This window comes from Paraburkholderia sp. (assembly GCF_024281035.1).
Taxonomy (GTDB): domain Bacteria; phylum Pseudomonadota; class Gammaproteobacteria; order Burkholderiales; family Burkholderiaceae; genus Paraburkholderia.
Window position 1 is genome coordinate 55,561 of sequence record NZ_JAMXLH010000078.1, and the last position, 57,671, is coordinate 113,231.

Below are 57,671 nucleotides of genomic sequence, written 5' to 3' on the forward strand. Positions count from 1 at the left end.
TCCGCCCACGATTGCGAATCAACGAACGCGCCGGTTGCCGCCTACATCGGCCGTCAACCGATTGTCGATCGAGCCGGTAAACTCATTGCCTACGAGTTGCTTTTCCGGCGCGGCGAGACGAACACGGCGAGCGTAATCGACGATACCGCGGCTACGGGGCAAGTCATCGTCAATGCGATTGGCGAATTCGGCGTCCAGAGGGTTCTCGGCGATCAGCGGGGATTTATCAACGTCGGCAGGGAGTTGCTATCGGACGACGTGCTGGGTTTGCTGGCGCCGGAAAAATTCGTCCTCGAGATTCTCGAGACGATTCCGCGCGACGAAATACTCCACGCTCAATGCAAGCGACTGCGTCGCGCCGGATTCGGTCTGGCGCTCGATGATGTGACTGCCGTCGAGCAAATGCCCGCGAGCATCCTCGAACTCGTGGAGGTGGTCAAGATCGATTATCCGCGTATCGATTCGCGAGACCTGCCGCGGCTAATCGATACGGCACACCGATCGGGTGCCCGGGTTCTTGCCGAGAAGGTCGAGACGGCGAAGGAATATCGTGAACTCCATGCACTCGGCGTCGACCTGTTCCAGGGTTACTTTTTTGCGCACCCTGAAATGCTGAGCCAGCGAAAGCTCACGTTGGCGGTGTCCGATCTGATGGAACTCGTGCACGCGCTGTCGGCCAATGCGCCGTTGGACAGGATCGAGCCAATCATCAAACGAAACCCGCCGTTGTTGATGCAACTGATCAAGCTCGCCAGCAGCGGTCTCTTTAGTGCAGCAAAGCCGGTTTCGACTATCGGCGAAGCCATTCTTCGCATTGGAACGCGTTCGCTGCTGCGCTGGATCCAACTGTTGCTTTATGCAGGCGTGAGCGACGTCTCGTTGCGATCCAATCCGCTTTTCCAGCTCGTCGCCACGCGGGCGCGGTTTCTCGAACTCGCTGCGAATCTGGTGCAAACGCGCGATACGGATCTCCCGGATCGGGCCTACCAGGTAGGGATCTTCTCCCTCATGCACCTCATGCTGGACATGAGCTCGCAGGATCTCATGGAACAACTCGCGGTTGCCCCCGACGTTCGCGACGCCGTCGTTCTTCGACGTGGAACGCTCGGCAATCTGCTGGAGCTCGCCGAAATGGTCGAGTCGGGCCGTGAACCCGACTTTGAATCACTGCCGGAATTGGACGGCACACTTGCCGCGAAAGACGTGTCCGATATCACCGCGCAGGCGGCGGAATGGGTACTCGCAGATATGGCGGGTTAAAAGCCGTACCGGGTAGCTTTTCGAAATGCGCCCGCCGTGCGATGCGCACCTGGCATTCGAATATCCGCAGCGCGGCCATCACGGCCCACATCAGTCAAAAAATACGAACGACAAAAAGAAAAAGCCCGCCAATTGAGGGCGGGCTGAATCCATGACGTGGAGACATGGAGGAGACGGGAAGAATAATACGGGTTTTCCCTGGAAGATGCAAACACTTTGAGGGCAACGCAAAGCCCGGATTCATGGCCTCATTCGACGCGGGTGGGAAAGAGCTGTTCTATTGTTAGGAAAGTCGCGCGACGCCCCATGCAACGGATATCGGGGCGCAACTGAACTTGCTTGAACTCACCGGAGAGACAACATGAATCGAACGACCCTTCGGCGCATGGCGGCCGCCACGTTTGCGGCGCTGGCGACCTCTGCCGTGCTGGCTCAGGGAATCATGATTGCGCCGCCGCCACCGCGCACCGAAGTCGTGCCGCCGGCGCGGATGGGTTATGTCTGGAACCCGGGCCACTGGCGCTGGGTCCGCGGACGCTACGTATGGGTGGGCGGCAACTGGCAGCGCGCGCGCACCGGCCACAATTGGGTGCCGGGCCGCTGGGTCCGGCACGGGCGAAGCTGGCAGTGGGCGCCCGCACACTGGGCCTGAATTGCGGCACCTGAGCGAACGTGGCCAAGCGGTTTTCGGTTCATCGGCGCCAGCGCCCGCTTGAAAGCCAACCTAGAAACCCGCGGCGAGGCCGTCGCGCCGTGAGTCGCTCGCCGCAACGTAGCCGCGCTCGGGATCGTTGCGATCGAGCTTCCAGATGAACTGACCCGAGCCGAAATCCATGTAGGGGTCGTCGATACGCTTGATCCGGTGGCCGCGCGCCTCGAGCGCACGCGCCGTATCCGGATCGAAAGTCGATTCGATATCGAGCGTGAAGTCGCGGTTAACCTTCCAGCGCGGCGCATCGCACGCAGCCTGCGGCTGCTGGCCATAGTCGAGCATGCGCACCGCCGTTTGCAGATGACCTTGAGGCTGCATATCGCCGCCCATCACGCCAAAACTCATCACCGCTTCCTGGCGGCCCTCCATCTGCTGCGTGAGAAACGCCGGAATAATCGTATGGAACGGCCGCTTGCCGCCTGCCACCACGTTCGGTGAAACGGGGTCCATCGAAAAACCGCAGCCGCGATTCTGCAGCGCGATACCCGTGCCCGGCACCACCACGCCCGAACCGAAGCCCATGTAATTCGACTGGATAAAGCTGACCATCATGCCGCGCTCGTCCACTGCCGACATGTAGATTGTCCCGCCCGACTTGGGCATGCCAAAGTCGAATTGCGTGGCGCGGCTCCGGTCGATCAGCTTCGCACGCGACTTTAGATAAGCGTCGTCGAGCATGTGTTCGGGCGTAACAGCCATCGCGCGCGGATCGGCGACGTAACGATAGACATCCGCGAAAGCGAGTTTCATCGCTTCGATCTGCAGGTGTTGTGCTTCGACGCCGTCGAGTGGCAACGATGCCATATCGAACTGCTCGAGAATGCCGAGCGCGATGAGTGCCGCGATGCCCTGCCCGTTCGGCGGAATCTCGTGCACCGTATAGCCGCGATAGCGCTTACCGATCGGTTCAACCCAGTCCGCGCGATAGTTGCGCAGATCATCGAGCGTCATTGCGCCACCGCACTCATGCGAGAACGCCGCAATGCGTTCAGCGATCTCGCCTTCGTAATAGGCGCGCGGGCCTTGTTCGGCAAGTTGGCGCAGCGTGGCCGCGTGTCCTGCCAGGCATACGCGTTCGCCCACTTCTGGCGCACGGCCGTGCGGCATGAACGTCCCCGCAAAACCGGGCTGATTATGCAGATCCGGAATCGCGGCCTGCCACTTGTGCGCAACGATGCTGGCCACCGCATGACCGCGTTCTGCAATCTCGATGGCGGGCGCCATCAGATCGGCGAACGGCAGCGAACCGAATTTCGCATGCAGCGCCTCCCAGCCCGCAATCACGCCAGGCACCGTCACCGTATCCCAGCCGCGCACAGGCTGTCTTGCCATTCCGTTGTTTTCGCCGTAGCGCGTGCGGAAGTAATCGACGTTCCAGGCAGCAGGCGCGGTGCCCGACGCATTCAACCCGTGCAGACGGCTGCCGTCCCACACGAGGGCGAACGCGTCGCCGCCAAGACCGCACGACACCGGTTCGACCACTGTGATAGCCGCCGCTGCGGCAATCGCGGCGTCGACGGCATTGCCGCCCTTCCATAGCATGCGCAGGCCTGCCTGTGCGGCGAGCGGATGCGACGTCGAAACAATGTTGCGGGCGAACACCGGCTGGCGCAGTGTCGGATAGGGGTTTTGCCAATTAAAGCGAGTCATGTGTGAAGTCCAGTCTGCGATGAATGGCGAAGCCGCAACGGGCCGGCTGATGCTTCGATTATGTTGAAGGTGAAAGCAAAAAAGTATCGGTATTTTGCTGCGGGCGTTTAAATCCCGTTTCGATGCGCGCTCCAGCATTCCGCGCCCCGCTGCGTAACTGCATCCGTCACGCCACGCGTCGCGAGGCGGTATAGTGAAGCGCCCATGCTAAAAACCTTATTCCGGTTGCAGGCGGTCTGTGCACTGCAACAAAGGCGCGCCGTTGCGCTGGCGCTGCTGTGCGCCACGGCGCTGGCCGGGTGCCAGTTGCCGCCGCTCGGCAATCGCACGGAATCGACTGCGCTCAGCACGCAGGAAGCGCAGGCTACGCCGCTCGGCCACGCGGTTGCTCCCGAACTGGCCGCTCATCCCGGGTTCTCCGGCATCGACCCACTGCCCGATCCGCTCGACTCCTTCGCCGCGCGCATGGATATGGTGCGCACGGCGCAACGCACGCTCGACGTCCAGTACTACATCTGGCGCAACGACCTCACCGGCACACTGCTGCTCGAAGCGCTGCGCGAGGCCGCCGATCGCGGCGTGCGCGTGCGGCTGCTGCTCGACGACAACGGCATTCCGTCCTCGCTGGATCCCACGCTCGCCGCGTTGGCCGCGCATCCGAACATCGAGGTGCGGCTCTTCAATCCGTTTGTCGTGCGCAAGCTGAAGTTCATCGGTTTTCTCTGGGATTTTTCGCGCCTGAACCGGCGCATGCACAACAAGTCGCTCACCGCCGACGACACAGCGACGATCCTCGGTGGCCGCAACATCGGCGACGAGTATTTCGGCGCAACCGACGGCGTGGTATTCGCCGATCTCGACGTGCTCGCCGTCGGCCCCGCCGCAACCGACGTCGCACACGATTTCGACCGGTACTGGGCAAGCGCGTCTGCGCGGCCCGTCGGCCAGATCTTGCCCGCGTCCGCGCCGGACGCTCTCGACACACTCGATCGCGCCGCGCATACCGTGGAGATTTCCCCGGCCGCTGCTGCGTATGTGGCGTCGCTACAGAAAACGACGGACGTGCGCCGCTTGATGGGCGGCACGTTACCGCTCGAATGGGCAAAGACGCAGCTCGTCAGCGACGACCCCGCAAAAGCAAAGGGCAAAGCCGCACCGCACTCGCTCGTGCTCGCGCAACTGCACGGGATTCTTGGCAATCCGACGCACGAGCTGGACCTTGTTTCGCCCTACTTCGTTCCCGCCGAGGCGGGCACCCGCTATTTCACGGATCTCGCGGCGAAAGGCGTCAAGGTGCGCGTGCTCACGAATTCGCTCGAAGCGACCGACGTCCTGGCCGTTCACGCGGGCTACGCGCGGCGTCGCGAGGCGCTGCTGGAAGGCGGCGTCGAGTTATTCGAATTACGCCGCGCCGCTGGCGCCGAGGCAGGCAAATCCGCCGGCAAGCATCCGGGCGTGTTCGGCAGCTCGGGATCGAGCCTACATGCCAAGACGTTTGCCGTGGACGAAAACCGCGTCTTCGTCGGCTCGCTCAATTTCGACCCGCGCTCCATCAATCTCAACACCGAACTCGGGCTCGTGATCGAAAGCTCCGAACTTGCGAAACGCATCGAATACGTGTTCTGGACTCAGGTGCCCCAGCTTGCGTACCAGGTGAAGCTCGATCACAACGATTCGCTATTCTGGATCAGGCACACCGGCGAAACCACCGTGCGTTACGACACCGAACCCAATACGACGTGGAGCACGCGCCTCGCCGTGTGGTTCTTCTCGATTCTCCCCATTGAATGGCTGCTGTAGCACACAACCGGGCAGGATGAGTTACGGGTCACTCGCCCGACAATTCGTCGGCGCAAAGATTTACAGAATGAAGGGGAAAATCGCCACTCTCAGCAGAGAAGGTTGTATTTTTTCTATTTCCGCGCGCAGGCTGTTTTCATCGTCCGCCGGATATGACGACGCTTTTGCAGCATCGATTGCGGCAGTCCGGTTGTGCATCGACTCGTCGTGCTTCTGTGCGATAGCCCTGAGCCGGTTTGCCGCGCGCGTGTAGCGCAAGCGCTCAAATGAATCCGCGATGGTGGACAGCTCAACGAGCTGGTCCTGAAGGGGTTTGCTGGGGCGGGCAGCCCAACAGGCCTGCTCGCGAAGCGTGCGAAATACGCTGTAGCGCGCCACGATCAGGATCGGGTAGAGACTCACCAGCAGGCCGACCAGGATCGGCCAGAACGGGTTGATGATTTCAATAAAGGTGTCCATGCCCGATTTCCCGATTCCGCAAGATAAGACGCAATACTTGCCCGGTCTGGCGCACAGCAACGAAGGAAAGTCCGCTGCGCATGATTCGCCGTTTATCAGGCGAGCGAAAGCGTCGATACGCAAATCATGTCATACCCCCTGACATTCCGGCACAACTTTTTGTCAGAGGGAATACCGTGGCGTAAATCGGTCAAGGATTCGGCCGCGCGACACCCGGATCCCGCACGCGCCCTATCCGTTCAATGCCTTCACCGCGTCGAGTGCACCGGTCACCATTTCGCGCAGCACGGGTTGGCTTTTCGCGGCGAGCGCGGGCAAGTAGTCGAACGGCGCCGATTCGTCCATGTAAATCGACTGGCACATTTCGAGCTGGATGGCGTGAACACCGTCGTGTGGTGCGCCGAAGTGCCGCGTGATATAGCCGCCCTTGAAACGGCCATTCGCCACCCAGGTGTATGCGCTGGCCGCCGCGGCGCGCTCGGCACGCGCCTGCACCTCGGCGGCCGCGGTGCGGCCATCCTGCGTGCCGATGTTCAGGTCCGGCAACTTGTTGTCGAACAGACGCGGCAGCACGCTCGCAATCGAATGGGCTTCCCACAGCAGCACGTTCGCGTGCTGCGCGCGCAGGCGTTTCAGTTCGGCATGCAGTGCGTCATGATACGGCTGCCAGTACAGCGCGACGCGGCGCTGGCGCTCAGCCGCATCCGGCACGCAACCATCGCGATAGATCGGCTCGCCGCGAAACGTTTCGGTCGGGCACAGCGAAGTGGTCGTCTGCCCGGGATAAAGGCTTTCGTCGTTTGGCGGCCGGTTCAGGTCGATCACGTAACGCGACACGCGCGCGCCAAGAATCGTCGCGCCCAGTTCTTTGGCGAACGCGTAAAGCCGATCCAGATGCCAGTCGCTGTCCGCGACGCTTAGCGCGATATCGGTGTATTGCTCGCGCAATGCGTCGGGAATTCGCGTGCCGAGGTGCGGAATCGAGATCAACAGAGGCGCAGTGCCGCGCTCAAGGTTGTAGAGGTCGGTCATGGGTCGTAGAGGTCCAGAATGCACGTGATCTCATGCGTCGGCAACGAGCCGCGCAAGCGCCTTGCGATAGTCCGCATACAGCCGGTCTTCCGCGCGATGGCGGCGTTGTGTCACCACACGTTCGCCGCCCGTGTAAACGTCGAGGACGGGCGTCTCGCCCTGCTCGCAAAAGACGATCGACGAAAGCCACGTCTGCGGGGTCTGCTCCGCGAGAGCCGGATGTTCGGCATCCAGCACGATCCAGTCCGCGCGGGCGCCTTCGACGAGCGCGCCGCCCGTGCGGCCGCTTGCGCGCGCACCGCCTGCGAGCGCCGCGTCGAACAGACGGTCGGCAACATACGCTGCCTGCGGCGAGGCGAGCACGTTGCGCTGGCGCCGCACGAGCCGCTGCCCGTATTCGAGCAGACGCAGCTCCGCGCGCCAGTCGACGCCGATATGGCTATCCGAGCCGACGCCAATCGCGCCCTGCGCGTCGAGATAATCATGCGCGGGGAAAATACCGTCGCCGAGATTCGCTTCAGTCGTGAGACACAGCCCGGCCACCGCACCGCTTTTCGCGAGTGCGATAGTTTCGTGCGCATCGATATGGGTCGCGTGAACAAGGCACCAGCGCGGGTTCACATCGTAGCGGTCGAGCAGCCATTGCACCGGCCGCGCGCCTTCAGTGGCGACGCACGCATCCACCTCGGCCGTTTGCTCGGCGATATGAATGTGCACGGGCGCACCGGGCAACACCGCATCGAGCCCGGCGACAAGCGCACGCAGTGACGTCTGCGAAACCGCGCGCAGCGAATGCGGCGCGACGCCGTAGCGCAGCGCACCGTGCTCGGGCCGTGCGCGGCGCAGTGATTCGATGAGTGCGAGCAGTTGATCCGGCGTGTTGATAAAGCGCCGCTGATCGTCGCGCGGCGGCAAGCCGCCGAAACCGCTGTATTGATAGAGCACCGGCAACATCGTCATGCCGATACCAGTCTCGGCTGCCGCGTCGACCACACGCTGCGCCAGCTCCGCCGGATTGCCGTAACGCTGGCCGTCCGGCGCGTGGTGCACGTAGTGGAACTCGCAAACCGACGTATAGCCTGCCTTCAGCATTTCGACGTAGAGCCAGCTCGCGATTGAACCGAGATCGTCTGGTGTGATGCGCGCCGCAAAGCGGTACATGAGATCGCGCCAGCTCCAGAAGCTGTCGGCCGGCGTCGCGCGATATTCGGTCAAGCCCGCCATTGCACGCTGAAATGCATGCGAATGGAGATTGGGCATACCGGGCATCACCGGACCGGATGCGTGCGCCACGCCTTCGGGCGCATTCGGCAGTTCTGGTTTGACGGCACGCAGCGTGCCTGTCTCATCCCATTCGAGCAGCACGTTGCGGCGCCAGCCGCCTGGCAGGTAGGCATGCGCCGCGAAGAGCGCGTGCGTCATTGGATTCTTTTCCATGGCGTGATTCATGCGGTCAGGCTGCGCTGAAAAACGGTCGCGCCGCCGCGCACCACGCGCTCGCACAACGGGCGGCCAATCCAGTACGCAAGTTCGGCAAGCGATTGCACGCGCCATACGGCGAAGTCGGCGGGACGGCCCGCAGCGAGCGTGCCGTGATGTTCGGCGTCGCCGAACGCACGGGCCGCGTGCCGGGTCACGCCCAGCAGCACTTCGGGCACGGTCATGCGAAACAACGTGGTCGCCATGTTCATCATGAGCAGCAGCGAAGTAACGGGCGACGTGCCCGGATTGCTGTCCGTCGAAATCGCGATGGGCACTTCATAACGGCGCAGCAGATCGAGCGGCGGCAACTGCGTTTCGCGTATGAAATAGTACGCACCAGGCAATAGCACCGCGACGCTGCCCGCAGCTTTCATCGCCGCAACGCCTGCTTCATCGAGAAATTCGAGGTGATCGGAAGACAACGCGTTGTAACGCGCAGCAAGCGCTGCGCCGCCGCCATTCGAAAGCTGCTCGGCGTGCATCTTGACCGGCAGGTTGCGCCGCACGGCCGCCTCGAATACGCGTTCGCTCTGCGCGAGCGTAAAACCGATGCGCTCGCAAAACACGTCGACCGCATCGACCAGCCCTTCATCCGCGAGCGCGGGAAGCATGCGCTCGCAAACTTCCTCGACGTAGTCGTCTGCGCGGCCCGCGAATTCGGGCGGCAATGCGTGCGCGCCGAGGAATGTGGTGCGAACCGTCACCGGATAGCGCTCGCCCAGTTGCCGCGCGACGCGCAGCATCTTGCGTTCCGCATCGAGTTCGAGCCCGTAGCCCGACTTGATCTCGACCGCCGTTACGCCTTCGGCGATGAGCGGCTCAAGCCGCGCCGCCGACTGTGCGAACAGCGCCTCCTCGCTCGCGGCACGCGTGGCGCGAACCGTGGACACGATACCGCCGCCCTGGCGCGCGATCTCTTCATAGCTCGCGCCCGCGAGCCGTTGCGCGAATTCGTCGGCGCGCTGGCCAGCGTAGACGAGGTGCGTATGGCAATCGACAAGACCGGGCGTCACCCACGCGCCGCGCAGGTCTTCGCGCGGCCAGAGAGCATACTGCGCGGGCAGATCCCGCACGGCGCCGAGCCATGCGATCTTGCCGTCCTCGACGGCGATAGCCGCGTCGTCGAGCGTGTGCCGCGCGTCGCCCGTTGCACACAGCTTGAGGTTATGCCAGACAGTTTGCTTCATGACGTCCTGGCGGCGTTCGGCAACGCCGTATCGAGAGGTTGCTCGTGCGCGTGTGCGCGGATCGGATCGAGCGTGATAGCGAGCAATGCGCCCGCGCCTTGCGCATCTATGTTCACAGGCTGCATTGCATCGATTCGTAACGTATCGCCCATGCCGAGCGAATCAACACGCTCGCCACGATCTACCCGCACCTCGAACGCACCCTGCGCACAGTAAAGCAGCACAGTTTGCGCCGTGATGTCACGCACCATCGGCCCGCGCCACACTTCAAGCGTACCGCGCGCCGCATCGCGACGCACCATGAGGTTGAAGTCGCGTGTCGGCCCGTCGATGAGCCGCGCGTCGATTGCCGTTTCCCCCGCAAAGCGCGCGATATCGAGCGGATGTGCGAGTGTATGCGTCATCGCGGCAGGCTCCGCCTCGTCGAGCAGCATGCCCGCGCCTTCGAGCAGCACCAGCGTGCGGTCCACGCCGTCGAAACGCGAGAACGGCCCAGGCTGCGCAACGTCGGCCACGCTCACGCGCCACGCAAACGCGGCGCGCGCAGCATCGTTTGCTACGGATGCTACCGGCGCCACGGCGATTTCGCGCGTGACGCCGCCGCCGTTCTTCCACGGCGACGCGACGAGGTCCGCGCCGCGCACCAGCGCAACACGCGCAGCGCTTGCGCCGCTCATCGGCCGAGCATCGGCAGCTTCAGGCCCGCTTCGCGCGCGGTCTGCTGCGCGAGTTCATAGCCGGCGTCGGCGTGACGCATCACACCCGTTGCCGGATCGTTGCGCAGCACACGGCCAAGACGCTCGTGCGCCGCATCCGTCCCATCCGCAACGATCACCACGCCCGAATGCTGCGAAAAGCCCATGCCGACGCCGCCGCCATGGTGCAGCGACACCCACGATGCGCCGCCTGCGGTGTTGAGCAGCGCGTTGAGCAGCGGCCAGTCGCTCACGGCGTCCGAGCCGTCCTTCATCGCTTCGGTTTCGCGGTTCGGGCTCGCCACCGAGCCGGTGTCGAGGTGATCGCGGCCGATCACGATCGGCGCCTTCAGTTCGCCGTTCCTGACCATTTCGTTGAAGGCCTGGCCGAGGCGATAGCGATCGTTCACGCCCACCCAGCAGATCCGCGCGGGCAGACCCTGGAACGCGATGCGCTCGCGCGCCATGTCGAGCCAGTTGTGCAGATGCGGATCGTCGGGAATCAGTTCCTTCACCTTCGCGTCGGTCTTGTAGATATCTTCCGGATCGCCGGACAGCGCGACCCAGCGGAACGGACCTTTGCCCTCGCAGAACAGCGGACGAATATACGCCGGCACGAAACCCGGAAAATCGAAGGCGTTTTCGACGCCCATTTCCAGCGCCATCTGACGAATGTTGTTGCCGTAGTCGAGCGTGGCGGCGCCGCGCTGTTGCAGCGTGAGCATGGCGCGCACCTGGTTGGCCATGCCCTGCTTCGCGGGCTTCACGATGCTCTCAGGCGCAACCTTCTGCGCTTCGCGCCATTGCTCGACGCTCCAGCCTTGCGGCAGATAGCCGTTGACCGGATCGTGCGCGCTCGTCTGGTCCGTCACGCAGTCCGGCGTGATGCCGCGCGCGACGATTTCGGCGAACACGTCGGCGGCGTTGCCGAGCAGACCCACCGACACCGGCTTGCCCGTACGCTTCGCTTCCTCGACGATCGCAAGCGCCTCGTCGAGCGTCTTCGCCTTGCGATCCACGTAACGCGTCTTCAGGCGCAAATCGATGCGCGTCTCATCGCATTCCACGGCGATCATCGAGAAGCCCGCCATCGTCGCCGCGAGCGGCTGCGCGCCGCCCATCCCGCCGAGGCCGCCCGTGAGAATCCAGCGGCCCGACGGGTCGCCGTTGAAGTGCTGGTTCGCGACCGCGTAGAACGTTTCGTAAGTGCCCTGCACGATGCCCTGCGAACCGATGTAGATCCAGCTTCCGGCCGTCATCTGGCCGTACATCATGAGGCCTTTGCGGTCGAGTTCGTGGAAGTGCTCCCACGTCGCCCAGTGCGGCACAAGGTTGGAGTTCGCGAGCAGCACGCGCGGCGCATCGGCGTGCGTGCGAAACACGCCCACCGGCTTGCCCGACTGGATCAGCAGCGTTTCGTCTTCGTTCAGATCCTTCAGCGACGCGAGGATCTGGTCGAAGCATTCCCAGTTGCGCGCCGCGCGGCCAATGCCGCCGTACACGACAAGCGCGTGCGGATGCTCGGCGACTTCCGGGTCCAGGTTGTTCTGGATCATGCGATAGGCGGCTTCCGCAAGCCAGGTCTTGCAGACCTTTTCGCTGCCACGCGGTGCGCGGATCGTACGGGTCGGATCGAGGCGGGGATCGGTATAACTCGGATGGTTCATGGCGTCCGTGCGTGTCGGGAAAGAAAGTGTCCTGAGGGCAGCGCAGTCGCACGCCCTTTGGTGGGCGCCCGCATGGCGCTGAAACGTGGACCAAGTCTACCGCCGCCAAGTTGTATATACAACTCGTTTCAGCAATTTAAGCGTAGGGAATTACCCTGGAAAACAGCGAAAATCAAGCACCTACGGCCTGATGGCAGGCAATGCGGTCTCAATCATGGCTAGACAACATGATGGGCGCAGCAGCAATAAAAAATGCGCAGCGAATGGGCGCAAGGCCGCACGCCGGGGCGATGGCGTGCGAGCAGGCAGGACGGAAGGAGCGCGATTGCGCCGGTGCCAGGTGGGCCGGGCAGGCCGAATGGAAGCGCGAAGCGCCTCAAACGGTCCCGGCGAGATGAAATCGGGACGACGGATGCCACAGCCGCACGGACGTCGCCACATGACGCCCGACCCAGGTGCGCCGAATCAGCAGCAGGCATGGCTCGCCGATTTCCATCTTCAGATACTGGCGCACGTGCGCATCGGGCTTTTGCGCATAGATACGGAATTCGGCGCGCTGCACGGGCGCGAGCCGGACCATGTAGTGATTGGGCGTTTCCAGTGTGAAATCCTGCGCCAGATAATCCGGAAAGACCTGCGGATTCACGTAGCGGTCTTCGTACTGGATCGGCTCGCCCTCCTCGTTGTGGACGATGCGCGAATGAAAGGCGGGCCCGGATTCGAGTTCGAGCGCCGCGATGGCGGACGGGTCGTCGCTCGTCGCCAGTGACAGCACGCGGGCCGTATGGCGATGGCCGCGCGCGGCGATTTCATCGGCGATATTGCGAATCTGCAGCACCGTCGATTCGTATTGGCGCGGCGCGACGTACGTCCCCGATCCTCGCACGCGGTTCAGCACGCCTTCAGCCATCAGTTCGCGCAGTGCCCGGGAAACCGTCATGCGCGCGACGCCGAACTCCTTGACCAGTTCCGTTTCCGAGGGCACGACGTCGCCCGGGCCCAGAACGCCTTTTTCGATCTGTTCGAGGACGTAGCGCTTGATCTGTTCGTAGGCGGGCAAGGTCGCGCCACGTGCCGAATTATTTTGCATGGGTTCGAGCTGGATATGAACGGATGAACGGCCGACCATGTGCGGCCGGCCCTCATTTTACCGTCCCGTCGCACGGCAGCCTTTCCTTGACGCATATGTAGCACGTCAACCCACGCTCGCCCGGTTGCGCCGCGCCATCACGCAACGCGCAATCGCCCTCCATTCCCTTCATGCCCTCCATACAGCAGACCGTGCAGCAAAACCTTAAAACCGCGTCGCCCGGTTAAATCAAGCGCGGTGCACTTTCGTGCGCCGCGCTTTTCTTTTACTTCGGCTGTTCGACGTAACGCAGATACGGCTTCAACGTCCTGAATCCTTGCGGGTATTTCTGCTTTGCGGCATCGTCCGAAACCGACGTCGGGATAATCACGTCTTCGCCCTGCTTCCAGTTCACGGGCGTCGCGACCGAGTGCTTCGCATTTAGCTGCAGCGCGTCGAGCAAACGCAGCACCTCGTCGAAATTGCGTCCCGCGCTCATCGGATAGACGAGCATGGCCTTGACCTTCTTGTCGGGCCCGACGATGAACACCGAACGCACCGTGGCGTTGTCCACCGCCGTGCGCGTACCGCCGCTCGCGTTCGGATGAATCATGTCGTAAAGCTTCGCGACCTTCAGATCCTCGTCGCCAATCATCGGGTAATTAACCGCCGCACCCTGCGTTTCCTCGATGTCCTTGACCCAGTTCCGGTGATCGCTCACGGGGTCGACACTGAGGCCGATAATGCGCGTATTGCGGCGGTCGAACTCCGGCTTTAGCCGCGCCATATAGCCGAGTTCCGTGGTGCAGACGGGCGTGAAATCCTTCGGGTGCGAGAACAGAATGGCCCAGTGATCGCCAATCCAGTCGTGAAAGTGAATCGTGCCTTCGGTGGTCTCCGCTGTGAAATCCGGTGCGTCTTCTCCTAGTCGAATTGTCATCGCCAGCCTCCATAAGAGTTGTGGATGCAGGGGCGCTCAAGAGCGCACTCCATGCCGTTGAATTGTAGACAGCGGATCACGCGGTTTCAGACTTCTTGTAGCTCGCGCCGTGCAATGCCGGCCATGCACGTGCCTGCTATGTTGTTGGTCGGATGAATGCGTTTCGAGCCATCGTGAACGTTATGAAACATATTCGAATCGCAAATCGACGAGCGGTGGCCCGGCTCGCGGGTATTGCGCCGCTGCATCAAGAATCGAATACGAGCGGAGAAATCGGCCATGGCGCGCCAGATCGCCATCGCCCGGCCGTGTTCGATTTCTCGAGCGACGGTAAAGATTTTCTCCTGCACGGTCAGCCTTTCCAGATCCGCGGCGGGGAACTGCATCCCGCACGCATTCCAAGGCCCTACTGGCAGCACCGTATTCGCATGGCGAGAGCAATGGGCATGAACACCATCGCCCTCTATGTGATGTGGAACTATCACGAAGCACGCCCCGGAGAATTCGACTTTCGCAGCGAGAATCGCGACATCGAAGCGTTCATCCGTCTCTGTCGCGACGAACAGATGTGGGTGCTTTTGCGTCCTGGGCCGTACGTCTGCGCGGAATGGGATCTGGGCGGGCTCCCGCCCTGGCTTCTGGCTGAGCCGGATATCCCGTTGCGCACGGATTCGAAGACGGACCCTCGCTACATGGCAGCCGTCGCGCGCTACGTCGCCGCGCTCGCGCCGCGCATCGCACCGCTGCTCGCGGCCAACGGCGGGCCGGTGCTGATGATTCAGATCGAAAACGAATTCGGCTCGCATGGCCACAATCCGGCCTATCTCGACGAACTCTGCGCTTTATGGCGCCAACACGGTATCGACGCACCCTTCTACACGGAAGACGGTCTCGCGCAGTTGCAGAAAAATCATTCGAATGTGCCGGGTGGCGCCATTGCACTGAGCAATGGCGACGCGCGTCAGATACACCTGGCGCGCGAGGCATATTCCAGCGTCCCCGTGATGGCCGGCGAAGTCTATCCGGGCTGGCTCACGCATTGGGGCGATCCCGACATGCAAGGTACTGCGTACGATCTTTCCGCGACGCTGCACGCGTTCATGCGCGAAAGGCTGTCGTTCAACCTTTACGTAATTCACGGCGGCACGAGCTTCGGGTTTTACGCGGGCGCGAACGTGGATCCGCTCACACTCGACTACCAGCCCGATATTACGAGCTACGACTATTCAGCGCCCATTACCGAACAGGGCGTGGCGACGCCGAAATTTCATGCGTACCGTCGCATCATCGGATCGTATCTGCCGCCAGGATCGCCGCTGTGCGAGATTCCCGAGCCGCTGCCGACCGTGCGCCGCTCGGGCCGCCATGCACTGCGGCCGGCGCCCTGGGCATCGTTGTGGAGCAACCTGCCCGCGCCGCTGCCGCTCGATCAGACCGTCGAACCGATGCCGTTCGAACACTATGGTCAGTCGTATGGATTCGCCCTTTACCGCAAACGGCTGAATGGCTACGGCGGCGGGCGCGTGACGATCGACGCGGTTCACGATTACGCCACTGTCTTCGTCGGAGGACAGTACGCGGGCAGCATCTCGCGCACGCGCGTGCCGCCGTCGTACGCGCAGCCAGCGCGGCTCGCCGGGCACACTTCACTGGAATTACCGCCCGCCGTGCCGGATCAGGACGGAGCCGTCCTGCTGGAGATTCTCGTCGAAGGCATGGGCCGCGTGAACTATGGGCCACATCTGGAGGACCGCAAAGGCATCATCGGCTCAGTGACGCTACATGATCTCGCCGCGCAACCGCATACGCTCACGGGATGGGAAGTCACGCTTTTGCCGATGGATGCGGATTTTATTGCACGGCTAAAGCCTGCAAACTCGCTCGCGGAAACGGTTGAAACAGCGGAAAAGGCAGGATGGTTCTACCGGGCGACACTGGAACTGGATGCCATCGGCGACACTTACCTCGACATGCGGCACTGGATCAAGGGGCTCGTTTGGGTCAACGGACACGCACTGGGACGCTATTGGCGAATCGGTCCGCAGCAGCGGCTCTTCTGTCCGGCGCCATGGCTGAAGCCCGGTGAAAACACGATCACGATATTCGATCTACACCAGTGCGAGGCGATGCCGGTCGCATTGGAGCGCACGCTCACGTGAGCGATGCCCTGACCTTGCTTCAAACTGGTTGCGCAAGCATGTTCAGTTCCAGCACGCGCACTTCGAACGGTGCGAGCCGCAACGGCTGCGGATGGTCAACGTCGAGCGACACGGGCAAATGTGCGGCATCGCCGCGCCAGACATCGCGTACCGCGAACCGGCCACAGTCAAGCGCGGGCAATTCGAGGTCGCGCCGCAGATCGAGTACGAACGTCTGCGCCCGATCGCCCGGATTGCGCAATGCGACGATGCCGGATGGCGCCGACCAGGCAGCCCATCCATAGACTTCGAGTGCATCGGGTGCGCCGCCGATCCAGTGACTGTCGCGCAGCACGTCGGCCCGTGTGCGCGCCCAGCGCGCAGCCTCGGCCAGCAGGTCCCAATCGCCGCTCCGTAAAAGTGCCGGCGTCACGTAGAGCTCCTGCAGTTGCGTGCCGCATGCGAAATACGACTGCACTTCATGCCGGAATGCCGCGCCATGACGCGCATTCAGCCGCGCATGCATCTGCGCGAAGATGATGCCGTGAAGCATCAGCGAGTTCAGGGGAAAGAGCGGGCTGCGGCGCACGACATTGTGCCAGGTCTGCGCATCCCGATACGTGATCCAGCGTTCGCGCGGGTTGCCGGTACCGGCTTCGCCATCGTCCAAACCGCCGCGCCAGATCGAATCGACATGGCGCAGCCAGAACGGTGACGGCGAGGTGCCCGTGGAGAGATTCACGAAGACCGCCGGACTCGCTGCGCGAATCTCACCGATCAAATGCATTGCCGCATCCCAGTCGCTGTCGAACTGGCTGTCCGGCATGACGCAATCGGCGTTGCCGGTCCCATCGAACTTGAAATGATTCACGCCTTGCCGGTGCAGCAGGTCCATGACCACTTCACGAAAACGACGGTAATAGTGCGGGCCGGAGAGCGCGAAACCGCCGTCGACAATTTCATAGCCGCGCTCGCGTCCGTGCGCGACGCGCGTCTCGCGCGGTGCACAGTAACCGCCCCAAGGCGACAACCATATGCCTGGCGCCGCACCGTAGCGCGCGGTCGCCTCGCGCAGCGGCGCGAAACCAAGCGGAAATGCGGCGCTGAAACGCCAGTCGCCGCCGAGGTCGTCCCAGCCGTCGTCGAATACGAACGAGTCGATCTGCGCGCCGCGTCGTTCATGCAGTTCCCGGCCGATAGCGCCGATGCGATCGAGCGCATCGGCTTGTGTATAAGGCGTGAGATAGCCGATGTCGTACCACGAGTTGTAGTGCAGGAAAGGCGCGTACGGCCGCGCACGGCTCGCTTCGAGATAACGGGCGAAGTCCCGGCGCAACTCGCCTGCGCGCGCCACGCCCGCTACCGCAGAAACGACGATGCGCTTGCCGCATTCGAGCGGCAAGCTGCGGCGCAGCGCGAAGCGCAGCCCCGCGCTGTCCGTCTCCACGCATGCGAGCGGATTTTCGATGCCTAGATAGATATCGTCGACAACGCCCGGCACACCGGGATAGTCGCCACAGACATGGGCATCAGCCGCCAGCACACGCAGCATGGAAATCGCCGCAACTGGCTCATCGCGGTCCCGTGCCGCAATTTCGAGGCTCATACGCAGCCAGGCGTCACCCGCACGCATCTCCGCGCGCCACGTCACATGCAAGCGGCGATTCCGATCGGAAAAAACCGCGGTCACGCGTAACCCCGCTTTTCGCCCTTCGAGACAGCCGGAACTGGGATCGGCCACCAGTGTTTCCGTTTGGAAAACGTCGAGCAGATCGAAATTCGCGACACCGAAAACGGCGCCGTCGGCCATCGTCAACGCGAATGGCTCCGCCAGCGGCAGTGTGCGTCCATGCATCCGGTCAATCAGGATAAAATCGCCCGCGCGCGCCTGCGCAACGCGCCATGCAAGCGCCACGACGTTGTTGCCGAAAGTAAATGCGTCACCGCTTCGCTCGACGCGCGGCGCACCGGCGTCCGCGCTTGCCGTTTCCTGATTCGTCTGCATGAGGGCATGCCTCCGAGCCACACTGGATTGCGTGCAGTTCAAGCCGGGTACCAGGTCCGCTCCGGTCGGCAACACGCCAATGCACGCATGTTCAATACGCTAGCGCAAAGCGCGCGTGCACAACTTCAACGAATCATCACACCCTCAATACACGTAAAAAACACTGCAATTCGCACGCGTCGCGACCTTGACATCCCTGCTCGTGCCATGAGCCCGCATCTGCGCACGCTCCCATGGCGCTTCGGCTGTCGCCTTCCGGCGGCGGGCGCAGTGCCGTTTTTTGTTGCGCGTTGTTTTATCCGCCCTGCTTTCGACATTGCGAAGCGCATGGGCGCGGTCGTCAGCACAATGACGGGGCTGCTGCCATATCCTCCTTTATTCGGCATCCATGGCAATTCGTTTCAAGCGAGAAGGAGCGAGAAGTCCAATCGCTTTAATCGACGCTTCATCGCCGCTCGATCGACTAAAACCCCGCGTTACAGCGCCATTCCCCCTGGTGTCAGTACTGATTCGCACGCTGCCGCCATCCAGGCAACATTGACGCAACCACCTCGACACACGGTCCCGATTGCGGTCAGGCGCGTTCGCCTGGTACGTGTTATCTTTTTGCTAACGGAGTCGAACGCCTGAGCGCACCCGTCAACCGAATGCCGTTATTTTCGCGAGCGTCGCCATGAGTGATGTACGCCACCGCCTAAGTCCGCGCGACCGCGTGGAATTGCTCTGCTGGCTCACCTGCGGGAGCCTCGGGGCGTACTACCTGAACGAAAGCTGGCCGAATGCGGCCTTTCACGTGCAGGCCGCGCACAAGTGGCTCGATCGCCACAGCCGCGAAGCCGACTGGCTCGCGGTTGCAAGACTCACAGCCATTGCGCAGGAGATTGCCCAGCAGCACGCGTGGTTTGTCGATGCTGCCTGGGCGCGCGACGCTGTCGAAGAGATTCTGGACACCGACGACCTCAACTATCAGGCCAAACTCGTGCTGCAGGTGCTCAAGGACTGTGAACACGCGCTGGCCGACCGCCGCCCTGCCGATTAAGCAGTTACTCCGTTCATTCGCGCACATCCGGGCCATTAACTGGCCCGAATAAAAGTCTACGAATCATTCTCCATCATTTGATGGAGGTGTAGCGTTTCTCCCCCGGACATACTCGCATTCGCAGCGCTGGCAGATCGCTGGCGCGGTGACTCTGCGTGAGCGCTCCAATGAGACAGATTCACGCAAGTTCGTTCACCATCGCCGCACGGTTCGCCGGTGTGGTTCCGGCAACGCCGGCGGCATCGGCATGTCGTATCGAACAGACCGCAGTCACGCCCGCATCGAGGCCGATACACAGAACAGCAAAGGCCGACATCAAGACGCCGAAGATCGTGAAGACGAGCAGACACGATTCGCAATCGCTTCGTTATCTACTATCGGAATCGCCGCAATTTCGGCGCCGCGTCGATCGGCAAAATCGACACAATCGGCACAATCGACACAATCGGCACAATCGGCACAATCGGCACAATCGGCATCGCGCACGTCGATTTTCGCTGCACCCGGATCTCATCACGGGGTACGGTTTGGCGCCGTTGGTCAATTTCGCACTACGAATACTTTCCAATATTCAAGATCGGACCCGGCAGCCTCGCCAATCGCTTGTCAAGTCACAACGGAATGGAAAGCACGCACGGCAAATAACAAAACGTCAGCCTGACGCTGCCAGCATTCCACCCGAACAGCTACATCCGTTCGAGCCGCCGGATTGTGCCGAACTCGGCACGCGACACCGTACGAATCAGGAGCGCCATCGCTTCGCCCACGCGAGCGCGGTCGAGTTCGACATGCAGGCACGCGAGATCGTGGCGGCGATCGATATCGATGGTATGCACGCCAAGCGCGCTGCCGAGCATGCGGTGCAGCGCCAGGCGCGCAGATTCGGCTTCGGACGTCGCCACGCGTACGATCATCTGCACGGTAAGCAGGCGTGGCGCAGCACGGCGGGACGTGTGTGGAATTGCCTTTGCAACAGGCGTGGCGACCTCATACCTCTGGAGCGTTTGCATCTGCGGGGATTGCACACTGCGACTCAGGGCAGTGCATGCATTTGGTTGAACATGCAGCCAATTCTACGAAGCCAGGCGCAAAGTTCGCGTAAACACTAACCGCACACCCGAAAAAAACACGTATTACGTTGTTATCGGGCAACGACCCGGCCAGTCATACGTGCAGCGCGTCGGGAGAACCGGGCGTGACCTGCAACGAAAGTCTGATCGAGACGCATCCACGGCTCATCGCCTTCGTCCACGATACAATGCGGCTCTTCTTTGATCTGCCCCTTGCCGCCTCGTGCACGATATCTCGAACTCCAACCGGGCCTTCCTGCTCGGTCCGTTGCTAAAAGCCGTGTCCCGTTCGTTCTATCTCACGATGCGCGTGCTGCCCGCCGGCATGCGCGATCCGGTCGGCGAGGCGTATTTGCTCGCGCGCGCCGCGGACACGATCGCCGACACCTCGCTGATCCCGCCCGACCAACGCCTCGCGCTGCTGCTTTCGCTGCGCGACCGCATAAACGGCGTAACGGGAGACGATGCCGGGCTCCGGCGCATCGCCGGTGAAGTGGCGGGCCAGCAGACGCAATCGGATGAAAAGCGCCTGCTCGAATCGCTGGACGGCGCGCTCGACGTGCTCGCCCAGCTCGGCGAAACCGATCGGGCTGCCGTGCGCGATATCGTCACGACGCTCACGCAAGGCATGGAATTCGATTTGCGCAGGTTCCCCGATGAACGTTCGGGACGCATCGCGGCGCTCGACACCCTCGACGACCTCGATCGCTACACGTATCTCGTCGCAGGCTGCGTCGGCGAATTCTGGACGACGATGACGTATCTGCACCTGCCTGGCGCATTCGATTCCGCGTTGCGCGAAACGATGTCGCAGCGCGGCGTGCGCTTCGGCAAGGCACTGCAGTTGGTGAACGTGCTGCGCGATTGCGGCAAGGATCTGCGCATCGGCCGTTGCTATCTGCCGGCCTCGATGCTCGCACCGGCGGGCCTGACCGCGGAGGATCTGTTGCAGCCCGGCGCATCGGCGCGCGCGCAAGCCATCATGTTCGAACTCGTGCGCGTCGCATTGGACCATTTCCGCGCAGCCATCGACTATACGTTCGCGCTGCCGCGTCTTTCGGTGCGGCTGCGGCTCGCGTGCCTGTGGCCAATTCTTATCGGGCTCGAAACGCTCGAACTGCTCGTGGCGAATCAAGACTGGCTCGATCCGGCGAAGGCGTCAAAGCTCAAACGCAACGACGTCTATCGCATTCTCGCGTGTTCGACGCTCGTTGCACCTTCCAACGCGCTGCTCCGCCTGTGGTTCGGGCGGCTCATCTCGCGCATCGAGGCGCGTATCAAGACGCGGATCAAGACGTAAAAAGGGGCGGCGCGCTGCACCGCCCCGCTCGCGCTTAACCCTGCCCGGCGCGATAGAGCTTGATGATCGCCGAGAAATCGAGCTTGCCGTCTCCACGGCTGCTCATCGCCTGATACAACTGCTGCGCAAGCGCGCCCATGTAGGCCGGCTGGCGCACGCCCTTTGCAGCATCGGTCGCAAGACCCAGATCCTTCAGCATCAGATCCGTGCCGAAGCCGCCCGTATAGCCGCGCGACGAAGGCGCCGTTTCGATCACGCCCGGAAACGGGTTGTATGTGTCGGAACTCCAGCAGCGCCCCGTCGACGTGTTCATGATGCCGCCCAGCACCTTCGGGTCGATACCGAGCGATTCGCCCAGCGCCATCGCCTCCGCAACACCGGCCATCGTAATGCCGAGTACGAGGTTGTTGCAGATTTTCGCAACCTGCCCCGTGCCCGTGTCACCGCAGTGGACGATGTTCTTGCCCATCCCCGAGAGGACAGGCTTCACGCTCTCGTAGGCCGCCGCGCTGCCGCCGACCATGAAGGTCAGCGTGCCCGCCGCTGCGCCGCCCGTGCCGCCGGAAACCGGTGCGTCCACAAACGTATTACCCTGCGCCGCCGCGCGCGCCGCGAACTCGCGCGCGCTTGCGGGATCGATCGTGCTCGAATCGATAATCGTCACACCCGGCGCAATGCCGGCCAATACGCCATCCTCCGCAGTGAGCACACCGCGTACGTGCGCGGCGGCGGGCAACATCGTCACCACCCACTGCGCACCGCTCGCAGCAGCCTTCGGCGACGCGGCGCGTTGCGCACCGGCGTCGGCGAGCGACTGCATCGCCGGCTCGCTCAAATCGAACACAGACAGCGTGTGTCCGGACTTGAGCAGATTCAGCGCCATTGGCGCACCCATGTGGCCCAGCCCGACAAAACCGATTTTCATGAGCGTGTCTCCCTTTTTATCCTTGCGTGGTGGCGGGGCGAGCGTTTCAGCGCAGGCTGATCGTCGTGTTCACGCCGTCGCTCACGGTCGCGTCATCAAACCAGCGCGCCGTGACCGTCTTCGTCTGCGTGTAGAACTGCACGACCTGCTTGCCGTACGGACCGAGATCGCCGAGTTTCGAGCCGCGCGAACCCGTGAAGCTGAAATACGGCACCGGCACCGGAATCGGAATGTTGATCCCGACCTGGCCGATATCGATCTCGCTCTGGAACTTGCGTGCAGCCGCGCCGCTCTGCGTGAAAAGGCCCACGCCATTGCCGAACGGATTGGCGTTGACGATCGCAATGGCCTCGTCGAGCGTCGCCGCGGTCAGCACCACGAGAACCGGCCCGAAGATTTCATGCGTATAGATATCCATGTCGGTCTTCACATTCGTGAACACCGTCGGCCCAACGAAGTTGCCTTCCTCGTAGCCCTTCACCTTCACGTCGCGACCGTCGAGCGCGAGCGTTGCGCCCTGCTTCACGCCCGATTCGATGAGCCCCAGAATGCGCGCTTTCGCTGTGCGCGACACAACGGGGCCAACATCGGTGCCGGATTCGTGGCCAGCATTGACCTTCAGCTTTTTCGCCTTCTCGACGAGGTCGGGCACCCACTTCTGCGCGGCGCCCACCAGCACGACCACCGACGTCGCCATGCAGCGTTGTCCCGCCGCGCCGAACCCGGCGCCGACGAGCGCATTAAGCGCCTGCTCGCGGTTCGCGTCGGGCAGCACGACGGCGTGATTCTTCGCGCCCATCATCGCCTGCACGCGCTTGCCGTGCTCGCTGCCGAGGCGATAGACATGCGTACCCACCGCGGTCGATCCAACGAACGAAATCGCCTTCACGAGTTCATGCGTGCAGATCGCATCGACCACTTCCTTGCCACCGTGGACGACGTTGAGCACGCCCTTGGGAATGCCGGCTTCGAGCGCGAGTTCGACGAGCTGCATCGTCGAGAGCGGATCCTGCTCCGAGGGCTTCAGCACGAACGTGTTGCCGCACACGATCGCCATCGGGAACATCCACAGCGGAATCATGGCGGGAAAGTTGAACGGCGTAATACCCGCGCACACGCCAAGCGGCTGCTGCAACGTATAAGTATCGACACCGCCCGCCACGTTCTCCGCGAACAGGCCCTGCTGCAGCGAGCCGATCGAGCAGGCATGCTCGACCACTTCGAGACCGCGGAAGATGTCGCCTTCGGCGTCGGGCAGCGTCTTGCCCTGCTCGGCCGTGAGCGTCTTTGCGATGCGCGACATATTCTCGCGAATCAGCGCCTGGAATTTCAGCATGATGCGCACGCGCGCGCCGATGGGCGTGTTTTTCCACGTCGCGAAGGCGGCCTGCGCGCTGCGAACGGCTGCGTCGACTTCCTCGACGGTTGCAAACGGCACGCGCGCAAGCACTTCCTGCGTGGCCGGATTGACGATGTCACGCCATTCGCTCGTCTTCGATTCGACGAACTCGCCGCCGATCAGCAGCTTGACAGTCGAGACGTGGGCATTCGACGGCTGGGTGATTGCGTTCATCTTGAACTCTCTTTGACAGGTTAGTAAGTGCCGGACGCAGCCGGATAATCAGAAAATCGATTCAATCTTCGATCGTGAAGCGCGCGCATCAGCCGCGTGCGAACCAGCACGATCGCGCCTGGAATCAAGTCGATTCTGGGAAAGAAAATCTTGTTGAAGACGGGAACGGCAATCGTGCCGCTGAGGAAGCAGTCGCACCACGCGATGAGCGCACCGGTCACGCGGGTCCGCCTGCGAACGGACAGTCGCGCACCGCGATCGCGCGTGCGAACGAGAACGGCCACTGCCGCCCCGCCGAGGGTCGACTGCACGTACATCGTTTGTCTCCATCTTTATAGTTTGTGGACCGGCCGCGGGTTGTCCGCCGACCTGCCTACAAACGAGTATATTTATTCGAATATCCACAGTATAGAGACGAAAAAACCCATCCGATATGCAAAAAAACACAACGCACAAACCGGAGACACTGAACTGGGATGACCTGCGCTACTTCCTCGAAGTGGCGCGCACGCAGCGTGCCAGCGCCGCGGCGAAGAGACTGGACGTGGATCACACGACGGTCGCGCGCCGCGTGCGTGAGCTGGAGGCGGCGCTCGGCACCGTGCTGTTCGACAAGTCGCGCGCAGGCGGCTTCGTACTCACTGCCGAAGGGCAGCGGCTACTGGCCTACGCGGACGCCGTGGAAACCACGGTGCAATCGGCGAGCGAGCAGTTCGCACTCGGTGCGCAGTCGCTTTCGGGCCATGTACGGGTAGGTTCGACGGAAGGATTCGGTTGTTTTTTTCTCGCGCCGCAACTGGCACGATTCACGGGCAAGCACCCGGACATGTCGATCGACTTGCTGCCGGTGCCGCACTTCGTCAGCCTCTCAAAGCGTGAAGCCGATCTCGCGATCATGCTGGAGCGCCCCGAACGCGGACAGTACGTCTATACGAAACTTTGCGATTACCGGCTACGGCTCTATGGCACGCCCGGGTACGTAGAACAGAACGCGCCCATCCGCTCGGCGGCAGACCTTCGGCATCACGCATTCATCAACTATGTCGCCGATCTCGCGTTCAGCGGCGAACTGCTTTATCTCGAACGCGCTGCGCCGAACGTCACGGCAAATTTGTGCAGCACGAGCGTTATTGCGCAATATCACGCAGCCGTGCAGGGCACCGCGCTTGCGATCCTGCCGTGCTTCATGGCCGAACCCGACGCGCGGCTCGTGCCGATCCTGCCCGACGAAGTCATGGTGACGCGACGGTTCTGGCTATGCAGCCGCGAAGACCTGCGCAAGCTGCGGCGGGTCACATCGCTGTGGGATTACCTGCGTGCCGCGGCCGATGCGAACCGACCGCTGCTGATGGGGGAATCGACGCAAATGCGCTACGTCGAACCATAAGCCGAAAAACAGCGGAAGAACGCCAGACATGAAAAAACCGCACATGTTGTGCGGTGCAGCGCACCGCTTGCATGTGCGGCCAGGTCGATGCATCGAAACGCATCTTTCTATCGGGCACGGACCGGCTGCCACAGGCAGCCGGCGCATGCCGGCAATGGCTGATCAGGTCCCGACCGGACGGATCGTCAGCGCGTTCCTCACCGACGTCACGCCTGCGACGCCCTTGGCAACCTCTGTTGCGCGATCGATCTGCGGTTGCGCCGGCACGGTGCCTTGCAGGATAACTGCGCCGTCCTTCGCGCGCACCGTGATGTTGGCGACGGAAATGCCCTTGTCTCGCGCAAGTGCGGCGCGGACCTTGCGGCCAAGTGCACGGTTGGCAGCCCGCGCCGCCCTTAACTGCGCCTTCGATTCCTGGACCTGCTGCCGGGCTTGCGTAGTCGGACCGCTTGCGGCAGCGGCCGGAGCCGATGCATCCTGAGCGTAAACCTGGAGCGAGGCAGCGACCAGCAACGTGCCGGCAGCCAGTTTGAACGCTTGTATTGACTTCATGCCGTTTCTCCTGTTGTCACAATCTTCTCGACTTGATGGCCCTGGAATGGGCCGCTTCACTACACCCACCACTGCCGGAAAATCGTGCGCGACAGCGAGTATGCCCCGCCATCGTGCCAGTCACACTCGAACGCCTTTCTAGTGGAGCGACGGCTTTACCCGCGATTTAGGGTCGCCATCACCGCATTGCGGAACAACGATACTCCAATTGTCCGAACTGTGAAGCGAAACGTGCCACATCCCCTATTCGCCTCACCTCGTGTACCCGTCCAGTCAACAGATGAATCAAAATCGCGTAACCCAGGATCGAATTCGATCTCGTCGAGGGAAAATAACATGCACCGGCCTATACTGCCGCCTCCGCCTCCGGCTTGCCATACGCGCCTCACGACGCTGTTGTCGTGGCGATACACCCGTGGCCATTCATGCAAGCGAGCGGGCTTGAACCGTTAAACCGCCGTTGAAAGGCGGTCGTACGATCTGAAACGTGCGTCGACGGCGGAACAGGATTGCCCTGAAAAGCCTTCCACCGTGGCGCGCCGCACCCGAATAATTATTTTTTTTTGCGCGACGACTGACGCAATTTTCCACGCCCATATTCATGCGTAACGAGCGTCTTCAAACTACGTTGACACGGGATGATTCGGGTTTTACCCGAATGACAGCAGCTCGCCTGGCACAAGCGTTGCGTCAGCACTTCAGACAATCGCCGTGTTGACCGAATCGTTGTCGTCGTGAAGTTGCGCGCTGGTTGACATCTCAAACGGACAGTCAGCGCTGTCCTGCTTCAGTAGCGGTGAACATTGGCGCGTTCGAATCGGTTTCCAGATAATCTGGATATCCAGATAATTCTTTTGACAATTGCACCCGCCATCGAGGTGACGATCGGAAAACAGGAAAACGAAAAATACAACCGCCCTGTTGGAACACTTCCTGCTCGCAATGCTCGCAAGCGTTCACGAAAGCGTAAGCTTCCCCTATTGCCATTCGATTGCGTCGATTCATGATTAAGAGAGCAACCTCCCTCCCGGAACAACCCCACTCGCACGACGAACACTCCGACTCGTGCGGCTGCGATCTGCTGCACCTGCTTGACGGCGTCGACACGTTCACTCATCGCGTATTTCCGGGCAGCAAGGAACTCTTCCGCGGTCTCGCCAATAACCAGGCGCCGCATACGCTGTTCATCACCTGCGCCGATTCGCGCGTATCGCCCGAAATGATCACGCAGGCGCGCCCGGGAGAGTTGTTCGTGTGCCGCAACATCGGCAACCTCGTGCCTGCGTATGGAGAAATGCTCGGCGGCGTTTCCGCTGTGGTGGAGTTTGCCGTGATCGCACTCGACGTGCGCCAGATCGTCGTGTGCGGTCACACCGATTGTGGCGCGATGAAGGGCCTTGCTTCCGGCGCGCAAGCCACCGCCGACATGCCGACCGTGCAAGCGTGGCTGCGCAATGCCGAGGCGGCGCGCAGCGTCGTGCAAACGCGCGGGCTGAGCGAGGATCAGATCGTGCCGGCACTGGTCGAAGAAAACGTGCGTCTGCAACTGACGCATTTGCGCACGCATCCGGCCGTGGCTGCACGCGTCGCACAAGGACGCCTCGCGCTGCAAGGCTGGGTATACGACATCGGGCACGGCAAGGTTTCGATCTTCGACGAAGCACTCGGGCACTTCCAGACGCTCGGCGAGGCACGCGCACGGTTGCTGCGCAAGCGCGCAGCAGGCTGAGGCTGCGGTTAAACATGGGGCCGCGGCATCCCGCGCGGCGCCGCATTCCCTCTCGAAAACAGGCGTCTCGATTGCTGTTCGCCCCCCCGTTGGCGTCAGCTATATCCCGTTTTACAACAACCATTTAGCGAATAGGTGTTTACCCTAACCATAAACACGTCTATACTGCGCCCCGTACCAAATGCGACCTCCCCGCGTCGCAGCATAAAAATAAATCGGGGTTAGCCGCCGATGTCGTGCGCGGCCATGCCGTACTCCTTGCCTCACCCGAGCTTCATCTGCAACACCGCAGTAATGCGTGCACCCGCGAAACACTCGTTCGCCGCACGCAAGGCCCGTCGTCGCCGTTACGCCGGCGAATGCACGTGTATCAGGCCCACTCCTCGTCCTGGTCGTCTTATTAGCCGCACTTTGCACCGCGGTGGACGACTCGCGCGCCGCAGCGCGCCGGCGATCGGCAATGGGTTCCGCCCCGCGAGGGCAACGAACTCGATGACCGAAAGGAACCCTGTATGGAAGGCTCGCCGAACCCGCAGACCAAGATTGAAGTGACGCTGCTGCTGCACCCGCACGACCATCACCGTGCGCTTTCTATCGCCCAGGCGGCCAACCTCGCCGAGTGCGATTTCTTCGCGCTTGCGATCCACCTCGGCGCATCGCAGATCCTGCAATCGGCGGATACGCGTTAAGCGCGGCAGCGTGTGGCAACAGGCTGCCGCAGTGCGCCGTGAGCACGTCACACCGGCGACGGATTGCGCTCCGCAAAGCCTTCCTGATGCCAGTACGGATAAGCTGGCCGCACCGCGCTGGCCGCGTCCAGTTTCGCGACCTGCTCAGGCGTGAGATTCCAGCCCACGGCACCGAGATTCTGTAGCAACTGCGCCTCGTCGCGCGCGCCGATCAGCACGGTCGAAACGGTCGGCCGCTGCAATAGCCAGTTCAGCGCGATTTGCGGCACCGTCTTGCCGGTTTCCTGCGCCACTTCGTCGATGGCGTCGATCACGCGATACAGATACTCGTCGGGCACGGGCGGTCCTTGATCTGCGGTCTTGTGCAGCCGGCTCCTTTCGGGCAGCGGCTGACCGCGCCGCATCTTGCCGGTCAGGCGGCCCCAGCCGAGTGGACTCCACACGACCGCACCGACACCCTGGTCGCGTGCAAGCGGCATCAGCTCCCATTCATAGTCGCGCCCTATCAGCGAATAGTAAGTCTGGTTCGCGACGTAGCGCGGATAGCCGTAGCGATCGGCAACCGCGAGCGACTTCATCAAATGCCAGCCCGAGAAATTCGACACACCCGTGTAAAGGATCTTGCCCGCGCGCACGAGATCGTCGAGGGTCGACAGCACTTCTTCGACAGGCGTTTTCGCGTCAAAACCGTGTAATTGAAAGAGATCGATGTAGTCGGTTTGCAAACGCTTGAGCGCGGCATCGACGGCACGCTTCAAATGGATGCGCGATGAGCCGACGCTGTTCGGACCGTCGTCGAACCGGAACGTCGCCTTGGTCGAAATGATCGCCTTGTCGCGGCGCCCCTTGAGCGCTTCGCCAAGCACCGATTCCGAAGCACCGCTCGAATAAATATCGGCGCTATCGAACAGCGACACACCGGCATCAAGACAGATATCGATCAGGCGTCGCGCTTCGGCGACATCCGTTGCGCCCCAGGCTTCAAAAAACTCGCCCTTGCCGCCAAACGTGCCAGTCCCGAAACCCAGCACCGGAACCTTGAAGCCGGATGCTCCCAAAAAGCGGTGTTCCATTGCATAGCCTCCACTCGTGCGTGAACCGCTGCGGTTTGCAGCCGTACGAGACATGCGGCCGGACCCGCCCCGGCCGCACCGATTATCACTGTGTCACTGGACTACTCGGGTCACGCCACGGCCGCGCGGATCGGCTACGGCCTCCGGCGTGTCGCCGTCGATACGGATTGCCTGGATATCGCCGCTGAAATCCTGCCCCTTCAGGACATAACCCTTCGCTTCGAGCTGCTTCGCGAGATCGCCTTCGATCGGCTTATAGGGCTCCCAGAAAATCGTGTTCGGCGGCAACAGCTGATGGTGGAACCGCATCGCGGCCACCGCTTCTTTCAGCGGCATCTTGAAGTCGTAAATGTTGGTGATGACCTGGAAGATCGACGTGAAGATGCGCGAACCGCCCGGCGTACCGATCACGAGCGCAACCTTGCCGTCCCGCGTGAGAATGGTCGGCGTCATCGACGAAAGCGGGCGCTTCCTCGGCGCAATCGCGTTGGCATCGCTGCCCACCACGCCGAACATGTTCGGCACGCCCGGCTTCGCCGCGAAGTCGTCCATCTCGTCGTTCAGCACGATGCCCGCACCCGGCACAACGACACCCGAGCCGAAATAGCCATTGATCGTGTACGTGTTCGACACCGCATTACCCCACTTGTCGACCACCGAGAAGTGAGTCGTCTCCGCCTTTTCCGGCAGCGACGTACCGAGCCCGGGCTGCACGCTCTTCGTGTCGGAAGGCTTCTCGGGATCGACCTCGGCGGCACGCTTCGCGAGATACGCATCGTCGATCAACTGCGCAACCGGCACCTTGTAAAAGTCCGGATCGCCGAGATATTGCGCGCGATCGGCAAAGACACGCTTCGAGATCTCCGCGATCAGATGCACGTACTGCGCGGAATTGTGCGACACGTCCTTGAACTGCGGTGCGAGGATGGCCTTCATCTTCAGAAGCTGCACGAGGCCGATGCCGCCAGAACTCGGCGGCGGCGCGGTAATAACCTCATAACCGTTCCATTTCGCCTCGATCGGCTGACGCCATACCGCCTTGTATTCCTGCAGATCGCGCTTCGTAATGGGACCGTGGCCCGCTTGCATCGCAGCGACGATCAGATCGGCAGTCTTGCCCTTGTAGAAATCCTTCGCACCGTCCACGGAAATACGTGTGAGGACGGCGGCAAGCGCGGGTTGCTTGAACGTCACGCCGTCTTTCATGCTGCCGAAATACTTATCGAAGTTGGTCCTGCCGCCGAATTCCTTCGAGGCATCTTCGCGGCGCCGGGCGAGCTGCTCGTCGACGACGAAACCATCGCGCGCGTATGCGATGGCGGGGGCGAGCACCTGCTTCCATTTCAGCTTGCCGAAGCGGTGCTGTGCTTCCCACATGCCTTCGACGGTTCCCGGCACGCCCACGGCGTCAAGGCCGTAGAGGCTCTTTCCTTCGATCACATTGCCCTTGTCGTCGAGGTACATCGTGCGCGTAGCCGCAAGCGGCGCGCGCTCGCGATAGTCGAGGAAGTAGGGCTTGCCATGAACGTAAAGGGTCATGAAACCGCCGCCGCCGATATTGCCCGCTTCGGGATAGGTCACCGCGAGCGCGAACGCAATCGCCACAGCCGCATCGACGGCATTGCCGCCTTCCCTGAAGATATGCTCGGCGGCGTCGGCCGCGTACTTGTCCGCGACGGCCACCGCCGAAGCGTTCAGCACGACCGGCTGTGGCGGCGGCTCCTTGGCAAAGGCGGGCGAGATTTCGAGGAAGGTCGCCGAAAGCGCACTTAGCGAAGCCAGCGCGACAACAGCGGCAGTTATTTTCGTTCTGTCGACCAATTTCATTGAGTCTCCTCCATGATTCGGTTCATCAATCAACGACCTGCCCTGGCCTTATAACACGTCGATAAAACGTTCGCGATACGGCCGTTCACCACCTTCACCACCTTCACCGCTTTGCAGCCGCGCGCTTCGCGCTCAGGCTTGCCCGCGCCGTCCGCGTGCAATTTCGTCGCCCGCATTGGCGGGCATGCGCATCGTCACCGGAATCGAGGCGACGGAGAACAGCCCCACGACGAGGAACGCGGGCCAGAAGTCGGACCAGACGATGGTCGGATGGCCCTGCAACTTGTGAGAGATCTGCAACACGATACCAGCGATAGTCACGCCGAGACCGAGCGACATCTGCTGAATCACGCTCGCGACGCTGGTGGCGCGACCGATGTCCTGCGTCGGGATATCGGCGTACGCGAGCGAATTGAGGCCCGTGAACTGCAGCGACGGAAAGAGACCGCCGAGCAGCACGATCAGCCAGATGAGCCATTGCGGCATCCCCGGAGAGAAGAATCCGCATACAGCGATGGCGCCACCCGCGAGCACTGCGTTGACGATGAGCGTGCGTCGAAAGCCGAACTGTCTCAGCACGCGCGAGACGGCCGTCTTCATGAATATCGAACCGAACGCGGAAGCACAGGTAATTGAGCCCGCAACGAACGCGGTCATGCCAAGTCCTTCCTGCAGCGTGAGCGGCAAAAGAAACGGCACGGCCCCGAGGCCGATGCGAAAGAGCGAGCCGCCCAGGACGCTCGCATTGAAACTTGGAATGCGCAGGAAGCGCAGATCGAGCACGGGCCGCTCGATGCGTTGCGCGTAAAACCAGTAGAGCGTCAGCAGCACGGCGCCGACGATGCACATCGTCACCGCCGCGGCGAATGACGCGAGCGCGCTGCCGACGAGCGACAGCCCGAGCATGAACAGCGAAGCACCACCTGCGGAAAGGATGAATCCCGGCCAGTCGAGCCGGCCAGGATGCGCTTCACGTATGTTCGCGATGTGCCGCTGCGCGAGCCAGATGCCGAACACGCCGATCGGAATGTTGATGAAGAAAATCAGCCGCCAGTGCAGATATGTCGTGATGAACCCGCCGAGCGGCGGTCCAACCACCGGTCCGAGCAGCGCAGGCACGGTGAGATAGTTGACGGCGCGAATGAAGTCCGATTTCGGAAGAGAACGGAAGATGATGATGCGCCCCACCGGCACCATCATCGCCCCGCCAATGCCCTGCACGAAGCGCGCTGCGACAAACATCTCGAGCGATCTCGATGCGGCGCACAACAACGAGCCGGCCATGAAAATGCCGATGGCCGTGCGAAACACGTTGCGCGAGCCGAAACGATCGGCCACCCAGCCACAGATAGGAATGAACACGCCGAGGCCGATCACGTAGCTCGTGACCGCGAGCTTGAGCGTGATGGGATCGTGGCCGAGATCGCGGGCCAACGCCGGCAGCGATGTGACGATGACCGTCCCGTCCACGTTCTCCATGAACATCGCACAGGCGACGATGAGCGGGACGATAAAGGTGCCGAGAGCAAGAGGCATGGGCGGAAACGACAATCAACGCGGCTGAGTGCGACGGGTTCTCATTATGTCATCGTGTTGTGACGAGCGCTTGTGGCCGCAACAATTGGAGCCGCCGATAAAAATGCTAAAACCGCGAAGCGCCGCCACCCTGCATCTGCGGAAATCGAAACGATCGGACAGCCGTCTGCTTCACGTGATGCGTAGCCGGACGCCGCTGCGGCAACGCCTTTTCAGCGGCATGCATCACGTCGTTGCGAAAGTCGACACAGATTTGTCCATTCCACTCATGACAGCGGAATATGCATTTCTTTCACAACGCTTTCATTGCCTGACCTAATCGAATGCGTCGCGCCGAACGGTCAACGCAGGCATCGCGCGGAAGCAGTACGACTAGTGAGGTGCACGAATGGCGAAGTGCCGCGAGCGAAAATGCATGAACACGCGTAAAGTGCAACCCTTCGCGCAGCGACGCGCCCTGCGCCGCCGAGCGCTGCCTGCGCCAGCGCAGGACACTCGCCAGAATTTCGATGAAACGTTCGTACCTCTTAGCCCTTTTGCTCGCGGTTGTGCCGCTCGCTGGCCACGCGGCCGCCCTTGATGAACTGCTGACCTGCAAGAAATCCGCGCACGATTTCGTCTCCGTCCTGATCGGCCAGAAACTGATCGGTTCGGCGCCTTCGAGGGTCGAAACCAATTCGATCAACGTCTTCTGGCCCTCGCATGGCGGGCACATGACGGCCTACGATTTCAGCGTATTCGCGATCGTTGCCTTCCAGCAGGACGATCCGCTCTTCAAGACCGGCAGCGGCAAGCCGATTGCACGATCGGCGTATGGCGCAGTCGTGTTCGGCAGCCAGAGCAAGGTCCAGGCCGCCCTCACCGAAGCCGGCAATAACGCAATCGTCCATCATGCGGGGCCGATGCTGACCGCGATCTTCTGCCAGCAGGATTGACGCCCGAACGCTAGCCGATCCGGCCGAAGCCCCCCTCGGCCCATGCCTCGGCGCACGCCTTGGTTAGCTTGAACGTCGGCGCAACGCGCTGCTGGCCCAGTTGTTCGCCGTAGGCGTCCAGCGCGGTCAGCACGGCATAGGGTTCGTATTCGTCGGGGACGATGTCGAGGGTCACATCGATGTCGCCCGATTCGTGGGGCACACTCACGCGCTTGTGCAGCAATGCATGCAGTTGCTGCTCGTGACGGCGCAGCACCTCCGACGCCGTCTTCACGAGCGTATTGAATGCACCCGTGTCGAGCGGCTTGGGATTCTTCTTGTCGCGCCCCATGGTCCACGGGCCAACCAGCGCGGGCTCGGGCTCGCCGTCCTTGATCATTTCGACGGCCCAGCCATCGTCGTCTTCGTTCTTGATGACGCGTGCCGTCCAGCCGTCCTTGCGCCACAGGCGCGCGTCCTGAATCGCTTCGGGTTCACTGGCCCCGGAGTCGGGGAGCATGGCGGGCAAAGAATCGGTCATGGCGGGTTCGGTCTGGTTCTGCAGGGCCTGCCCGTCGAGGGAGGGCAGGCGCAGGATTTTACCCGCACGCGCGAACGAGCCGTATACGAACGCCCGCAGCGACGCAATCAATGGCTGATCAATATAGTGCGAATGCCCGGGAGAGAATCAGCCAGATTTCATTGTTTGCAACGCTGCGTTGCCCTGGCGATTTAAATGAAATCCGCAAAAAAAAAGCGGCCCGAAGGCCGCGCAAAGACAGATGAAAATAGACCACCCTTGGTCGAGGGGCAAGTAAATTGTAGCGCCACAGCGTGAAGCCACCGAGCCCGCAAACTGGAAGACTACCTTTCACCAATCGGGGTAAATCAAAGGTGAAAATCGGTGTATTCACAACGTCCGTTCGCGGGACATGCAGCCGCAAGCACCTGCAAGCACCTGCAAGCACCCGTAAGCGTCGCACCTGCACAACAAAATAACCATTGACAGCCGATTTCAACACTACCTCGCAACAGAAAAATTGCTTTGTATGCGGCCACTTACGCGAGGCATGCGGGTTTATCACAGTTCCAGGAAAGTATTATTACAACATGCTGCGCAATTTCTCCGGATAGCCCGAATACACTCTGCCCCGAATCGTCAGACTACGAAATCGCCAGCTGTACTGGCGTTCGTGAGATTCCCAGTACTATCCGGAGTAAGAAAGCATGAAAAAAACCCTGATTCTCGCCAGCGTTCTCAGCGCATTCGCCATCAGCGCACAAGCGCAAAGCAGCGTGACCCTGTACGGCTCGCTCGACGCCGGCATCCTCTACGCGAACAACGCTGGCGGCCACAGCCTGTGGCAACAAGGCAGCGGCGCAATGAGCTACAACTACTTCGGCCTGCGCGGCGCTGAAGACCTCGGCGGTGGCCTGAAGGCGATCTTCACGTTGGAAAGCGGCTTCGATCTGAACAGCGGCCGCTACCATAACGGCGACACCGGCTTCAATCGTCAGTCCTACGTCGGCCTGCAAAGCGACAAGTACGGCACGCTGACCCTCGGCCGTCAATACGACTCCGTCGTCGACTACCTGTCGCCGCTGTCCGCAACGGGCTCGGGCTTCGGCAACAACCTCGCCGGCCACCCGTTCGACAACGACAATCTCGCCCAATCGTTCTCGATCAAGAACTCGGCCAAGTACGCAAGCGCAAATTACGCAGGCCTCAAGTTCGGCGGCCTGTACGGCTTCAGCAACGACGCAAACGGCTTCTCGAACGGCCGCGCATGGAGCGTCGGCGCTTCGTACGGCAATGGCCCGCTGAACGTTGCAGCCGCCTACCTGCAGACGAACAACTCGGGCGGCCTCAGCTCGGCAAGCAGCGCGGCATCGGCTGACCAGAACATCTCGGCGCGCCTGCAGCGCACCTACGGCGTTGGCGCGAACTACACGTATGGTCCGGCGAATGTCGGCTTCGTGTGGACGCACTCGCAGATCGACGGTGTCTCGAGCCTCGCGAGCGGCGGCATGTCGCTGCCGGGCCTCAATGGTCTGAACCTGCACCTCGACAACTACGAAATCAACGGCGCGTACCACCTGAGCCCGGCGCTCTCGCTCGTCGGTTCGTACACGTTCACCGACGGCACCGTGACCGGCAACGGCAGCGGCAACGGCTCGCCGAAGTGGCACACCGTCATGGTGGGCACCGACTACCTGCTCAGCAAGCGCACCGACGTGTACCTGACCGGCGTGTACCAGCACACTTCGGGCTCGCTCGGCGAAAACCCGGACGGCAGCGGCATCGCGAACGTCGCGGCAATCAACATGCTGTCGCCGTCGTCGACCAACAACCAGATCGCTGCAACGGTCGGTCTGCGTCACCGCTTCTAAGCCACTGGACGATCGTCCTGCAGCGGGTGTGATCCACCCGGCTGCCTGACCGTCTCGACACGCACATGCGGCACAACCGCATGTGCGTTTTTTTTCGCGTGTTTCCTTTGCGGTGCGTTTGTTTCCTCCACGCGCGGCACCGCGAGCGTAGCGCAGTTGCATCTTCTTACGCCTGCGGGGCCACAAGAGTGCCTATACTTTGTGGTATTCGCCGCTCCAATCTCGATAACGCTCCGCTCATGAACCCGCTCGCTCGACGCATCCTCGCCGCATCGCCTCTCGCCCTCGCCGCCGCCTGCAGCACGACGCCTCCACCCGGCGCTGCTGCAAACGGCGAGCCGATGATCTACGTTTCGTCGACACATTCGGCCTCATCCATCGCGAGTTGCCTCAAAGGACGGCTGCCGCAAATTCACGAATCGAGGGATGGCAACGCGACCGAGCTGAGCGTCGGCTCGCGCTCGAACGAGTCGTATCACGTCACGCTAACGCCTTCCGGCTATGGATCGACGATCCGCGTAATACATGGAAATTCGCGCTCCGACGATCCGCCCGAACCGGAACTGCGATTCGACGTGGCGCGTTGCGCGACCTGAGGTTCGCACACGCAACGCGCGGATCCGGCGGATTCGATCGGCACGGCGGGGCGCTGCGCGAACTGCCGTCGCTGCACGGATCGCCGGTTCGCTCTATCACGACGCCGTCACATCTGCGAAGATTGCGCCCTTTCGACTTCGCGCACATCGCCTCATGGCATCAGGCACCGCACATCACGCGACCGGCTGGGCTGCCGGCGTCATCGCCACGGCCATCGTCACGCACCTGCACGCGGATGGCCCATGGCATCTCTATGCCGCCCTGGCGTTCGTCGGAGGCGTAGCGGGCGGATCGGCGCCCGACTGGCTCGAAGTCGCCTGGTGGAGCAAGAAGCGACGGCTGTGGATCACCCATCGCACGTTGACGCATTGGGGAATCGGCTGGATCGCTCTGCTCGCGTGGTCGTATCACCGGCTTGGCCAACTGCCGGTGGCCGTGCTGACGTTCGGCTTCGCCTGCGGCGGCGTCATGCATCTGTTCGCGGACTGGCCCAATCCGCTCGGCGTGCCGTGGGTCATCCAGCGGCATTCGCTGAACTGGTGGAAAAGCGGGCGTTGCGATCTCATCGTCGTGGCCGCTTCCTGGGTGGCCGCGTGGTTCTTCGCCGTACATGGAATGCCGCATGACTGGCCGCTTGCTCCGTTGCGGCGTTTGATCTCGTGACGCGTCGCGCCAGAATTTGAACTATCGATGCGTGCGCAACGCGCCGCATTGCGCTGCCCTAACACCCGTCGGCATCGGCACGCTCAGGAGCGCGCACCATTGGCCGGTCACTCGGGGAAACAATTCGCACAGGACGAGCACACGCCAAAACCAGATCGCGCGTTGGGCGTGTTCTTCCGGCGTCGCTTAGGACAGCGACGCCGTTTCTGGAAATGAAGCCTGCTCAATCGAGCCTGAAGTCGATCCCCTGTGCCAACGGCAGCGCAGTCGAATAGTTGACGGTGTTGGTGGCACGACGCATGTAACCCTTCCAGGCGTCCGATCCCGACTCGCGCCCACCGCCCGTCTCCTTTTCGCCCCCGAACGCCCCGCCGATTTCCGCGCCGCTCGGCCCGATGTTCACGTTCGCGATGCCGCAATCGCTGCCGGACGCCGATACGAAACGTTCGGCTTCGCGCAGATCGGTGGTGAACACACACGACGACAAACCGTGCGACGCGCGGTTGTGCCCGGCGACGGCCTCATCGAAATCGCGATACTTCATGACGTAGAGGATTGGCGCGAACGTTTCCTTCAGGACAATCTCGCTTTGCCCGGGCATTTCGACCAGGGCCGGCTCCACGTAATAGCCATTCGGCAAGCCATCGACGTTGACCCTACGGCCACCTGTCACCTTGCCGCCCGCCGCCTGTGCCTGCTGCAGCGCAGACTGCATGCGCTCGAAGGATTGCGCGTCGATGAGCGGACCCATCAGCGTACGCGGCTCGAGCGGGTTTCCGATCGGAACCTTGCCGTAAAGCTGCTTGAGGCGGCTTACCGTATCGTCGTACACGCTCTCATGCACAAAAAGCCGCCGCAGCGACGTGCAGCGCTGTCCCGCTGTACCAACGGCTGAAAACAGGATTGCGCGCAGCGTGAGTTCGCGATCGGCACTCGGAGTCACGATGCCGCCATTGTTGCCGCCGAGTTCGAGAATCGCGCGGCCGAAACGCTGCGCCACGGCCACGCCAACCGCGCGGCCCATCTCGGTGCTGCCGGTCGCGCTGACAATCGCTGCACGCGGATCGGCGACCAGCTTCGCACCGACGTCGCGGCCACCCACGACGAGCGAAGCAAGGCCCTCGGGCGCGTCGCCGAATGCTTCGAGCGCATCGGCCATGAGGCGATCGACCGCAAGCGCCGTCAACGGTGTCTTCTCGGACGGCTTCCAGACAACGGCGTCCCCACAGACAAGCGCAAGCGCCGCATTCCAGGACCATACCGCCACCGGGAAATTGAACGCGGAGATGATGGCGCAGACACCCATCGGGTGCCAGCTCTCCGACATGCGATGACCAGGACGCTCGGACGCAATCGTGAGGCCATACAGTTGCCTCGACAAACCGACAGCGAAGTCGCAGATATCGATCATTTCCTGGATTTCACCCAGACCTTCCTGGAGGATCTTTCCGGCCTCGAGCGACACAAGACTGCCGAGCGCCTGCTTATGCTCGCGCAACTGCTCGCCAAGGAGCCGGACAAGTTCCCCGCGTCGCGGCGCGGGAACGTTGCGCCACTTGAGAAACGCCGCGTGCGAACGTGCCATGACGGCGTCGACATCGGCGGGCGACTGGTACGACACACGGCCGATAAGCTCGCCCGAAATCGGCGACCGAACTTCGACGTCGCCGGCGCTGGCCAGTTCAAGGATGCCGAGGTCGGCAAGAATGCGTGATGCGTCCATAGCGTGCCCTTTATTTCCGATAAGAAACTTCCACAGGTTCGCCGACTATACACGCGGCCCAGACCGGCGGCAAGCCGGGAAAGGCCCGACCATGCTACACGGGGCGTTCTGTCTGGAGCATGTGTGCGGTCTCCGAAGGGCGGCCCGTCAGAGGCCGCGTTTTGGTGAGTTTCCTTTCAGAAATTTGTGCACAAGTTCGATTTCCCGGAAAAAGCGCAACGGAACAATCGCGCACAGAAGTTTCGCACTGCACCACGGCCGGAACGGGCAAGCGTTCTTCGCGATCACATACCAACCGCCGTAGCCGCCCTGCCCGGCAGGCGTTTGTGGACACACGCTGCCACAGACGGTCGTCCTTGGTACACGCCGCCACCGCGCCGTCATGCACCCGTTGGCCACCATGGATCGCTGGCCGTCTCTCTGGCCCAGTCGGCGCGGCGCGTCAATACAGCCGTCGCGGTGTCCACCCACAGCAAATTTCTGGTTCTTCACCGAATTAAGGGAAAAGCCACGCGGATCTTGAGGGAAAGCCGGAAACCTCGGCTGAGTCCACGAGGAACGACTCAATAGCTGCGGCAAGAGCGAGCGGTGTCTCGTTCATTGGATAGTGGCCAGCGTTGTGCAAGACCTCAACCGTGGCGCGGGGATATCGCCGTAGATACGTCCTGGCCATCAAACCAAAGTTGAACGTTGAGTCGTGCTCCCCCACCAACACCTTCACCAGGTGTTGTCCACCAATCTCATCGCTGAAATCGGTGTCGACCCATGCATGGAGGTATGCTGCGAACGCTTCTTTGGAGGAGTGCGTTGCCGAGTAATTCGCTTTCCAATTGACCCAGGCTGGCGGCAACCGTCCACCGGTGCTTCGGTCGATGATGATTTTCCGGTTATCCAGGCGCTCCGCGGCTTCTTCGAGTAGACGCCGCGTCGTGAAATCGCAGGAAATGCCACCGCAAGGAACGGGTGCAATAGCAACGAGTGCCCGTACCCGCTCGGGAACACGTGCTGCAATTCGCTCGATTGCCATGCCACCCATCGAGTGACCGATCAAGCTGAAAGAATCAAATCCGAGAACATCGGCAAGCGTCAATGCATCTGAAGCGATCTCGTCGATCGTGTACGCGCCGTGCGTTTCTCGCATTCCGCCGTAACCGCGATAATCCATAAACACGTAACTGAATGCGTGACCAGACAGCCAGGGTTCAATCTGTTCGAACGAGTGCGCATCTCCGAACCAGCCGTGTAGAACGAGAACGGGATGAGGTCCATTCCCCACGCGATGAAACGTATTGGGCATATCGATTCCGATGTGAGTGAGATGTGGTCTTCATCCGACGTGACGCGCACCTGGCCGCCGACTGCCTTGCCGCGCCACACGTCGGATGTCGCACAGCGTAAATTGATCGATTGAGGCCCGCCTTCTACAATGGGTCATTTGCTGTATAAATCGGGCCATGCGAGATACCCTGGTAGATCCCTTCGAAGACATCCCGCGTAGCGTGGTCGTGACGGCGAACAATTACGCGCCCGGTTTATCGTTTCCAGTACACGCCCATCGACGGGGACAGTTCGCATTCGCCTCACGCGGTACGATCAGCGTGGCCACGCGAGAAGGCCGATGGCTTGTGCCACCGCAGCGAGCCTGTTGGGTGCCCGCTGGCGTCACCCACGAGATGACGATGCGCGGCCCAGTTACGATGCTCAACGCTTTCGTGTCACAGGAACAAGCTCAAGCCGAGCAACTCCCAGCCCATTGCGGTGTTTACGGCGTTTCGGCGCTTCTCAGGCAATTGCTGGAAGACGCTATCGATTTGCCGGCCATGTATGACATTGATGGGCGCGCAGGCAAGCTGATGAACCTGCTTGTCGCGGAGATAGCGTCAATGCCGAGCCTCTCCCTCCATGCACCGCTGCCACGCGATTCCCGTCTCGCACACGCGTGCCAGCGGCTGTTTGATACGCCATCGATTGCTGTCGGGCTTGACGCAATGGCCACCGAAGTTGGAATGAGTCGGCGAACATTTACCCGGCTTTTCCGGCATCAGACTGGCGTGAGTTTCGCGGAGTGGCGTCAACAGGTTTGCTTACTCGCGGCTATTGAACGTTTGAGCGAGGGCCAACCCGTGACTCGGATTGCATTGGATCTTGGCTATGCAAGTCCAAGCGCATTTTCATCTGCATTTCGCCGAGTGCTCGGCGAAACGCCGAGCCAGTATTTAGAGGCACGTCGAATGGCCTGAGGAAAAAGCTGTTCGATATCGGTTCCATGAACCTTGCCGATCTGCGAGATGAAACGCGCTCGCACTCACCCCGCGGATCGGCGAAGAAGTAAATTCTCTCGTTGCCTGACTTCTGCGGCGCCAATGTTTCTTATCGCGCAAAAAGCACCGCGTATCGCGCGTTTTCAAGCAGCCTTTGCGAACAGAAAGGCCGCACCTGCCCCGAAAATCGCGGACGCGCGTCTCATTGCAACCGTAACGAATGACGTTTTGAGATCAAAAAAAAATCGGGCGTTGCGAACGCGACAACGCCCCAACTAAACGGGTCGATAGAGGACGCGCGTGCAGACATCAGGCTCCCTCTCTGAACTCGGAACACGCAACCCGGTAGCCTACGATCAATCCAGCATCGTAGGCCGATTCCAGCGCGCGCCCGACATCCTCCGCGCTTACCATGCGAACGTCGCGTGCATCCTCGCCCGTCGACTCGAAGCTTTCGATTCCGAGCGTCTTGCGCGAGATGGCCAACAGCAATTCGAGGCGTTCGTCGTACATTGATTTCCCCCAGTGATCCTTATCATTCGACAAAGATCGCGCACAGGTTATCCCCATCCATCGCGTGACATTCAGACGCATCGATGCCCCACCCCAAAAATAGCCTTGCCGCAACGCATCAACGTTCAATTCAAGATCCGGATCGAAATCTGGATAGTGTCGGCGCGAATTTGCCAAGGAGTATAAAAACGCATTCGCATTCAAGCTCCAGTTCCCCGCTCAGCGCCCCGCGGCAAAAAACGTTAGCCGAACGGCCGAGGTTTCCGAAAGTCAGCGGTTTGATATGATCGGAAACACCGTCCCCATCACGCTTTCTGATGCTCCTGTCATGGACACCCTGCTCAACCAACCCGCCGGTTCACCGACTATCGACCTTGGGCGCCGCGTTCGCGCCGCGCGAGTCGCACACGACCTGACGCTCGATAGCGCAAGCCGCCTGTGCGGCGTGTCGCGCTCCACGCTCTCGAAAATCGAAAATGGCCTCATGTCGCCCACCTTCGACGTTCTGCAGAAGATCGTCGTCGGCCTGAAGATCGATCTGGGCGAGCTGTTCGGCCCGGTACCGAAGCACAATGTCGGAGGCCGGCGCGCACTCACGCGACGTGGCGCCGGTCAGCGGCACGCTTATCGCGGCTACCAGATGGAATTGCTCGCCACGGATCTGGCTCACAAGGCGATGCTGCCGTTCCGCATCCGCATCACTGCGCACTCGCTCGACGCATTCGACGACTGGGGGCGGCACGACGGCGAAGAGTTTCTCTACGTGATCAGCGGCAGCGTGTGTCTCCACTCGGAGCTTTACGCGCCCACAAACCTCGAAGCTGGTGACAGCCTCTATTTCGACAGCCGCACAGGACACGCCGCCATTTCCACGAGCAAGGAAGACGCCGAAGTCTTATGGATGGCTACGAGCGGGGCAGCACCCGGCGCTGCACAGGAAGCGCCGCCGGAAGCGAAGCGCACGCGCGCTAAATCGACGAATTCAACGACTTCAACGAATTCGACGAAAGCGAAAGTGAAAGCGAAAAAAACCGCCGGGTAAGCGCGATCTGCACGGACTGGTGGACGCGCTGTCGCGCCACTACCGCATGCGTTCTCGGGAATCAGGACTCAGCCGAGCGGGCGCACGCCGATCAGCAGTCCATGCAACCAGAAGGCAAACACGCCCCACGCAACGAGACCGATCACGACGACCAGTACGTCACGCGATGCAACGCCCTGCGGATACACCACGCCCGCCTCGCGATCGTGGCGCCGTTCGCTCCGTAAATCGAGCAGCGCCCACACGAGAAACACACCAAACAGCACGATGTCGTTGCGCGTCCCGTTCGCCAGCAAATGCGCGAATGCCCAAAGCGCGACGCCGCAAAGGAATGGGTGGCCGAGCACAGACTTGAAATGATTGCCGCGCACAAAGGGGGCAACGAGCAGGATGAACGCAATCGCCATGAGGAGCGCCGTGACGTGAGCCATCCAGAAAGGCGGCACCCACACCAGCACGGGGTTGTGGCGCGCAAGTCCGTAGCCATAGACGGTCACCACGATACCCGCGATCGAGAGCACAGCAAATGCGCTGCGCCAGCCGTAGGCGCCGAATCGCTCGATTTGCGCGGCGCGCCACGGTCTCGCAACCATGCGAACAGAATGCACGCCAATAAAGAGAATCAGCCCCAATACCAACACCGCCATTACAGCCTCCTTGCTTTGTGCAGAAACGGAATGTCAGGCATTAGCGCGCCGCTCAGTGGCACGGTCCGTCGTTACTTTCAAAAAGGGCGGCGGCCATGTAATGCTTTATCGGCACAGCTCGCAATGCAGAATTGTGCAGCACGCAAATAATCTGCCTATATCACGTGCATGAGTATTTTAAGATTTCACCGAAGACAATATCAAACAGAAGACAGGCGATATTCGCCTCTGGGGCACAGTAACGCCGGGTAATCGCGTGCGCATGACTCGCTCCGCACCGCACCGCACCGCGCGACGGCCCTGTCAGCAGCGGAAATGCTCGATATTCTGCCCTGCGTGAATGGCACGCAGGAGCCATGCCGGCATTTCCCCTTGACCATTCCAGGTATTGCCATAGGCATCGCAATACTTCGGTTGCCTTGCGCTTTCGGCAAGCGCCGTTTCAAGATCTTCGAGCGTAATGCCGTACTCGTCCATGCGGCGTCTAATCCACACGATGAGCCGTTCGCGCGCCTCTCCATCGGGGTCGAACATTGAGTAATTCCTCTCGCTTCGCCAGGGGCGAGCCGCCGATTTAAATCGAATCGTCTGCCCTGAAAAGACAAAGGCTTCGCGAAACTGCGAAGCCTTGCTGCACTGATGAGGTGGTCCGGAAATCGAATCCGCGACCGGATCGGAGGGGAATTGCGATTCCGCTGCTCCTTCGCCAGAATCGGCCACCGCGAATGCGCGGCCATTTGCTGCAAGCGGGGCCAATCATACAGCGCGCTTGCCGCACAGATCAAGCGGTTTCAGGGCGGCGCGGACGATGGTGGCGCGGCACCGCGCCGCGCCGCCTATCAGCGTGAAGCTGCCGTGCGCCGCTCCTGCGACTGGCCCTCATCGTCAGGGTCGCCTCCTTCACGGCGTTCGCGTGCGAGCACAGGCGCAAGCGCTGCGCCGGTATGGCTCGCCGCCACTTTCACAAGTGCTTCGGGGTCTGCAGCAGCCACGATCGTCCCGCCACCCACTCCGCCCTCCGGACCGAGGTCGATAATCCAGTCGGCTTCGGCAATCACGTCGAGGTCATGCTCGATGACGACGACGCTGTGGCCGCCGTCGGCGAGTCTGTGCAGCACGCGAATCAGTCGCGCAACGTCGGCCATGTGCAGCCCGACCGTCGGTTCATCGAGCACGTACAGCGTATGCGGTGCTTTCTGGCCACGCCGAGTGATGTCGTCGCGCACCTTGCTCAGTTCCGTCACGAGCTTGATACGCTGCGCCTCGCCGCCCGAAAGCGTGGGCGATGGCTGGCCGAGCGTCAGGTAACCCAGCCCCACGTCCTTCATCAACTGCAACGGGTGCGCAATGTTCGTGATCGGCGCGAAGAATTCGACAGCCTCGTCGATCTCCATCGTCAGCACTTCGCCGATATTGCGGCCACGCCACGTGACCGCCAATGTTTCCGAATTGAAACGCTGCCCGTGGCACACATCGCACGGCACTTTCACGTCCGGCAAAAAACTCATGCCGATCGTGCGCACGCCCTGCCCCTCGCACGCCGGACAACGGCCGTCGCCCGTATTAAACGAGAAGCGCGATGCGCTATAGCCGCGTGCGCGCGCTTCGAGCGTATCGGCAAACAGACGTCGAATCGCATCCCATACGCCGATATAGGTCGCCGGACACGAACGCGGCGTCTTGCCAATCGGCGTCTGATCGACTTCGAGCACGCGATCGATGCTCTCCCAGCCCGTGATCGAATCGCACCCTTGCCACGCGTGCGCAACATCGATCTTCGGCTTCACCGCACTGCGCGCGAGCACGCTGGCGCGCTTCGCAGCCGCCGTTGGTGCACCCGTTTGTGCGGCCTTGCGCGCGCGGCGCTCGGCGGGCGACGAGAGCGTCGAGCGCCCCACGGCGTCGAGCAGGTTCGCGAGCAGCACGTCGCGCGCGAGCGTCGATTTGCCCGAGCCGCTCACACCCGTAATCGCCACCAGACGGCCCAGCGGAATCTGCGCCGTGACGTCGCGCAGGTTATGCAGTTTTCCGCCGTGCACGGTGAGCCATTGCGCGGGAACCGCGTCGCGTCCCGCGCGCGCTGCAATGACTTCGCGGCGCGACTGGATCGGATGCACGATCGGCTGGGCGAGATAGCGCCCGGTCAGCGAATCAGGCTGTGCCGCGAGATCGGCGACACTACCCTGCGCCACCACGCGTCCGCCGCGTTTGCCTGCGCTGGGGCCGATATCGATGATATGGTCCGCGCGGCGAATCGTGTCCTCGTCGTGCTCCACCACGACCAGCGTATTGCCCTTTTCGCCGAGACTGCGCAGCGCGTCGAGAAGAATCTGGTTATCGCGCGGATGCAAGCCGATGGTCGGTTCATCGAGCACATAACACACGCCCTGCAGGTTGCTGCCGAGTTGCGCCGCGAGGCGGATACGTTGCGCTTCGCCGCCCGAAAGACTCGGCGCGGCGCGGTCGAGGCTCAGATAACCGAGGCCCACTTCTTCGAGGAACTGCAGGCGGCTGCGAATCTCGCTCACCACGTCGCGCGCAATTTGCGCATCGCGCCCATTGAGCTGCAGCGTATCGATCCAGCGGCGCGTGTCGGCCACTGTCCACTGCGCGACGTCGACGATCGGATGCGCGTCGAACGTCACGGCGCGCGCAACCGGATTCAGGCGCGTGCCGCTGCAATCGGGGCACGGCGTATCGCCGACGCCTTCGGGCTCCTGCTCGTCAGACGGCAGCGTCTGCTCGCGGCCGCGCCCGTCCTCGCCAACAATCGTGTCGTCGTACGCCGCACGCTGCTCGCGCGTCAGTGCGAGACCCGTTCCCACGCAGGTCGTGCACCAGCCGTGCTTGCTGTTGTACGAGAACATGCGCGGATCGAGTTCGGGATAGCTCGTGCCGCACTCCGGGCAGGCGCGCCGCGTCGACAGCACCTTGATCGTGCCCACGCGCGACGTCGAGCCTCGGTTGCCGAGCACCTGGTCGAGCCCGTCGAGCGGTGCAAGCAGATGAACGATGCCCTTACCCACCTCGATCGTCGCATCGAGCAAGCGGCGCAATTGCGCCTCGTTTTCCGGCTCGATCACGAGATCGCCCACCGGCAGTTCGATGGTGTGCTCGCGAAAGCGATCCAGCTTCGGCCACGGCGCAACCGGAACGAACTCGCCGTCCACGCGCAGATGCGTGTTGCCGCGCGCTTTCGCCCATTTCGCGAGATCGGTATACACGCCCTTGCGGTTCACGACGAGCGGCGCGAGCAAGCCGACGTGCTGACCTCGATGCTCGCGCAACAATTGTGCAACGATCGCGTCCACGCTCTGCGACGTGACCGGCGTGCCGTCATGAATGCAGTGCTGCACGCCAAGTTTCACGTAGAGCAGGCGCAGGAAGTGCCACACTTCGGAGGTCGTCGCGACCGTGCTCTTGCGTCCGCCGCGCGAGAGGCGCTGCTCGATTGCGACAGTCGGCGGAATGCCGTACACGGCGTCCACTTCGGGGCGCCCTGCGGGCTGCACGATCGAACGTGCGTAGGCGTTGAGCGATTCGAGGTAACGGCGCTGCCCCTCGTGGAAAAGGATGTCGAATGCGAGCGTGGACTTGCCGGAGCCGGACACGCCCGTAATCACATTGAAGCGTCCGTGCGGAATGTCGACGTCGAGCGCCTTGAGGTTGTGTTCGCGCGCATTGACGATGCGCACCACGTCCTCGCCCTGCACTTCGCGACGGGCCGCCGCCGCGCGCAGCGCCGACTGCAGCGCAACGCCTTCCTCTTCCGCGACGAGTGCACTCGCCGCCGTGCCGAGCGCCGCCTCGTAGCGTTCCAGCGCTGCGCCCGTATGCGACTGCGGACATGCGATGACGTCATCGGGCGTGCCGACGCACACCACTTCGCCGCCAGCATCGCCGCCCTCCGGTCCGAGATCGATCAGCCAGTCGGCGGCGCGGATCACGTCGAGGTTGTGCTCGATGACGAGCAATGAATGACCGCCCGCCAGCAGCTTGCCGAACGCGCGCATCAGCTTTGCGATGTCATCGAAGTGCAGCCCGGTAGTCGGCTCGTCGAACATGAAGAGCCGCCCGCCCACTGCCGCATCCCTGCCGCGCGACTGCGCGGTCTCGGCCAGATAGCCCGCCAGCTTCAGACGCTGCGCCTCGCCGCCCGACAGCGTCGGCACCGGCTGCCCGAGTTTCACGTATTCGAGGCCGACGTCGACAATCGGCTGCATCACGCGCAATACTTCTGCATCCTCGCTGAAACACTGCACCGCTTCGCTCACCGTGAGATCCAGCACGTCCGCAATCGAAAGCGTGCGGCCCGCGCGCTCGATCTTCACTTCGAGCACTTCCGCGCGATAGCGGCTGCCGTCGCAGTCGGGGCAACGCAGATACACGTCGCTCAAGAACTGCATTTCGATGTGTTCGAAACCCGAGCCGCCGCATGTCGGGCAGCGGCCCTCGCCCGAGTTGAAACTGAACATGCCGGCCGTATAGGCGCGCTGTTTCGCGAGCGGCGCCTTGGCGAACAGCTTGCGGATCTCGTCGAACGCGCCCACGTAGCTCGCCGGATTCGAGCGCGCCGTCTTCCCGATCGGCGACTGGTCGACAAACACGGCATCGCTGATCTGTTCCGCGCCGCTCAGCGCGCGATAGACACCGGGCGATTCGGTGGCCTTGCCGAGATGCCGCGCAAGCGCCGGGTAGAGCACGTCCTGTACGAGCGTGGATTTGCCCGAACCCGAAACGCCGGTCACCACAACGAGGCGTTGCAGCGGAATTTGCACCGTCACGTCACGCAGATTGTGCTCGCTAGCGCCTTCGAGCAGCAGACTCGGCGTCGCGGCATCGACGGCGCGGCGCGCCCAGTGCGAGGCATCGGCAACCGTGCGATGGCCGCCCAGGTACGCGCCGGTCAGCGTGTCGGACGAACGGATATCGTCGGGCGTGCCGTCGTAGACAATCGAGCCGCCGCGTTCGCCCGGCCCCGGACCCATGTCGATCAGACGGTCGGCAGCCAGCATCACCGAAGGATCGTGTTCGACCACAACCAGCGTGTTGCCTGCGTCGCGCAGCCGATGCATGGCCTCGACGATACGGTTCAGGTCGCGCGGATGCAGGCCGATGCTCGGTTCGTCGAGCACGAACAGCGTCTTCGTGAGCGACGTGCCGAGCGCCGTGGTCAGGTTGATGCGCTGCACTTCGCCGCCGGAAAGCGTGCGGCTTTGGCGGTCGAGCGTCAGATAGCCGAGCCCCACGTCGCACAGATACTTCAGCCGCGTGCGGACTTCAGCCAGCAGCAACTTCAGCGCATCGTCGAGCAGCGCGGAAGAAAGCGAGAGATTGTCGAAGAAACGCCGTATCCGCTCGATCGGCATCAGCATCACATCGTGCAGTGTGAGACCCGGCAACGCTTCGAGTTGCGCGCGCATCCATTCGACGCCATGCGGCATGAAGCGTGCGGCGGGTGCAAGCACTGCGTCTGCGTTGGCTTGCGTACCGAGGCGCCACTGCAGCGCCTCCGTTTTCAGGCGCGCGCCGCCGCAGGTTTCGCATGGCGTATAGCTGCGATACTTCGAAAGCAGCACGCGAATGTGCATCTTGTACGCCTTCGATTCCAGATACTGGAAGAAGCGCTTGACGCCGTACCACTGGGCCTGCCAGTCGCCGCGCCAGTCCGGCGTGCCGTTGAGCACCCAGTCGCGCTGCGGCTGCGTCAGCTCCGACCACGGCGTATCGCGCGGAATATCGGCCTTCGCGGCATAGCGCATCAGATCGTCCTGGCACTCCTTCCACGCAGGCGTTTGCAGCGGTTTGATCGCGCCGCCGCGCAGCGTCTTGCGCGCATCGGGAATTACGAGTCCCCAGTCCACGCCGATCACGCGGCCGAAGCCGCGGCACGCGTCGCAAGCGCCATAGGCCGAGTTGAACGAGAACAGCGCCGGCTGCGGATCGGCGTAGCGTATGTCGCTGTCCGGGCAATGCAGGCCAGTTGAAAAACGCCAGATTTGCGCTTCGGCCTGAGCATCGTCGCCTGAAAGCACGTAGACGTTCACGCGTCCGCCACCACGCTTGAGCGACGCCTCAATTGCCTCGATAACGCGGCTTTTCTCCGCGTTTTCCAAACGGAAACGGTCGGCGACCACATCGAGCACCTTGCGCGTGCCCTCGCCCGTCTTCACTTCGCGCTGCGCCTGCACGCGCGTGTAGCCGCTCGCCGAGAGCCACTGCGTAACTTCTTCGTCGGTGGTCGTGTCGGGCAGTTCGACCGGGAACGTCACCACCAGGCGCGGATCGCCCGCCGCAGTGCGCGCGCGCAGTTCCGAGTAGATCGTTTCCGGCGTGTCGTGACGCACAGGTTGCGCGGTGACGCGATCGAACAGGTCCGCAGCACGTGCGTAGAGCAGCTTCAGGTGGTCGTTCAACTCGGTCATCGTTCCGACCGTGGAACGCGAACTGCGCACCGGGTTGGTCTGGTCGATGGCGATGGCGGGCGGCACACCGTCGACGCGGTCGACCTGTGGCCGGTCCATGCGATCGAGAAACTGGCGCGCGTAGGCACTGAACGTTTCGACGTAGCGGCGCTGGCCTTCGGCGTAAAGCGTATCGAAGACGAGGCTCGACTTGCCCGATCCGGACGGACCGGTCACGACCGTCATTTCACCGGTGTGCAAATCGAGATCGAGGTTCTTGAGATTGTGCTGACGAGCACCACGGATGCGGATGGTTCGGTTTTCGCTCACTTGCGCTGGCATTCCGGCTAATCACACGGCAGGAACCGGTCGGCGCGCGGCGGCGCGGCCCGGCAACTCATAGCGCGGCGCAGCCGGGCGTCTTCGGACGTCGCCGGGCGTGCTCCACACTGACAGATTCAGATTCTACTGTACATTTATACAGCCCGCCGGGGCGCGGCCCGGGAACGCCACGCCCGATGCTGTGCGTGGCGTCCGCAAGCCGGCCGAACGGGTTAGCCGTCCGGCCAGGGCCGCTGGCGGGACCGTTAGTTTACGGCGCGGCGCGATCTGCTGTCGCCTGCCGCCTACTATCGTAGGTCGATTCGACGCCACGCGCGAACAGCGTGCCGTCCATCAGCGGCAAGCGCTCCGTGCATGCGCGCATGCCTCGCGTACGATGCGGCAAAAAACAATTCCCGCACGTTTTTTCGCCTTGACGATGCCTGCTCGTAGTGACGCGAAGAGACGCGGAGTTTATAGCACGGCCCCGAATCATAATTGCCAAAGACCTTTCCCGGAACTGGAAAACGTCTTCATGTCGCCATTGATAATTGTTTGTTTTTTGGCGACCGGTTTGGCGTTGCGGAGGTAGCGTCCCCGTTAGCAATTCGGGTCCGTGCGTAGATTCATCGTGTTGAGTACGCGTGATTGAAATCGCGCTTCCGGATGTTGATCCGCATCGCCGCGCCGATCTGTTCGGGCGTCGCAGCAAAGCGCGTGTTCGTAGCTGGGGGGGCCTTTCCGTATGCGGTGATCACCGCATCGAGGCGCTGCTGGTTGAGTTCAAGTACGTTTGCAAGGCAGGCGCTTGATCGTCGCAGCAGCCATCGCAACGACCAAACGCCCGCTACAGCTTCGTTTGGTGAAAGGCGGTTTTACTTACCCATCGCCGGATCCGAAATACCGTCCTTGCCGTTTTCCATTCGGCCCGCAAAGCGGCGCATGAAATCGCCTTGCGGCACAGTTACCGTGAAGTCGTACCAGTTGCCTTGCCGCCCGATTGGCCAGTGCTGGTCGAGCGCCTTTTCGGGCGGAATGTCGAACGTCCACGGGCCGTCCGAGCGATACGCATTCGGCTGCACGGAGAACGTACAAGCCGACGCCCCCGTGTTCATCAGCGTCACATACACCTGGTCATTCGCGACGTCGTAGCACACGCGAATCTCCGGCGCACTCGCACCCACGGCGGCGCTCGCTGTCAAGTCGCCGCGGAACGCGCGGTGAAAGCCATTCGGGCCGAGCACCCATAGGTCATATTCACCGTCGTCGGTCGTGAATACGTCCCAGCTGTCATGCAGATCCTTGCCCGGCTCGATCGCGTAGCGGCGCGGCACGCGATCGAGATGCAAACGGTCGTATACGTGAAACACGGCTGCTGCCGAGCCGCTGTTGCGGAACAGCAGACGCATGACTCGATTGGGCAAATCTTCGCGGCCGCTCACGTGCAATTCGTAGGGCAGCGCGCGCGATGGGCGCGTGCCGGGGTGCTGAGCCGGTGCCCGCTGCGCGTCTACCTCAGGTAGCGGCACCTGCTGGAGCTGTTCCTGATCCGCGCGGATGGTGTCCGCGGTCGTACGATCGCTGTTCGGCAGCGACGCTGTCCGATCGTTTGGCGTGGCGAAATCGAAGGCGGACGTGAGGTCGCCACACACCGCGCGCCGGAACGCACTGATGTTCGTTTCCTCGACCCCGAAGCGCCGCTCGATGAAACGCAACACCGACGTATGATCGAATACCTCCGAGTTCACCCAGCCGCCGCGGCTCCACGGCGAGATCACGAACATGGGAACACGGGGACCCGGACCATACGGCTTACTGTCCGTGTGGTATTCGCCCGCCGTGTTGATGGTCGACTTGCCGCGAAGCACGGGGTTGCCGTTGACCCTTTCATAGGCCGGCGCGCACGGCGGCGGAACGTGGTCGAAAAAGCCGTCGTTTTCGTCGTAATTGACGATAAGAACCGTCTTGCTCCAGATAGCGGGATTCGCTGTGAGCGCGTTCAACACTTCCTGCGTGTACCACGCGCCCTGCACCGGACTCGACGGCGTAGGGTGTTCCGAATACGTTTTCGGAGCAACGATCCACGATACTTGCGGCAGTGTGCCGGCCGCGACATCGTCTCTTAGCGACTGCAGGAAACCTTTATCGGGCATGGTGTTGCTGCATCCCTTCAACAGCGGGCTTACCTCTTCGTCCGCCACCGTCCACGCAGAATGGGGCGTATCCTCGGGCGAACCCCCGGGCCTGCCGTCGGACTCGTTGCCGCGCGCTTTGTGTGCGTCGCGATATGCCTTGAAGCCGGCGAGCGGATTGTCAGTGTAGTTGTCCGGCAGATTTTGATAGACCTTCCACGACACGCCCTTTTCCTCCAGGCGCTCGGGATACGTGGTCCACGTATAGTTCTGCAGTTTATCCTTATCCGGCGGCACCAGACTTTCGCCGTCGTTGTTGATAGCCGGACCGCCGTTTGCGCCCGTTGGATCGTTGGTACCCGTCCAGTGAAACAGGCGATTCGGGTTGGTGCCGCCGTGAAACGAGCAGTGGTAGGCATCACACAGCGTGAACGCATTCGCGAGAGCGAACTGGAACTCCAGTTCCTGCTCTGTGTAATAGCCCATCGACCAGGTTCGCTTGTAGGTTGGCCACTTGTTCATCCGGCCGAGATCCCACGCCTGTTGTGCGTCCAGATACACATGCGGTGTGCCGGTCACCCGCTGTGCGTTGCCCGCGGTACTGTCGAGATGATACGGCAGCACCACGCGGCCAGAGCCACTGCCTGCATAGTTCTGCTGCCACACGTTCCGTTCATCGACAAGCGGGATCGGGAAGCGATCGCCGAAGCCGCGTACGCCTGGGAGCGTGCCGAAGTAGTGATCGAACGAACGATTCTCCTGCATCAGGATCACGACATGCTCGACATCGCGAATCGTGCCCGTCGCATTGTTCGCGGGGATGGCAAGCGCGCGCCGGATCGACGCGGGAAAGCTGGCAAGTACGGCTGTCGCGGTAGCGCTGGTGCCCGCGAGTTTCAGAAAATGGCGTCTGCTGTTCATGTTGGAATGCATGTTCGAATGAGGACAGAAAGGCGCTTACGGTGCGCAGTGCAGATCCGGTTTGGTTTCCTGCGGTTTATCAGGCGCGGCCGGTTGATCCGGCTGGCCTGTCGGCGGACGCGTTTCCTCGCCGCCACACGCGGCGAGGACCGTGCAGAAGAGGACGATCCCAAGCCAGCGCAGAGATCGCATGTGTTGCGAGAAGGGAATGTCGGACATGGAAGATGAGCTCCTGTACCTGCTCGAGGCGAGTAAACGAGTTGTAAGTTTAGGATGTCTTATTGTAATTATGGTGACAGGACCTAATATCATCTCGGTCGCTCAATTCCTGACGCGGCTCCCGCACCTCGCTTGTGTCCCTGCGCATCTTCGCGGCAAAAATCGGGAATCTACAGACGCACCTGAATTGCTAACAGGGACGCGGCCCCGGCCGTTGCACGCAAACGCCACCGCGCCGGATTCACGCAGCAACGCCCATTTCGGCGAATGAGCATATTCATCGCGCACGGAACGGCTTTCCTTCAAACTTGCAGCGGGTACGCGGCATAACCGAGATGCGCGCCGCATCCGGACGCCCCGCCGCACTGGAGCCTGACCATGAGCAAAACGATGCAAGCTGCTGTTGTCCGGGCCTTTGGCCAACCGCTCGTTCTCGAGGAAGTCGCCGTTCCGGAACCGGGTCCGGGCGAACTGCTCGTGAAAATCGAGGCCTGCGGTGTCTGTCACACCGATCTGCACGCCGCGCATGGAGACTGGCCAATCAAGCCCCAGCCGCCGTTCATTCCTGGGCATGAGGGCGTGGGCTATGTCGTGGGGGTCGGCAGCGGCGTCACTCGCGTGAAGGAAGGCGACCGCGTCGGCGTCCCGTGGCTCTATTCGGCATGCGGCCATTGCGAGCACTGTCTCGGCGGCTGGGAAACGCTGTGCGCGCAGCAGCAGAACACCGGCTACTCGGTCAACGGCGGCTTCGCCCAATATACGAAGGCCAACGCGAGTTATGTGGGGCTGCTGCCGCCGAACATCGATTTCATCGAGGTGGCGCCGGTACTCTGCGCGGGCGTCACGGTATACAAAGGACTGAAGGTGACCGACACGCGGCCCGGCAACTGGGTCGTGATCTCGGGCGTGGGCGGACTCGGACACATGGCAGTTCAGTACGCGCGTGCAATGGGCCTGAACGTCGCGGCCGTGGATGTTGACGATGCGAAACTCGAACTCGCAAAGCGTCTCGGCGCCACCGTAACGGTTAACGCAAAAACGACCGATCCCACCGCTTATCTCAAGAAGGAAATCGGCGGCGCGCACGGCGTGCTCGTCACCGCTGTCTCGCCAATCGCGTTTTCGCAGGCGCTCGGCATGGTGCGCCGTGGCGGAACCGTATCGCTGAACGGCCTGCCGCCTGGAGACTTTCCGCTACCGATCTTCGATATGGTGCTGGGCGGTGTGACGGTGCGCGGCTCGATCGTCGGCACACGGCTGGACCTGGAGGAGTCGCTGATGTTCGCGCAGGAAGGCAAGGTCAAGGCGACGGTCAGCACGGACAAGATCGAGAACATCAATGACGTGTTCGCACGCATGGAGCGCGGCGAGATCGAAGGCCGAGTCGTACTCGACATGGCAGGCGGCTGAGCGGCCTGAGAGATTTTTTGCCGATGTGAAAACGGGCGGGCTCCGCATGGGATACCCGCCCGGCTCCACAGCCCGCAAAGGCTGCGCAATACTGCATGCGCTTACGCGGCCACGTCGACGCCCGTAAGCAACTTCACGTCAGGCGGCTCTGCAAGCCATGCGCCCACTTTGGCACGATAGGCCAGATAGTGCGCACTTTCGCGATGGGCCTGCACCGCCGCCTCGTCCACGTAAGTCTCGTAGAGGTGAAACCCCGGCACGCCGTCGGCCCGGCGCAGCAAATCGTAACGCTGGTTGCCCGTTTCAGCGCGAGACGGCGCCACCATGCTGCGCAACTCCGCTTCGAGTTCGGCCACGTACTCCGGTTTCGGCGTCAGACTCGCAAAAAGGTACACGCTCATTGTTCGTTCCTTATCGTCAAAAGATTTGCGGATCGGCAACCGTCAGCCAACCTTATAGCGCTCGAGCCAGTGCGCGTACGGCGCGGGCAAAGTCCACGCCGCACGCGGAACACCGAGTTCGCGCGCCGCGTGATACGGCCAATGCGGGTTCGCCAGATGGGCGCGGCCCACCATCACGAGGTCGAGCTGTTCGGACGCCACCGAGCGTTCGGCCAACGCCGGCGTATCGATACCCCAGGCCGAAGCGACGGGCAGGCCGACGGCGCGGCGCACCTTCTGCGCGATCGGCGCAAGGAACGCAGGGGCCCACGGGATCTGCGCGGTCGGCGTCGAAAAGCCGACACTCACGCTCAACATGTCGAGCCCTTCACGCTTGAAACCCTTCGCAAGTTCGATCGATTCGGCAAGCGTCTCCTCATCGCGGTCATCGTATTCGATCACGCCGAATCGCGCCGTCAGTGGCAGGCGCTCAGGCCAGACCTTTCGCACGGCAGCCAGCGTTTCCAGCAGGAAACGGCTGCGGTTTTCGAGGCTGCCGCCGTATGCATCGTCGCGTTGATTCGAATGTGGCGAGAAAAAGCTCTGCCCGAGATAGCCATGGGCGAAGTGGAGTTCGAGCCACTCGAAGCCCGCGTCCAGCGCCCGCTTTGCCGCCGCGACGAAATCCTCGCGCACGCGGGCGATATCGTCGAGCGTCATCGCCTTCGGCACCTTCGGCAGATTGGCACCGAACGGAATCGCAGACGGTGCGATCGTCTGCCATCCACGCGCATCTCCGTCGGCAATGTGGTCGTCGCCTTCCCAGGGACGGTTCGCGCTCGCCTTGCGGCCCGCGTGTGCGATCTGGATGCCCGGTACTGCGCCAGCCGCCTTGATCGCGGCCACGGTCGGCGCAAACGCCTGCACCTGCGCGTCATTCCACAAACCGGCGCAGCCCGGCGTGATACGTCCCTCGGGCGACACCGCCGTCGCCTCGACGATCAAAAGGCCCGCGCCGCCTCGCGCAATCTGCGCGAGATGGACGTGATGCCAGTCGTTGATGACACCGTCGACGGACGAGTACTGACACATCGGCGGCACGGCGATTCGGTTGCGCAGGGACACATCTTTGAGTTTGAACGGTTCGAACAATGCGGACATCAACTACTCTCCTGGAAGACGCAGGCCGCGGTAACCGCGATACCCGCGCCAGGTTGAAAATTCAGGTATTTCCAATCGGCAACGCATAGCCGCTCTGCCGCCTCGCAGGTGGCGCGACAGGTTGCCCATCGGAATCGGAAATGGCGGACGAAGCGGTGCAGACACGGTGCACGCGGCCCCGCCCAAAGAATCATTCGACTGCCGCGTGCGAAAAGCTCTGCGACGCGCGGCACATTACAGATCAATTGGACCAGTCGTCGAATAATCTCATATAGTCTGCGGAGGCATTCCCCCACCCGACAGTACCCACCCTGTGCTAACGGGATTTCGGATCGGCAACTCACTCGCAAGCGAGGAACTCATGGCGTCCCGCACCCTGCTCTGCTACGGCGATTCCAATACGCACGGCACCAAACCACTGACGCTGCCCGGCGTATTCGAGCGCTTTGGCCCCGCCGACCGCTGGCCGGGCGTACTCCAGGCGGCGCTTGGCGACACATGGAGCGTCATCGAAGAAGGACTGCCCGCGCGTACCACCGTTCACGACGATCCAATCCAGGGCCAGCACAAGAACGGACTCTCTTACCTGCGTCCATGCCTCGAAAGTCAGTTACCGGTGGACGTAGTCGTGCTCATGCTCGGCACCAACGATCTCAAAACGCGGTTTTCCGTCACACCGGCCGATATCGCGAATTCAGTGTCGTTGTTGCTCGAAACGCTCATCGCCTGCCGTGCTGGACCGGGCGGCGCCACGCCGCACGTCCTGTTGATCGCACCAGCACCGATTGACGAAGTGGGTTTCCTCGGCGAAATCTTCACAGGCGGTGCAGCCAAATCGCGACTGCTCGCGCCGCTCTACGAGCGTATCGCCGTGAAATTCGGTTCGGCGTTTCTCGACGCCGGCGACATCGTCAAAGTGAGCGATACCGACGGCATTCACTACGAGGCCGAACAACACCACCGCCTCGGCAAAGCGGTTGCCGAACTGGTGAGTCATCGTTTCGGCGCCTGAGACTTTTCCCCATTTCCGAAACGACACTGCGCCCGCCGAACGCAAGACGCCGCCGGGACAAAACCCAGGCGGCGCTGCTGTTCGTTGACTCCACTTATGCGAAGCGCACGCCAGGAAGCGAACTGCTACGCGAAAGATTTCAGGTCCGAAAAATGATGGATCCA

At 62.1% G+C, this 57,671-nt stretch carries 49 protein-coding genes (1 of these 49 running past the window's edge); 19 read left to right on the forward strand and 30 right to left on the reverse strand.

The genetic code is table 11. The features are described 5' to 3' along the window. A protein-coding gene (locus tag Q0L30_RS24965) for an EAL domain-containing protein (protein WP_296663348.1) crosses the window boundary here: on the forward strand, nt 1–1,260 show its 3' portion. The gene continues 3 nt to the left of window position 1, outside the view; the window shows 1,260 of its 1,263 coding nt (coding positions 4–1,263); its start codon lies off the left edge, out of view; the stop codon is at nt 1,258–1,260. A gap of 361 nt (nt 1,261–1,621) precedes the next feature. Next, nucleotides 1,622–1,912 (forward strand): hypothetical protein, encoded by a 291-nt coding sequence (locus Q0L30_RS24970; RefSeq protein ID WP_296663353.1) that lies wholly within the window; start codon nt 1,622–1,624, stop codon nt 1,910–1,912. A 72-nt stretch (nt 1,913–1,984) separates the two neighbouring features. On the opposite strand, the gene Q0L30_RS24975 is transcribed toward Q0L30_RS24970, so the two are convergent. Further along, nucleotides 1,985–3,622, reverse strand: coding sequence for a gamma-glutamyltransferase family protein (locus tag Q0L30_RS24975; RefSeq protein ID WP_296663356.1), 1,638 nt, complete (start codon nt 3,620–3,622; stop codon nt 1,985–1,987). Between the two features lie 204 nt (nt 3,623–3,826). Here Q0L30_RS24975 and Q0L30_RS24980 point away from each other — a divergent pair, with 204 nt between their 5' ends. Next, on the forward strand, nt 3,827–5,422 hold the full coding sequence (locus Q0L30_RS24980; protein WP_296663358.1) for a phospholipase D family protein: 1,596 nt from the start codon (nt 3,827–3,829) through the stop codon (nt 5,420–5,422). A gap of 60 nt (nt 5,423–5,482) precedes the next feature. On the opposite strand, the gene Q0L30_RS24985 is transcribed toward Q0L30_RS24980, so the two are convergent. The 9 genes from Q0L30_RS24985 to Q0L30_RS25025 all read right to left on the reverse strand — a co-directional run bounded on the left by Q0L30_RS24985 (nt 5,483) and on the right by Q0L30_RS25025 (nt 14,339). After that, a complete protein-coding gene (locus Q0L30_RS24985; protein ID WP_296663360.1) occupies nt 5,483–5,881 on the reverse strand; it encodes a hypothetical protein in 399 nt (132 codons plus the stop codon). Nucleotides 5,882–6,112: 231 nt separating this feature from the next. Then, nucleotides 6,113–6,913, reverse strand: coding sequence for an N-formylglutamate deformylase (gene hutG / locus Q0L30_RS24990; RefSeq protein WP_296663362.1), 801 nt, complete (start codon nt 6,911–6,913; stop codon nt 6,113–6,115). A gap of 30 nt (nt 6,914–6,943) precedes the next feature. Then, nucleotides 6,944–8,350: a formimidoylglutamate deiminase gene (locus tag Q0L30_RS24995; protein WP_296663365.1), complete on the reverse strand. Its 1,407-nt coding sequence runs from the start codon at nt 8,348–8,350 to the stop codon at nt 6,944–6,946. A gap of 8 nt (nt 8,351–8,358) precedes the next feature. Then, nucleotides 8,359–9,582, reverse strand: a complete 1,224-nt coding sequence (gene hutI / locus Q0L30_RS25000; protein WP_296663367.1) for an imidazolonepropionase — start codon at nt 9,580–9,582, stop codon at nt 8,359–8,361. After that, nucleotides 9,579–10,259: a HutD family protein gene (locus Q0L30_RS25005; protein ID WP_296663370.1), complete on the reverse strand. Its 681-nt coding sequence runs from the start codon at nt 10,257–10,259 to the stop codon at nt 9,579–9,581. Before Q0L30_RS25005 ends, hutI begins: the two co-directional genes overlap by 4 nt. Continuing rightward, nucleotides 10,256–11,944 carry a urocanate hydratase gene (hutU, locus tag Q0L30_RS25010; protein ID WP_296663372.1) on the reverse strand — a complete coding sequence of 563 codons (1,689 nt, stop codon included), beginning with the start codon at nt 11,942–11,944 and terminating at the stop codon, nt 10,256–10,258. The genes Q0L30_RS25005 and hutU overlap by 4 nt, the downstream gene beginning before the upstream one ends. A 376-nt stretch (nt 11,945–12,320) precedes the next feature. Further along, the gene (gene hutC, locus Q0L30_RS25015; RefSeq protein ID WP_296663375.1) at nt 12,321–13,034 is read right to left on the reverse strand and encodes a histidine utilization repressor; all 714 of its coding nucleotides are present in this window, start codon (nt 13,032–13,034) and stop codon (nt 12,321–12,323) included. A 265-nt stretch (nt 13,035–13,299) separates the two neighbouring features. After that, entirely contained in the window at nt 13,300–13,953 is a 654-nt protein-coding gene (locus Q0L30_RS25020) for a peroxiredoxin (RefSeq protein ID WP_296663377.1), read from the reverse strand. Nucleotides 13,954–14,039: 86 nt separating this feature from the next. Further along, a complete protein-coding gene (locus Q0L30_RS25025; protein ID WP_296663717.1) occupies nt 14,040–14,339 on the reverse strand; it encodes a hypothetical protein in 300 nt (99 codons plus the stop codon). Here Q0L30_RS25025 and Q0L30_RS25030 point away from each other — a divergent pair. Next, the gene (locus Q0L30_RS25030) at nt 14,226–16,112 is read left to right on the forward strand and encodes a beta-galactosidase (protein ID WP_296663699.1); all 1,887 of its coding nucleotides are present in this window, start codon (nt 14,226–14,228) and stop codon (nt 16,110–16,112) included. The genes Q0L30_RS25025 and Q0L30_RS25030 overlap by 114 nt on opposite strands. A 19-nt stretch (nt 16,113–16,131) precedes the next feature. On the opposite strand, the gene Q0L30_RS25035 is transcribed toward Q0L30_RS25030, so the two are convergent. Next, a complete protein-coding gene (locus tag Q0L30_RS25035; RefSeq protein WP_296663379.1) occupies nt 16,132–17,697 on the reverse strand; it encodes an enterotoxin in 1,566 nt (521 codons plus the stop codon). A gap of 147 nt (nt 17,698–17,844) precedes the next feature. Here Q0L30_RS25035 and Q0L30_RS25040 point away from each other — a divergent pair, with 147 nt between their 5' ends. Together Q0L30_RS25040 and Q0L30_RS25045 are read left to right on the forward strand one after the other, a co-directional pair. Continuing rightward, nucleotides 17,845–18,726 (forward strand): hypothetical protein, encoded by an 882-nt coding sequence (locus Q0L30_RS25040; RefSeq protein ID WP_296663381.1) that lies wholly within the window; start codon nt 17,845–17,847, stop codon nt 18,724–18,726. 43 nt (nt 18,727–18,769) lie between these two features. Beyond that, nucleotides 18,770–19,135 carry a hypothetical protein gene (locus Q0L30_RS25045; protein ID WP_296663383.1) on the forward strand — a complete coding sequence of 122 codons (366 nt, stop codon included), beginning with the start codon at nt 18,770–18,772 and terminating at the stop codon, nt 19,133–19,135. A gap of 686 nt (nt 19,136–19,821) precedes the next feature. On the opposite strand, the gene Q0L30_RS25050 is transcribed toward Q0L30_RS25045, so the two are convergent. Further along, nucleotides 19,822–20,055, reverse strand: a complete 234-nt coding sequence (locus tag Q0L30_RS25050; protein WP_296663386.1) for a sugar ABC transporter permease — start codon at nt 20,053–20,055, stop codon at nt 19,822–19,824. Nucleotides 20,056–20,437: 382 nt separating this feature from the next. Here Q0L30_RS25050 and Q0L30_RS25055 point away from each other — a divergent pair, with 382 nt between their 5' ends. After that, nucleotides 20,438–21,505, forward strand: coding sequence for a phytoene/squalene synthase family protein (locus tag Q0L30_RS25055; RefSeq protein ID WP_296663700.1), 1,068 nt, complete (start codon nt 20,438–20,440; stop codon nt 21,503–21,505). 34 nt (nt 21,506–21,539) lie between these two features. Here Q0L30_RS25055 and mmsB read toward each other — a convergent pair whose 3' ends face one another. From mmsB to Q0L30_RS25070, 3 genes are read right to left on the reverse strand one after another with little or no spacing between them, the layout of a single operon-like run. Next, nucleotides 21,540–22,430: a 3-hydroxyisobutyrate dehydrogenase gene (mmsB, locus tag Q0L30_RS25060; RefSeq protein ID WP_296663388.1), complete on the reverse strand. Its 891-nt coding sequence runs from the start codon at nt 22,428–22,430 to the stop codon at nt 21,540–21,542. Between the two features lie 46 nt (nt 22,431–22,476). Beyond that, complete coding sequence (locus tag Q0L30_RS25065; RefSeq protein WP_296663391.1) at nt 22,477–24,003, reverse strand: CoA-acylating methylmalonate-semialdehyde dehydrogenase; 1,527 nt, start codon at nt 24,001–24,003, stop codon at nt 22,477–22,479. 20 nt (nt 24,004–24,023) lie between these two features. Then, nucleotides 24,024–24,320 carry a hypothetical protein gene (locus tag Q0L30_RS25070; RefSeq protein ID WP_296663393.1) on the reverse strand — a complete coding sequence of 99 codons (297 nt, stop codon included), beginning with the start codon at nt 24,318–24,320 and terminating at the stop codon, nt 24,024–24,026. 116 nt (nt 24,321–24,436) lie between these two features. Between Q0L30_RS25070 and Q0L30_RS25075 the strand changes: the two genes are divergently transcribed. Continuing rightward, nucleotides 24,437–25,390: a LysR family transcriptional regulator gene (locus Q0L30_RS25075; protein WP_296663396.1), complete on the forward strand. Its 954-nt coding sequence runs from the start codon at nt 24,437–24,439 to the stop codon at nt 25,388–25,390. A gap of 162 nt (nt 25,391–25,552) precedes the next feature. On the opposite strand, the gene Q0L30_RS25080 is transcribed toward Q0L30_RS25075, so the two are convergent. Beyond that, a complete protein-coding gene (locus Q0L30_RS25080; RefSeq protein WP_296663398.1) occupies nt 25,553–25,942 on the reverse strand; it encodes a BON domain-containing protein in 390 nt (129 codons plus the stop codon). Nucleotides 25,943–26,945: 1,003 nt separating this feature from the next. On the opposite strand from Q0L30_RS25080, the gene Q0L30_RS25085 reads away from it, so the two are divergent. Both Q0L30_RS25085 and Q0L30_RS25090 read left to right on the forward strand, forming a co-directional pair. Beyond that, the gene (locus tag Q0L30_RS25085; RefSeq protein WP_296663401.1) at nt 26,946–27,671 is read left to right on the forward strand and encodes a carbonic anhydrase; all 726 of its coding nucleotides are present in this window, start codon (nt 26,946–26,948) and stop codon (nt 27,669–27,671) included. 512 nt (nt 27,672–28,183) lie between these two features. After that, entirely contained in the window at nt 28,184–28,360 is a 177-nt protein-coding gene (locus Q0L30_RS25090; protein ID WP_296663402.1) for a hypothetical protein, read from the forward strand. Nucleotides 28,361–28,407: 47 nt separating this feature from the next. On the opposite strand, the gene Q0L30_RS25095 is transcribed toward Q0L30_RS25090, so the two are convergent. The 3 genes from Q0L30_RS25095 to Q0L30_RS25105 all read right to left on the reverse strand — a co-directional run bounded on the left by Q0L30_RS25095 (nt 28,408) and on the right by Q0L30_RS25105 (nt 32,796). Then, entirely contained in the window at nt 28,408–29,433 is a 1,026-nt protein-coding gene (locus Q0L30_RS25095) for an aldo/keto reductase (RefSeq protein ID WP_296663405.1), read from the reverse strand. A gap of 93 nt (nt 29,434–29,526) precedes the next feature. Next, nucleotides 29,527–31,260, reverse strand: coding sequence for a gamma-glutamyltransferase (gene ggt, locus Q0L30_RS25100; RefSeq protein WP_296663407.1), 1,734 nt, complete (start codon nt 31,258–31,260; stop codon nt 29,527–29,529). Nucleotides 31,261–31,392: 132 nt separating this feature from the next. Then, nucleotides 31,393–32,796, reverse strand: a complete 1,404-nt coding sequence (locus Q0L30_RS25105; RefSeq protein WP_296663408.1) for an MFS transporter — start codon at nt 32,794–32,796, stop codon at nt 31,393–31,395. Between the two features lie 509 nt (nt 32,797–33,305). On the opposite strand from Q0L30_RS25105, the gene Q0L30_RS25110 reads away from it, so the two are divergent. Then, on the forward strand, nt 33,306–33,731 hold the full coding sequence (locus tag Q0L30_RS25110) for a hypothetical protein (protein ID WP_296663411.1): 426 nt from the start codon (nt 33,306–33,308) through the stop codon (nt 33,729–33,731). A gap of 10 nt (nt 33,732–33,741) precedes the next feature. Here the strand turns inward: Q0L30_RS25110 and Q0L30_RS25115 are convergent, their stop codons facing one another. Next, nucleotides 33,742–34,251 carry a hypothetical protein gene (locus Q0L30_RS25115; RefSeq protein ID WP_296663413.1) on the reverse strand — a complete coding sequence of 170 codons (510 nt, stop codon included), beginning with the start codon at nt 34,249–34,251 and terminating at the stop codon, nt 33,742–33,744. A 686-nt stretch (nt 34,252–34,937) separates the two neighbouring features. Between Q0L30_RS25115 and Q0L30_RS25120 the strand changes: the two genes are divergently transcribed. The 3 genes from Q0L30_RS25120 to Q0L30_RS25130 all read left to right on the forward strand — a co-directional run bounded on the left by Q0L30_RS25120 (nt 34,938) and on the right by Q0L30_RS25130 (nt 37,361). Next, nucleotides 34,938–36,101, forward strand: coding sequence for a porin (locus tag Q0L30_RS25120; protein ID WP_296663416.1), 1,164 nt, complete (start codon nt 34,938–34,940; stop codon nt 36,099–36,101). A gap of 239 nt (nt 36,102–36,340) precedes the next feature. Further along, entirely contained in the window at nt 36,341–36,697 is a 357-nt protein-coding gene (locus Q0L30_RS25125) for a sugar ABC transporter ATPase (RefSeq protein WP_296663419.1), read from the forward strand. A gap of 154 nt (nt 36,698–36,851) precedes the next feature. Beyond that, nucleotides 36,852–37,361, forward strand: coding sequence for a metal-dependent hydrolase (locus Q0L30_RS25130; RefSeq protein WP_296663422.1), 510 nt, complete (start codon nt 36,852–36,854; stop codon nt 37,359–37,361). A gap of 223 nt (nt 37,362–37,584) precedes the next feature. Here Q0L30_RS25130 and Q0L30_RS25135 read toward each other — a convergent pair whose 3' ends face one another. Continuing rightward, nucleotides 37,585–39,084 (reverse strand): aldehyde dehydrogenase family protein, encoded by a 1,500-nt coding sequence (locus tag Q0L30_RS25135; RefSeq protein WP_296663424.1) that lies wholly within the window; start codon nt 39,082–39,084, stop codon nt 37,585–37,587. A gap of 496 nt (nt 39,085–39,580) precedes the next feature. Further along, complete coding sequence (locus tag Q0L30_RS25140; RefSeq protein WP_296663426.1) at nt 39,581–40,381, reverse strand: alpha/beta hydrolase; 801 nt, start codon at nt 40,379–40,381, stop codon at nt 39,581–39,583. A gap of 157 nt (nt 40,382–40,538) precedes the next feature. Between Q0L30_RS25140 and Q0L30_RS25145 the strand changes: the two genes are divergently transcribed. Next, nucleotides 40,539–41,324, forward strand: a complete 786-nt coding sequence (locus Q0L30_RS25145) for a helix-turn-helix domain-containing protein (protein ID WP_296663429.1) — start codon at nt 40,539–40,541, stop codon at nt 41,322–41,324. A 330-nt stretch (nt 41,325–41,654) separates the two neighbouring features. Here the strand turns inward: Q0L30_RS25145 and Q0L30_RS25150 are convergent, their stop codons facing one another. Further along, complete coding sequence (locus Q0L30_RS25150) at nt 41,655–42,062, reverse strand: hypothetical protein (protein WP_296663435.1); 408 nt, start codon at nt 42,060–42,062, stop codon at nt 41,655–41,657. Between the two features lie 124 nt (nt 42,063–42,186). On the opposite strand from Q0L30_RS25150, the gene Q0L30_RS25155 reads away from it, so the two are divergent. Then, entirely contained in the window at nt 42,187–42,900 is a 714-nt protein-coding gene (locus tag Q0L30_RS25155) for a helix-turn-helix domain-containing protein (protein WP_296663436.1), read from the forward strand. Nucleotides 42,901–42,968: 68 nt separating this feature from the next. Here the strand turns inward: Q0L30_RS25155 and Q0L30_RS25160 are convergent, their stop codons facing one another. From Q0L30_RS25160 to uvrA, 3 genes are all read right to left on the reverse strand, one after another. Next, on the reverse strand, nt 42,969–43,547 hold the full coding sequence (locus tag Q0L30_RS25160; RefSeq protein WP_296663439.1) for an NnrU family protein: 579 nt from the start codon (nt 43,545–43,547) through the stop codon (nt 42,969–42,971). A gap of 303 nt (nt 43,548–43,850) precedes the next feature. Then, nucleotides 43,851–44,081 (reverse strand): H-NS histone family protein, encoded by a 231-nt coding sequence (locus Q0L30_RS25165; RefSeq protein WP_296663703.1) that lies wholly within the window; start codon nt 44,079–44,081, stop codon nt 43,851–43,853. 305 nt (nt 44,082–44,386) lie between these two features. Beyond that, on the reverse strand, nt 44,387–50,281 hold the full coding sequence (uvrA, locus tag Q0L30_RS25170; RefSeq protein ID WP_296663441.1) for an excinuclease ABC subunit UvrA: 5,895 nt from the start codon (nt 50,279–50,281) through the stop codon (nt 44,387–44,389). 635 nt (nt 50,282–50,916) lie between these two features. On the opposite strand from uvrA, the gene Q0L30_RS25175 reads away from it, so the two are divergent. Further along, on the forward strand, nt 50,917–51,084 hold the full coding sequence (locus Q0L30_RS25175) for a hypothetical protein (protein WP_296663444.1): 168 nt from the start codon (nt 50,917–50,919) through the stop codon (nt 51,082–51,084). 63 nt (nt 51,085–51,147) lie between these two features. On the opposite strand, the gene Q0L30_RS25180 is transcribed toward Q0L30_RS25175, so the two are convergent. Together Q0L30_RS25180 and Q0L30_RS25185 are read right to left on the reverse strand one after the other, a co-directional pair. Next, nucleotides 51,148–53,325, reverse strand: coding sequence for a phosphocholine-specific phospholipase C (locus tag Q0L30_RS25180; protein ID WP_296663445.1), 2,178 nt, complete (start codon nt 53,323–53,325; stop codon nt 51,148–51,150). 36 nt (nt 53,326–53,361) lie between these two features. Further along, complete coding sequence (locus tag Q0L30_RS25185) at nt 53,362–53,544, reverse strand: hypothetical protein (RefSeq protein ID WP_296663448.1); 183 nt, start codon at nt 53,542–53,544, stop codon at nt 53,362–53,364. Between the two features lie 378 nt (nt 53,545–53,922). Between Q0L30_RS25185 and adhP the strand changes: the two genes are divergently transcribed. Continuing rightward, a complete protein-coding gene (gene adhP / locus Q0L30_RS25190) occupies nt 53,923–54,954 on the forward strand; it encodes an alcohol dehydrogenase AdhP (RefSeq protein WP_296663451.1) in 1,032 nt (343 codons plus the stop codon). Between the two features lie 101 nt (nt 54,955–55,055). Here the strand turns inward: adhP and Q0L30_RS25195 are convergent, their stop codons facing one another. Further along, nucleotides 55,056–55,355 carry a putative quinol monooxygenase gene (locus Q0L30_RS25195; RefSeq protein WP_296663453.1) on the reverse strand — a complete coding sequence of 100 codons (300 nt, stop codon included), beginning with the start codon at nt 55,353–55,355 and terminating at the stop codon, nt 55,056–55,058. Nucleotides 55,356–55,397: 42 nt separating this feature from the next. After that, nucleotides 55,398–56,495, reverse strand: coding sequence for an NADH:flavin oxidoreductase/NADH oxidase (locus tag Q0L30_RS25200; protein WP_296663456.1), 1,098 nt, complete (start codon nt 56,493–56,495; stop codon nt 55,398–55,400). A 361-nt stretch (nt 56,496–56,856) separates the two neighbouring features. On the opposite strand from Q0L30_RS25200, the gene Q0L30_RS25205 reads away from it, so the two are divergent. Beyond that, the gene (locus Q0L30_RS25205) at nt 56,857–57,507 is read left to right on the forward strand and encodes an SGNH/GDSL hydrolase family protein (protein ID WP_296663458.1); all 651 of its coding nucleotides are present in this window, start codon (nt 56,857–56,859) and stop codon (nt 57,505–57,507) included. Nucleotides 57,508–57,671: the final 164 nt, after the last annotated feature.

What these genes read in the sequence shown, in the direction of transcription:
- Q0L30_RS25090 (WP_296663402.1), top strand. Translation starts at nt 28,184, where the DNA reads ATGGAAGGCTCGCCGAACCCGCAGACCAAGATTGAAGTGACGCTGCTG.
- hutG (WP_296663362.1), bottom strand. Translation starts at nt 6,913, where the DNA reads ATGACCGACCTCTACAACCTTGAGCGCGGCACTGCGCCTCTGTTGATC.
- Q0L30_RS24980 (WP_296663358.1), top strand. Translation starts at nt 3,827, where the DNA reads ATGCTAAAAACCTTATTCCGGTTGCAGGCGGTCTGTGCACTGCAACAA.
- Q0L30_RS25205 (WP_296663458.1), top strand. Translation starts at nt 56,857, where the DNA reads ATGGCGTCCCGCACCCTGCTCTGCTACGGCGATTCCAATACGCACGGC.
- Q0L30_RS25105 (WP_296663408.1), bottom strand. Translation starts at nt 32,796, where the DNA reads ATGCCTCTTGCTCTCGGCACCTTTATCGTCCCGCTCATCGTCGCCTGT.
- Q0L30_RS25120 (WP_296663416.1), top strand. Translation starts at nt 34,938, where the DNA reads ATGAAAAAAACCCTGATTCTCGCCAGCGTTCTCAGCGCATTCGCCATC.
- Q0L30_RS24995 (WP_296663365.1), bottom strand. Translation starts at nt 8,350, where the DNA reads ATGGAAAAGAATCCAATGACGCACGCGCTCTTCGCGGCGCATGCCTAC.
- Q0L30_RS25135 (WP_296663424.1), bottom strand. Translation starts at nt 39,084, where the DNA reads ATGGACGCATCACGCATTCTTGCCGACCTCGGCATCCTTGAACTGGCC.
- Q0L30_RS25125 (WP_296663419.1), top strand. Translation starts at nt 36,341, where the DNA reads ATGAACCCGCTCGCTCGACGCATCCTCGCCGCATCGCCTCTCGCCCTC.
- Q0L30_RS25065 (WP_296663391.1), bottom strand. Translation starts at nt 24,003, where the DNA reads ATGAACGCAATCACCCAGCCGTCGAATGCCCACGTCTCGACTGTCAAG.
- Q0L30_RS25165 (WP_296663703.1), bottom strand. Translation starts at nt 44,081, where the DNA reads ATGTTCGACCCCGATGGAGAGGCGCGCGAACGGCTCATCGTGTGGATT.
- Q0L30_RS25080 (WP_296663398.1), bottom strand. Translation starts at nt 25,942, where the DNA reads ATGAAGTCAATACAAGCGTTCAAACTGGCTGCCGGCACGTTGCTGGTC.
- hutC (WP_296663375.1), bottom strand. Translation starts at nt 13,034, where the DNA reads ATGCAAAATAATTCGGCACGTGGCGCGACCTTGCCCGCCTACGAACAG.
- Q0L30_RS25160 (WP_296663439.1), bottom strand. Translation starts at nt 43,547, where the DNA reads ATGGCGGTGTTGGTATTGGGGCTGATTCTCTTTATTGGCGTGCATTCT.
- Q0L30_RS25005 (WP_296663370.1), bottom strand. Translation starts at nt 10,259, where the DNA reads ATGAGCGGCGCAAGCGCTGCGCGTGTTGCGCTGGTGCGCGGCGCGGAC.
- Q0L30_RS25085 (WP_296663401.1), top strand. Translation starts at nt 26,946, where the DNA reads ATGATTAAGAGAGCAACCTCCCTCCCGGAACAACCCCACTCGCACGAC.
- Q0L30_RS25145 (WP_296663429.1), top strand. Translation starts at nt 40,539, where the DNA reads ATGCGAGATACCCTGGTAGATCCCTTCGAAGACATCCCGCGTAGCGTG.
- Q0L30_RS25180 (WP_296663445.1), bottom strand. Translation starts at nt 53,325, where the DNA reads ATGAACAGCAGACGCCATTTTCTGAAACTCGCGGGCACCAGCGCTACC.
- Q0L30_RS25115 (WP_296663413.1), bottom strand. Translation starts at nt 34,251, where the DNA reads ATGACCGATTCTTTGCCCGCCATGCTCCCCGACTCCGGGGCCAGTGAA.
- Q0L30_RS24975 (WP_296663356.1), bottom strand. Translation starts at nt 3,622, where the DNA reads ATGACTCGCTTTAATTGGCAAAACCCCTATCCGACACTGCGCCAGCCG.
- Q0L30_RS25070 (WP_296663393.1), bottom strand. Translation starts at nt 24,320, where the DNA reads ATGTACGTGCAGTCGACCCTCGGCGGGGCGGCAGTGGCCGTTCTCGTT.
- Q0L30_RS25095 (WP_296663405.1), bottom strand. Translation starts at nt 29,433, where the DNA reads ATGGAACACCGCTTTTTGGGAGCATCCGGCTTCAAGGTTCCGGTGCTG.
- Q0L30_RS24985 (WP_296663360.1), bottom strand. Translation starts at nt 5,881, where the DNA reads ATGGACACCTTTATTGAAATCATCAACCCGTTCTGGCCGATCCTGGTC.
- Q0L30_RS25140 (WP_296663426.1), bottom strand. Translation starts at nt 40,381, where the DNA reads ATGCCCAATACGTTTCATCGCGTGGGGAATGGACCTCATCCCGTTCTC.
- Q0L30_RS25130 (WP_296663422.1), top strand. Translation starts at nt 36,852, where the DNA reads ATGGCATCAGGCACCGCACATCACGCGACCGGCTGGGCTGCCGGCGTC.
- Q0L30_RS25035 (WP_296663379.1), bottom strand. Translation starts at nt 17,697, where the DNA reads ATGAGCCTCGAAATTGCGGCACGGGACCGCGATGAGCCAGTTGCGGCG.
- Q0L30_RS25185 (WP_296663448.1), bottom strand. Translation starts at nt 53,544, where the DNA reads ATGTCCGACATTCCCTTCTCGCAACACATGCGATCTCTGCGCTGGCTT.
- Q0L30_RS25075 (WP_296663396.1), top strand. Translation starts at nt 24,437, where the DNA reads ATGCAAAAAAACACAACGCACAAACCGGAGACACTGAACTGGGATGAC.
- Q0L30_RS25045 (WP_296663383.1), top strand. Translation starts at nt 18,770, where the DNA reads ATGAGTGATGTACGCCACCGCCTAAGTCCGCGCGACCGCGTGGAATTG.
- hutI (WP_296663367.1), bottom strand. Translation starts at nt 9,582, where the DNA reads ATGAAGCAAACTGTCTGGCATAACCTCAAGCTGTGTGCAACGGGCGAC.
- ggt (WP_296663407.1), bottom strand. Translation starts at nt 31,260, where the DNA reads ATGAAATTGGTCGACAGAACGAAAATAACTGCCGCTGTTGTCGCGCTG.
- Q0L30_RS25025 (WP_296663717.1), bottom strand. Translation starts at nt 14,339, where the DNA reads ATGCAGTTCCCCGCCGCGGATCTGGAAAGGCTGACCGTGCAGGAGAAA.
- Q0L30_RS24970 (WP_296663353.1), top strand. Translation starts at nt 1,622, where the DNA reads ATGAATCGAACGACCCTTCGGCGCATGGCGGCCGCCACGTTTGCGGCG.
- Q0L30_RS25020 (WP_296663377.1), bottom strand. Translation starts at nt 13,953, where the DNA reads ATGACAATTCGACTAGGAGAAGACGCACCGGATTTCACAGCGGAGACC.
- Q0L30_RS25195 (WP_296663453.1), bottom strand. Translation starts at nt 55,355, where the DNA reads ATGAGCGTGTACCTTTTTGCGAGTCTGACGCCGAAACCGGAGTACGTG.
- Q0L30_RS25155 (WP_296663436.1), top strand. Translation starts at nt 42,187, where the DNA reads ATGGACACCCTGCTCAACCAACCCGCCGGTTCACCGACTATCGACCTT.
- adhP (WP_296663451.1), top strand. Translation starts at nt 53,923, where the DNA reads ATGAGCAAAACGATGCAAGCTGCTGTTGTCCGGGCCTTTGGCCAACCG.
- Q0L30_RS25110 (WP_296663411.1), top strand. Translation starts at nt 33,306, where the DNA reads ATGAAACGTTCGTACCTCTTAGCCCTTTTGCTCGCGGTTGTGCCGCTC.
- hutU (WP_296663372.1), bottom strand. Translation starts at nt 11,944, where the DNA reads ATGAACCATCCGAGTTATACCGATCCCCGCCTCGATCCGACCCGTACG.
- mmsB (WP_296663388.1), bottom strand. Translation starts at nt 22,430, where the DNA reads ATGAAAATCGGTTTTGTCGGGCTGGGCCACATGGGTGCGCCAATGGCG.
- Q0L30_RS25200 (WP_296663456.1), bottom strand. Translation starts at nt 56,495, where the DNA reads ATGTCCGCATTGTTCGAACCGTTCAAACTCAAAGATGTGTCCCTGCGC.